This window comes from Phycisphaerae bacterium, assembly GCA_035384605.1.
Taxonomy (GTDB): Bacteria; Planctomycetota; Phycisphaerae; order UBA1845; family PWPN01; genus JAUCQB01.
Genome location: DAOOIV010000011.1, coordinates 1 through 57671, shown reverse-complemented (window position 1 = coordinate 57671; position 57671 = coordinate 1). Strand labels below are relative to the sequence as shown.

Below are 57671 nucleotides of genomic sequence, written 5' to 3'. Positions count from 1 at the left end.
CAGATCGCCGGTTCCCGCCAGTGTCACATCCGCCTGCACCCTCAGGGTGGCCATGCCGGCACCGCCGATGTAACCGCCCACCTCGAAGGTGCCGTTGTTCGTGAAGGTCGAGCCGGCGAGGTTCACAAACGAACCATCCTGTGCCAGCCAGTAGCCCGTATTGGTGATGTCCGTCAGCGTGGTGGTTACGTTCTGGCCTGTGATGAAGTGCTGGCCCGTACCCGAAGACGCAGTCGTGCCGCCGGATATGCTGGAACCATGGTAATACTGCACACGGGAGTTGTTCTCCACGACAACTTGACCGGAGGCAGACTGCGTAATGGCCGTCTTGACGGCCAGAATCCCGCCGCCGGTGGCCTTGATCATCGCCTCATTGCTTTTCGCGGCGCCTTCCAGGCTCAGGGTGCCGCCGTTGTAGTCCACAATGACTTGGCCCTGGTTGTCGAGGGCGGCCTTCAAGTTGCCGCGGCCGTGGATGGTGTGGGTGGCGGAGTTCGTCAGCATGCACCCGGTCACACCGTCCACGATACCAGGGTTCATAAACAGATCGCCGGTTCCCGCCAGTGTCACATCCGCCTGCACCCTCAGGGTGGCCATGCCGGCACCGCCGATGTAACCGCCCACCTCGAAGGTGCCGTTGTTCGTGAAGGTCGAGCCGGCGAGGTTCACAAACGAACCATCCTGTGCCAGCCAGTGGCCCGTATTGGTGATGTCCGTGAGCGTGGTGGTCACGTTCTGGCCGGTGATGAAGTGCTTGCCCGTACCCGAAGACTCGGTCGTGCCTCCGGTAACCGACGAACCGTTATAGTACTGTACGGTCGAGCTGTCTCCAGCGACCATCTGGCCCAGGCTGGTTTGATAGACGGAGGTGCGAACATCGAGACGACCACCGCCAGATGCCGAGAATACCCCTTCATTGGTCTTTGCGCCGGTTTCCAGGCTGAGCCAGGAGTTACTGACGTCGGCGCTCACCAGGCCTTGGTTGAGCAGTGTCGCGGTCAAATGCCCGCCCGAGCCGTGAATGAGGTTGCCGGACTCGAGCGTCAGCGCCCCGCTAAGGGTACCCGCTCCGGTGAACTCGATAGCTCCGCCGCCGGTGACGGTGCCATTGGTGACCGACAGCGTCCCGCCGCCGGCAAAGCCGACGTAGGCAATCTGAATGAGGCCCTGATTGAAAATGGATGGACCGTTGACCGTCAGGCTGCCGGCGTTACCGATCCAGAGGGTCGCCGGGGCACCAACACTGAGCTCCCAGATGGACGGGCCATTCTGGTAGTTGATCTCGGCGGTGTAGTCCCCACCCACGATCGCGTGGTCACTTGCGCCCGGTGTGGGCGGATCGATACCCATCTGACCCCAGTTGTTCACGTAGATGGGACGGTGCTCTGAGTCGTACTGGCCGGTGAAGTGACGCGAGTACCAGTTGTTGTTATCACCCTCTCCAGTCCAGTACATGTCAATTGCGACTGCAGGTCTCCCAACACAGAAGGCCATCGCAACCAGGACAGACAACATCGCCCACGAGTGATAAACACGTGACATGATTCTCTCCCTCGTCTTCTTGTTCGAGCGGCTTAGCGGCCGGGGCCAGTAACATAGCTAGCCGAAACCGGCGACTGATGAGACTGCTCTCGCCTCTCCTCTTGTCAACGTAATAAGTATTCTACCGCCTGCCTGCGGCAATACAAGTCTTTTTGACTGCGAACAAGTCGGATGCGGGGCGATCGTGCCTGAGAGTGCGACGCGCACGTCCCATTCTCGCATAGGCCAAAGACCTCCCCGCAGAACAGCCGAATCTGACGTCGCATTGCCGGGCAAGTTCATCAATCGCAACGATTGCCCTTGATAACTCTCGGCCAATGCGTAAATTACGTGACTCTGAATGACGATCGCCCGCGGGTTGACGACTGTGCCTTCGAAGAGTGTTGTTCTGTGGCAGTTCACGAGAGGTTAAGGAACTCCAGTACTTCTGTCCGGTTTCTGAAGCCCGTGGCATGCCCTGCCGTAACCCCCCAACGGCCGGCAGAAAAGGTGAGCGGCAGAGACTTGTGGGAACGAGAAGGCGGCGCGGAGCACGCCCCACCGGACTGAGGCATCCGTGTGACTGACGATGGGAATCGTCACGGCCATGCGGCCCCAGATTGGAATCTGGGGCCAGCGAAGGCCAGCCGCTGTAAGAAATGGCCGCCGGTGATTCGAGCAGTTCAGAAGGAGAACGACATGCTGAAAGGTTATACGTGGCCGCGGACGCCGAAAGGGACATCCAGCGTCGTCCCCCATCCGCCGTGGTATTTCGCAGGAGACTGTCTGGCGATCGAGTACGAGGCCGACGCCGAGGCCGTGCGGTCGTTTCTGCCGGCGGGCCTGGAGTTTCACTCTCCGCAATGCGCCGTCTACTTCATCGAATGGCAGTACGCGAGCGAAACCGGCGAGGAATATCTCGATCCGGCCCGCAGCCTGTATCACGAGACGATCTTCCTGCTCTCTGCGTCGCACGAGAACTCGCCCTGCTCCTACTGTCCATTTATCTGGGTCGATCAGGACGTTTCGCTCGTGCGCGGGATGATTCAAGGATGGCCCAAGCAGATCGGCTCGACCTGGATCACTCGGCCTTCCCCGCTGGTGTCCAAGGCGGCGCCAATGCTCGGTCCGGGCGGCCGGTTCGGAGCCACCCTCGCGACTAAAGACCGGCGGCTGGCTGAAGCGTTGGTCACGCTGCGCGAGCAGACCACACAACTGCCGTCGCCCGGCTTTGCCAGGGCGGTCAACGTGCGATGCTTTCCTGAGCTGGTCGCAGGCCGCCACGACCGGCCGGCCGTCCACGAACTGGTGCAACTGAAGTCCCGCGACGTTCAGGTATCGCTGGCGTGGAAAGGTGATGCGGTTCTCAAAGTGTTCGATCACCCGTATTGCGAGTTGCCGGCCCTGCGACCGCTCAAGACGCTGGCCGGGTATCGCTTCTCCTGCGCCCTGACGGTGGATGATCTCATCGTGCTTCGCGATCTGCGAAAATGAGGGAAGCTGCTGCGCAACATGTGCCTGCCCCTGCCCTCTGCCACGGCGAGACGCCCGGCAGTTGATGCAACTCCCTGTCGCGCATAGGCTGGTGCATCACCGGCGAAGGCGAATGCCCGCGACTGCCAACTTACGGGCAGAATATCCGTGCCCGAGCCGTAACTGAATGTGGGGACCATGGACCTGGACGCTGCGCTGAACGTCGTGGCCCAGCAGGGCCGGTGCCTGCGGGAGCGGCTTTGTCTGCCCTGGCAGGAGCAGGCTCAGCAGGCGGTCTGCGCCTTGCGATTCCGTCGTCAGGCCGCCGCCGCGGGACAGCCGGTCCAACTCGCGGCCATCGTGGGAGGGGCCTCCTCGGGCAAGAGCACCGTCTTCAACAACCTGCTCGGCGGCCACCGCGTCAGCCTGGTGACCATCCGCAGCCATGCGACGCGAGGCTTGATCGTCGCTGCTCATCAGAAGCAATACGACCGGCTCGACCGCTGGTTGAATCATGACCGGATTCTGCTACCGACGCTCGAATCTCAGCCCGGCCGTCTCGACGCCGACCTCCAGGGCCGGCCCGAAGCGGCGACAGTCGTCCAGCACGACGTCGCCGGTTTCGAGAACACGCTGCTGATTGACACGGCCGACTTCACCTCCAGCACCGCCGAACGCGAGGGCGACGTCACACTATCGCTGCTGCCATGGTTCGATCGGCTGGTGGTCATCGTCGACCACGAACGGTGGTTCGATCGCCAGGTTGTGGACCAGTTGGCCCTGCTGGCCGGGCGGTTCGCCCAGCCGCGGGCGGTGATCTTTAATCGGACCTCTGAGGAGGTCCTCGCCGAGCCCGACCGCTCGCGACTCGAAGAACAGGCACGCCATCTGGGCGCCGAGAAGGTATGCATCCTGAACTATCATCGAGGACGCGGTTTCCGCCGCTTCGATCCGCAGGATCTCACCGAAATATCGAGATTTCTGGCCGAACCGCCGCCGCGGCGAGAGCCGGCGCTGCACGCCGAGATCGCCAGAGAGGCTGCCGCCGCCCTGTCGGCCAACCGAACCCGCCTCGAACGACTCGATCAGCTCGAACGCACGTTGGCCGACGTGGCTGCCCGCTGCGCCCCGGCAACCCGCTGGGATTGCGTGACCGCCCTGATGACCCACGAAGAACGCGATCGGCTTGGTGTTGTCTCCCGGATTCTGGGGATTTCGCAAATGCGAGAGTGGCTCGGACGGCAAAAACGCTGGCTCGAAGAGGTGATGCCGCGGCTGCCTTGGACCGGCAAACGCGATACAGCCGTGGGGGCGGCCCCGCCCTTGTCGGAGAAGACCGATGCCACCCGCGAGGAACGAGGCCGCGACTGGCTCAACGCCCAGTGCGAACGCCAGATTCGCCGACTCAACGAGGAGGTAACAGCGAGCGACTTCTGGGAGGATCTGCGAACCGTCCACGGTCGGCCGCCCCTCCTGGTTAATCGCGGACTGATTGAGTCATTCCGGCCTCGCGCAGATGAGACCGTGGCAAGGTTGGCCGTCGCGATGGATGAATGGAACGCCAAGGTCCAACACGAATGCGAGGGCATTTCGCCCAAGCTCATCGGCTCGCTGGGAATGACCATCCTGGCAGGGGCGGCCATCCTGATCGCCGTACCCGGTCCGGTCGCGGCGCTGACGCCGGTCATCGCGGCCGGGGCCCTTAAGGCCGGCCTGCTCAAGCTGGGAGCGGCAGGAGCATTCGGGGCGATCTCGGCACGACCGCTCGCCCGCCTCACCGAGATCATTCGCGAGAAGCTCCTGGCCAGCACCGAGTTCCGCCGCGTACGCGAGGCCGCCGAGAGCATGCGGCGTCTCATCGAGGAGCATGGCCGGGCCGCCGCAGACTACCTCAGCCAGCAAGCCCGGGCGTTCACCTTGCCCCCGAATGACCCGCTCGGGCAGGCACTGCGGATTCTGAGCCGACAAGAGGATCGATCAGCATGAACGGAGCACCCGACATACCGAAAGACGGCGACCATCTGGCCGGCGCCGCCTTCGAGCTGGACCGGATCAACGCCGAGCTTGCGGCCCTCTTCGGGCGGGAACCGATCAAGCTGGCGGGCGGAGCAGATGAGTCACGCCGTGACCCCCTGGTCATCTGCGGACTGCTGGGCGGCAAGGACGTCGGCAAGTCAACGCTGGTCAACACGCTCGCTCAAAAAGAAATCTCCATCGACCGCGATGAGGTCGGAGCAGGCACTTCGCGCCCCATCGTGTACGTTCATCACGACATGGTGCCCCCCGCCCGCATGCGACTCGGCCGCGTCGACGGCGGACTCGATCTGCAGGTGTCCACCCATTCCGCCGACGGCATCCGTAACATCGTCCTCGTCGACCTGCCCGACTTCGACAGCGACTTCATGCGGCACGAGGCGATCGTCAAGGCGGTGGTTCCGCATCTCGACCGCGTCATCTGGGTCGCAACGCCTCGCAAGATCGCCGATCGGGCCTGGGTTGCATTCGCTCAGGACGTGGTCAAGGACGATACGAACGTGTACTTCGTGCTGAACAAGTGCGACGAACTGCTGGCCGATGAGGAAGACTGGACCCGCCCGTCCGACGCCGCCGGCATCGAGCGCCAGGCCGAAATGTTCTGTAATCGGCAAAGACAGTGGGCACTGCGAATGCTGGCCGAGGCCGGGCACGAAATGAACCCCGACCGCGTCTTTCTCCTCGCCGTCAAGTTCGCCGAGTCGTCGGCCTTTCTCGAACGCGTGGGAGTGATCTGGGACGACCCCGGCTGGCATCGTTACGGCGGCGACCGTCCCGTAGTGACCGCGATCGGCCGGTTCCTGGAAAACGAAGTGAAGCGGCTGCGCCGGAACGTGCTCGGACCGCTCGGCGCGGACGAGGCTGCCGAGGTCAAAGAACGTAACCTGCGCGAGCAGATCCGCCGTAACACGCAACGGATCCGGCAGGCCTATGAGATCGACCATTGGCTCGAACAACTGCAACGAGCGACCGCCGGCGAGCATCGGCAGGCCATGCTCAACGATGCATTCGGCGCCGACTACTGCCGAGGGGTCGCAACTGCCCTGTGGCGTACCCGCCGCTCGGACATCGAGCTGGCCGACGAGGTCATGGACGTCCGCGCGGGCCGCTGGCCGCTGCTGCGAGTCGCGTACTGGCTGAGTCGCTGGGTAATCCGCCGAGTGGGCAGAACGCTTGCTGGGCCGGGGACGGCGGCCCCGCAGACCGCCGTTCCCGCCGAGGAACTGTTCCGATTCCGAAGCCGCGGTCTGGCTGACCGCCTCGAGGCTCTCGGCGAGCGGCTGCGAACCGAGCATTCGCCGATTGTGCGGCAATTCCAGCTCCGCGAGCGATTCCCCGACACGGCCGAGCTTGCGGCGCGAGTCGAGCAGGAGCTGGCCGAGTTGCCCCTCAAAGATGATGAGAGCATCATCAATCGATTGACCATCGGCTACCGGCCGAGTTGGGCGAAACGGTTGTTCGTGTGGTGCGTGCTGTTCTGGTTCCCGTTCGTTCAGCCGGTGGCCGAGGGTCTGCTGGAGATGGCCGCCGCCGGGACACGAATCATGGGCTGGGCGCACGGCCTGTACCGGCTGGTCTGGGCACTCGGGGCGACACAACTGCTGAAAGGCTTCGTCGTGGTTGTGGGAATCTACGTCGCCTGCCTGGCGGCGATCTACGCCCGCAGCGTGCAGGATGTCTACAGGGCACGCGGCCTGTTGCGGGAAGGCGGACGGGGACGAGCCGAACACCTCGACGCCCGATCCGGCACCGAGATGCTGGCCGAAGCGATCGACCGGCATCTGCTCGAAGAAGTCGGCGGCGCGATGTTCCGACCGTTCGAAGCAGCAGCGATCCGGCTCGGGCAGGTGGCCGAGCGGCTCCACAGACTTGATACCCCAACCCCGGCGTTGCATGCGACTACGCCGGGGAATGAAGAACGGCGAATGCAGAATTGAGAATGGGACCCGTCCGGTCGCAATCGCCGGCCCCGGAATCATTTCTGGGGTCGCCGGCCCCAGAATCATCTTCGCTGGCCGCAGATTCATTTTCGCTGACCCCAGAATCATCTCTGGGTTCGCTGGCCCCAGAATCCTCTCCGGGTTCGCTGGCCCCAGAATCCTCTCCGGGTTCGCTGGCCCCAGAATCATCTCTGGGTTCGCTGGCCCCAGAATCCCTTCTGGGGCCTTCCGCGCGGAGGATTTCGCTGGCCCCAGAATCCCTTCTGGGGCCTTCCGCGCGGAGGATTCCTATCCTCATTCTCACCAGATGCGGAATGGATTCGGCCAGGCGAACCGGCCCGGAACGGATTCCGGGCCGAGCAGTAGGCGGATTCCGGGCCGAGCAGTCTTTCAGGAGAGGCGGTTCGGAAAAGATTCCGGGCCGAGCAGCTCCCAAACCTTGCAGGGGACGACCAGATCCTTAGCATGTCATCATCGTTGGTACGCATTGCCATCTGCATGCTCCAGAGGAGACCACCACATGTCAGTTGAACCGAGACATGCTCGCTTTGCTTGTCGAACGCTTCCCACTTGTTTGCTGATGACCGGGCTCCTGGCTTTCTGTGCAACAGCCCGGGATGCGCGGGGACAATCAACGGCCCCGGCTCGCCCGGCACAGGACCCGCTCAAATCCATCGGCCCCGACGACGGCTATCGCGGCATCTGGTACAGCAACCAGGCAACCAATGATGAATACGTCTACAAATACTCCGGCGGACTGGGCACCTACTGCGCCAAACACTCGCCGTTTGCGATCTACTCGGCCAAGGCCGACAAGACGTTCTTCTGCTATGGTGGAACGGTCAAGGATAAGAGGGAACTGCTCGAAATGGTCTCATACTACGACCACGCGACCGGCACCGTCCCGCGACCGACGATCCTGATGAACAAGGGCACCGATGACGCTCACGATAACCCGGTCATCTCCATGGACGACAAAGGCTACATCTTCGTGTTCTGCAGTTCACACGGGACATCGCGGCCGTCGTACATCTTCAAGAGCGACAAGCCCTACGCAACGGATTCATTCACCGTGATCTACAAGGGCAACTTCTCATATACGCAGCCCTGGTACTGGCCCGGCGAGGGCTTCCTGTTCATTCACACGCTGTACAAGGGCGGCCGTGCGTCGCACTGGAGTACCAGCCGCGATGGCATCACGTGGACTGAACCACAACTGTTGGCATTCTATGACCAGGGCCACTACCAGGTCAGCCGGCCGGGAAAAGGCGTGGTCGGCCTCGGCTTCAACTATCATCCGAAGGCTTTCCACGGCGATCCCAAGAAACGCGGACTGAACTGGCGAACGAACCTGTACTTCGCTGAGACCCGTGATTTCGGGCGCACCTGGACCAACGCCAAAGGCGACAGGCTCGATCTGCCGCTGAAGGCACCTCAGAACCCGGCGATGGTCCGCGAGTACGAAGCTGAGGATCTGCTGGTCTATGTGAAGGACATCGACTACGATGCCCAGCGCAGGCCGGTGATCCTGTTCGTCACCAGTCGTGGTTACGAACCCGGACCCCGCAACGACCCGCGGACCTGGAACATCGCCCGGTGGACCGGCAGCGAGTGGGTCTTCAGCCGCGTGACCAACTCCGACAACAACTATGATACGGGAAGCCTGTATATCGAGCCCGACGGGGTCTGGCGAATCATCGGCCCGACCGAGCCTGGGCCACAGCGATATAATCCCGGTGGCGAGGTCGCCATCTGGATCAGCAAAGATCAGGGGCAGTCGTGGACCAAGATCCGTGACGTCACTCGCAACAGCGAGCTGAACCACACCTACGTCCGACGGCCGGTTGACCCGCACCCGGATTTCTACGCCTTCTGGGCTGATGGCCACGGCCGCGAGCCATCCGAGTCACGGCTCTACTTCTGCAACCAGGCCGGCGATCGCGTGTTCCGACTGCCTTGGCAAATGACCGGCGACACGGCCAGACCCGAGCGGGTTGCGTACTCAAACCCGTGACACACGGCAACAAGAGCAAATGCCTGCGCTCACTGGCGGCGCCCATGGCGCAGACCGTTCCGCCTCTTGCACGAAACCTTCATGCCGGAGACATCGGTACCGCCCACACGCCGCCCTCCGGACCCGCAAGGCCCCTTGACGGTTCGCTGCATCCAAACCAATTTGCTTGTAGCACCAGAACCTTGCGGCCAAAGATCTGTGCGGCTTGCGCGCATTCTGTGGATCGCGGTTGCGCTCGGGTTGCGGTCCGCAAAAAGACGGTCCGCCTTAGGGCGGTATCTCATTGACAGCCGCGGGGTCGTTGCCGGGCTTGAGGAATGTCTCCGCCTTCACCCCGAACCGCTTGAGCCAGGTCTTGTAGTTCTCCAGATCGCCCCGCCGCTCATGCTGCGCGCCCTGCGCATGCCCGTCGAGAAACACGCCGTTGGTAAAGCGATTGAGGTGCAGTTTCCTCGCCACCCGACGGAACTTTTGGTTCGGCTCGTCGCCGTTCGCGTCGTTGTTCAAGATTCTGCCCTGCGGCAAATGACAACCCGCCCAGGCATCCATGGCGTCGATCCCGCCGCCATTGGCGGCCAACCAGCCAATCGCGCCGTCGACAACGCTCGGGTTCGGGCTCGTCAGGTTCTGCAACTGGCTCTGCCAATTCCGACGAACCACGTGCGGGTTGTTGCTCCAGTTTGCCGATTTCGACGGGTCCAGCATGTTCTCCGATTCCGCGCAGGCAATATAGATGACCTCTGACGGACGTCTGTAGCTGTCGATTCTGATTCCTGCACCCATCTCCATTTGTGGCCATCCGAGAATCTGGTCAGGGTTGAAGGCGTTGCCGATGTATCCGAGCCACGGGGCTGAACCTTTGGCCGTCCGGTCGGGATCGTGAAAGATCTCAAGCTGATCGACCCTCAATTGATTGCAGGTGGTTTTGTCAAGAATCCGCTTGATAAGACCCATTTCCCGCGCCACCATAAGCGTCCAATGATCGCTTCCATCGGGGTCGCCGCCGCGGGGAAGCTGTCCATTGTTCCGGCCCGCAAACATCTGGCCTGCCAGACCAAACTGCTTCACGTTGCTCAGGCAGGCAGCGTATCTCGCGTGAGCCCTGGCCCGCGCAAGCGATGGGAGCAGAATCGCAACCAGCAGGGCAATGATGGCCACAACGACCAGAACCTCGATTAGCGTAAAACCCGGGAACGGCAACCTGCGAAGCTTGATATTGGTCTCAGATCGCATCGGATGGGTCTCCTTAGAGCCTCTCTCGCCACAAGGCAAGCAATGAGAACACCTCCGGTCCCATACGTCGCTGCATGAGCTTACCCGGCCATGCGGTCCGGGGCTGCATATGATTCTACGGGAACGCCCCGCTAACGTCCATATGTTTTTCGGTAATTCCCTGACATCGGCTCAGGAGTATTGCCCCCTACCGTCTGCCAGAATTTCGACGCCCGCGCCCGAAAGGCCGCGCCGGCAGCCGAAGCGAATCACCCACCGTCCGGGCGACTGTCTCGAAGACACGGTTTCGTGCGTCGAAGACGGGCATGAGTCAGGTCAGTCAGCCGATGCCGCTTCTGGGCCGGGCGATCGAGGCGCAGCCAGACAACGGAGACTGTACCTGATCGCAAGTCCTGGACCTCACCGAGGATACCACAATCCCGGAGCCGGAGCTTCAGGTCAACCGGCAAGGACTTCGCTTGAGACCGCAATAAGGCCCACCCAACAGCGTGGCACAGAACAGGAACAACACTGTTCAAGGCGGATCAAATGCTCCCAACACAGTCAGGATTACCTTGGACGCCGGCGCCGGTCAGACAGCCCATGAACAACCCCACATCCGCCGAGTCCACATCGTTGTCCTTATCCAGGTCGCCCGCTTGGCAAGCCTCTTCGGGCTGCCGAATTCCGGACCCGCTGACGCAGGCCTGAAAATGGCCGAAGTCGGTCTGGTCCACGTCCTTGTCCCCGTCAAAATCGCCGGGAATCACGATGCCCTCGACCGTCAGGCTCACGGAAATGGTCTCGGTCTTGTTCGTCGAGTTGGGGTCGGAGATGGTAATCGTTGCCGAGTATGAACCGGGCAGAAGATCACCGACTGTGTAGCAGATCGTGATGGTGTCGGTTTCAGTGGTGCATGAGCCGGCAGCCGGGATCGCCTCCATCCAACTCCCATCGTCGGTGATGGTGTAGTTGAGGGTGAGGCCGCCGGAGTTCCAGACCGTGAAGCTGTCATTCGGCAGGTTTTGGCCCTCGGTCACCGTACGAACGATGGCGCTCGGCGCCCGCGCGATGGTCGGCAGCGGCTGGACGGCCTGCGTCCACTTCCACACGTAAAGGTAATTGACGTGCCGATTGCAGGGCAGGCCCATGCCCCAGACCTGATCGCTCGGGCCGTCGACCCAGGCGCCATAACCTCCGTGGGGACCCTCCGGCCAGAACGGGCACCATCCGCCGGACATGCCGAAGTTGGCCCAGTAGCCGTCAAACGCACCTTTGGTTAGCTGCCACGCAGTCCCATCCGGCGGACTCGGGATGGTGGGGCACGGCGCGGCAGACCCGGTGTTGCCCCAGCCGGCCCAGCATTTCTGGTTCTCGATAGGTTGGCCCGCGGCGTTGAGACACTTGTAGTAGATGTGGTGGTTTCCCCCTGATTGGGTCTCGTCCTGATAAACCCCGCTTACCAGCTTCCAGTACCATGTGCCAGGGGCAACATCAGCTTCGAACCAGCAAATGCCCAACGTGGTCAGTCTCGGGTCCCAGGTGTCGGGGGCTCCCGTGGCCGAGAGACAATAGATGCTGAGCGCCCACCCACAGACGAGAGCCGCCTTCATTTTCCCAGACATGGAACGTACCTCGCGCGATGTCGCCTGAACCCGGCGAGCCGCCCGGGAGATGCCTCCGCGATGATTCCATGTTATCCGATTCTTCAAGGCGGATCAAGTACATCTGATGCCGGGAATTGATTGCCCGATGACGTGAGGGACTTCAACCGGAAAGCGGCGGGCGTTGGCAACACGGGTCACATCGCACCTGCGGAGCAAGCCGGAAGAGGCGCAGCGAGCCCCTCGATCATCCGGATGACAAGCGGCCGTTCTTGACGCTGTTGCGGCAGGGGTCTATCTTGCCCGCTCTCCACCGAGGCTTTCCCGGAAACCTCGGATTGGACGAGCTCATGGCCGGTCTTACGCAGGTTCTGAGACGGCCTGTCAAACACCGGGCATCAATATGCGGGAGCAGTCATGAATCTGGTCACCGGTGCAACGGGACTGTTGGGGAGTCACATTGTCGAGCAGCTCCGGCTGCGCAAACGCCCGGTGCGGGTGCTGGTTCGCCGCGGTGGCAACGTGGAATGGCTTAAAACTCAGGGCGTCGAGGTTGCGGACGGCGATCTGACCGACAAGGCGGCCCTCGCCAAGGCCTGCCAGGGCGTGAAGGTCGTGTACCACGCGGCCGCACGCGTGGGCGATTGGGGCCCGTGGGAAGATTTCGTCAGGATCACCATCGACGGGACCCGCAATCTGGCCGACGCGGCCTCGGCCGCCGGATGCGAACGCTTCCTGCACATCAGCTCCATCAGTGCCTACGGCCACCCCGACGGCGAAGGCGTCGTCCTCGATGAAACCGCACCGCTCGGCACGAACCTGCATAAGTGGAGCTACTACTCACGGGCCAAGGTCGAGGCAGAGCATATCCTCTGGCATATGCACAAGGCCGGGAAAATCAGGCTCACCGTCATCCGACCGAGTTGGCTGTACGGGCCTCGCGACCGCGTCACCATTTTCCGCTTGGCCCGAATGCTCCGCGAGGGCAAGGCGAGAATTCTCGGTGACGGCAAGAACCGGCTGAACGTCGTCTACGCGGGCAACGTGGCCGAGTGTGCGATCCTGGCGTGCGACACCGAAGCCGCCGTCGGCCAGGCCTACAACGCGTGCAACGACGGCGAAATGCGACAGGAGCAGTGGATGAACATGCTGGCTGCCGCCCTCGGAGCCCCGCCGGTCACCAGGCACGTCCCGTATGGCGTCGCCTACAACGTGGCGTTTCTCCTCGAGTGCTTCGGGCATCTCTTCCGCACGAAGAAACCCCCGATGATCACGCGATACGCCGTGTGGCTCATGGGCCGCCGCGTCTATTTCAGCGCCGAGAAGGCCCGCAAGCAGCTCGGCTGGAAATCGACTGTCTCGTACGAGGAAGGCGTCAAGAAAACGATCGCGTGGCTGCGCGAGCAGGAGGAAAAACGATGAAACCTGAGATTCGCAAGCCGACTGAGGATGAGAGGAAGGAAGCTCACACGTGGCCGACGTGGAGCAAGGAGGCCGGCGAGTTCCCCTGGCAGTACGACGAAAAGGAAACGTGCCTGATCCTCGACGGCAACGTCACCGTCACCAATGAAACCGGCGAGAAGTTCAACTTTGGCGCGGGGGATTGGGTGGTCTTTCCGCAAGGCATGAAATGCACGTGGAAGGTCAACCGGCCGGTCAGAAAGCACTACAACTTCGGCGAGTGAGCGAGTCTTTTGTTTATCGGCATGTCGGTCTGTTCGAAGAGCGGCAGGTCTCCGTTGCCTTCGGCAACTCCGACCGTGCCCTGCCTTCATCCTTTCTTCAGTCGTTTGCCTTATCCAGCTCGAACTCCGCGTGGAGTACCTGAACGGCTTTTTCGCCCTCCTCGGCGTTGACGATGCAGCTTACCACAATCTCGCTGGTGGTGATGTTTTGTATGTTGATTTGAGCTTTCGCCAGAGCGCCGAACATCTTGGAGGCCACGCCCGTGTGAGTCTTCATGCCCACGCCGACGACGCTGACCTTGGCGAGGCCCGAGTCCATTTCGACCGACCGAATCCCCAGATCGCGGGCCAGTTCCTTGCAGACCAGCTCGGCGTCCTTGAGGTCGGTCCCCGCCACGGTAAAGCCGATATTGGCTTCGGAGGCGTGCTCGACGATGTTTTGAATGATGTCATCCACCACGATGCCCTGCTGGGCGACGCGAGCAAAAATCTTCGAGGCGATGCCCGGCTTGTTGGGCACGCCGACCAGAAGAACCCGGGCCAGGTCTTTCTTGAGCGTCACACCGCGAACAACGACGTCTTCCATTCCCTTGGTTTGAGCCACGATCATGGTCCCTTCTGTGTCAGTAAGCGAACTGCGAACGTGGATAGGCACGTTATACTTCTTGCCGAACTCGATCGACCGCGAATGCATCACCTTGGCGCCCAGCGATGCGAGCTCGAGCATTTCATCGTAGTTGATCTCGTTCATCTTGCGCGCCTGGGGCACGATCCGGGGGTCGGTGGTGTACACGCCGTCGACGTCGGTGTAGATCTCGCAGATCGAGTCCTTGAGAACGGCCGCCAGGGCCACGGCCGTGGTGTCCGAACCGCCTCGCCCGAGGGTGGTCAAGGCTCCGTCCTCGGTCACTCCCTGAAAACCCGCCACGATCACGATCTTGCCCGCGTTCAGTTCCTTGTAGATTCTGTCGGCGTCGATCGAGCGTATCCGGGCTTTGGTGTGAGCGGCGTCTGTCACGAGGCCGATCTGTCGGCCGGTGAAGCTGATCGCCTGGTGCCCGGCGGCCTCCAAGGCCATGGCCATCAGCGAAATCGACACCTGCTCGCCCGTGGTCAGCAACATGTCCATCTCGCGCTTCGGCGGGTTTGGGTTGACTTCCTTGGCCAAAGCGATGAGCTTATCGGTCGTCTTGCCCATGGCCGAAACGACCATCACCACCTGGTGCCCGCCGAGCTTCGCCTTGATCGCCCGCCGGGCGGCGCGGTGGATCTTTTCCGCGTCCGCGACACTGCTCCCGCCGAACTTTTGAACGATAATGCTCATGTTCCTCGCACCGAAAAACGGCCTTGTCTCCGCCGCGGCCCGGCCGCGGATCGATCATCCCCCCGAAACCCGCGGCGCGCAAGCCCGCGAAGCTTAACACAAGATGGCCCCAAGGCAAGCCCCCAGTGTTTGCGGATTGACTTATACATCGCATTATCGTGTCGAATAACACCCCCCCGCCCCGGACAACCGCCCGCAGCTTTCTGGTGCCTTATTCTCGTTCCATCAACGGCTTCCGGTTTTCTCTGCCGACGCTGTGGTTGCCCCAAGGCGTGACCCCTCGCTGACGCTTGGGGATCCTGAAAGATGCGCCCGGGCCGTAGCGGACCCGCCGCAAGCGCCGGTAGACCACAGACTTGCGGCCGGCCGGATTGCCCGGTCTAATGGTTCCCGTTCGAACCGGGAGGCCTTGGCTGGCGCTGGCGTTCCGTGTGTCGAGGGATGAGCGAACTGGCGAACCTGGCCGGAGAAGGAGTCTTCCATGAAGGGCGGCAAGAATACTCTGTTGGTGATGGCGGCGATCGCGGTGGTTTCGATCGCGGCGGCGACGATGAGCGGTGCTCAACAGCGGTCCGGCGCGAGCGGCGGCACCCGGGTCGCCGTCGTCGACCTCGTCAAGGTCTTCAACGAGTTCGATCAGACCAAGGCGGTCAACGAGGCCATGAGGGTCTATCGCGACAAGTTGGCCCAGGAGTCCGACCAGAAAATGTCCGAGATCAAGGCCGAACAGGACATCTTGGACAAGACCGACGTCACCAGCCCCGACCGGCAGGCCCGCATCACCAAGATCAAACGCATGCAACTGGAATACAACGTCTGGGAGTCGCTGGAAAAGGATTTTGTCAGCGACCAGTATGTGGCCTGGGTCAAGCGGACCTACGAGATGGTCACCGACGGCATCGCCGAGGTCGCGAAGAAGCAGGGTGTTCAACTGGTCGTGACGCAGGAACAGGTGGACACCACCGTGACCAAGCCTGAGCCCCTGTTGCAGCAGATCCTCAATCGCAAGGTGGTCTACGCGGACAACAGCGTGGATATCTCGGCTGACGTGCTGGCCACGCTCAACGCCAACTTCGCCAAGCTCGGCGGCCCGGCGTCGGTGCACTTCGGCAAGTAGGGCTCGGCTTGAACCGCAGGGACTGCCGAAGGCTGAGAGGCACCGCTTGGCCCGGAATCCACCGCTGGGCCCGGAATCCTTTCCGCGCCAGTCTTGCGGAACGCCGGCCGTGAGGCAGGGCCTTCTCACCTGTGCGGCATTCGCTCCGCGTCCGGTGAGGATGAGGGCCACAGAAACGATTCTCGAGCCGGCGTCGGGGGGCCGGAGCCCGCGAGGATTCTGGGCTCAGCAAGCCTCCGAGGAGCATGTGCATCCATGAGCAAGTCGTATCCTCTGGCGGAGATCGCCAAATGGGTCGGCGGAGTGGTCCGCGGCGACGCTGGCACTCGGATCACCGGCGTGGCCGGGCTTGAGGAGGCTTGTTCGTCCGACATTGCGTGGCTGGCCGAAGACAGATACGCCCCCCAGTTGAAGAACAGCCGGGCCGGCGCGGTGATCGTACCCATGCACTTCGGGGCGACCCCGATGCCCGCCATTCTGTGCGATAACCCTTCCCTGGCGATCTCAGCAGTGCTTGAGAAGTTTGCCCCGCCGATCCCAAGGCCGGCGCCGGGCGTTCATCCCACGGCGGTGGTCTCACCGTCGGCCAAGCTCGGCCGGGATGTGGCCGTCGGACCGTTGGTGGTCATCGGCGACAACACCGTCATCGGGGATCGGACCGTGCTTCATCCTCACGTTTTCGTCGGACCGGATGTCCGCATCGGCAGCGATTGCGAGTTCTGGCCCGGGGTCGTGATCCGGGAGCGGTGCGCGATCGGCAGTCGCGTAACCATCCACCCCAACTGCTCCATAGGCGCCGACGGCTTCGGCTACCAATATGTAGGGGGCCGCCACGTCAAGATCCCCCAGATTGGCAGCGTCGAGATCGAGGACGACGTCGAAATAGGGGCCAACAGCACGATTGACAGGGCTAAATTCGGGGTTACCCGCATTGGCCGGGGCACCAAGATTGATAACCTTGTCCAGGTTGCCCATAATGTCCGAATTGGGCCGAACTGCATGATCGTGGCTCAGTGCGGCATCGCCGGCAGCACCCGCCTGGGACAGGGCGTGGTGCTGGGCGGAAAAGTGGGCTTGCGGGACCACATCTCGCTCGGCGACGGCGCGCAAGTGGCCGCTTGCGCGTGCGTTTCCAAGGATGTGCCCCCAGGCAAGACGGTCATCGGCAGCCCGGCGGTCGACCACGAACAGTTCATCCGGGAGAGAGCCAAAGTGCGACGGCTCCCGGAGATGGCCGACCAGCTCCGGGCCTTGATCAAGCGGGTCGAGCAACTTGAAGCCTCAGCAGACCATTCGGAGCCCCGTTGAGCTGACCGGGCGAGGGCTGTTCACCGGCGAGCAGGCGGTCGTCCGCTTCTACCCGGCCGAGCCCGATACGGGCGTGGTATTCCTGAGGGCGGACCAGAACCCGCCCATCCGGGTTCCCGCTCTTGTCGAGAACGTCGCCAAACGCCTGCGCCGGACCTCTATCCGCAACGGGACCGTCCAGATTGAGACCATCGAGCATTGCATGTCGGCGCTCGCGGGCTTGGGCATCGACAACGTCCTTGTGGAACTGAACGCCAACGAGGTGCCTTCGTTTGATGGAAGCTGTGCTCCCTTCGTCGAGAAGCTCAAGGAGGTTGGCATCGTCGCACAGGACCGTCCTCGACAAGTGTTTCGCATTCCTGAGATCGTCCGCGTGGCCGAAGGAGGCCACTACGTCATGGCTGCTCCGGCCGCAGAAGATGAGGATACCCTCGAAATCATCTACGACCTCAACTACGGCAGCGGGCCGATCGGGCAGCAGATCTTCAAGATCCGTGTCACCCCCGAGGAATTCGAGCGGCATCTCGCTGCAGCCCGCACCTTCGTTCTGGAGCAGGAAGCCGAGCAGTTTCGGGCGTCGGGCCTGGGCTCGCACCTGACCTACGATGACATCCTCGTATTTGGCAAGGAAGGCCCGATTCAGAACACGCTTCGTTTTCCGGATGAGTGCGTCCGGCATAAGATCCTCGACCTGCTTGGCGACTTGTTCCTGTTCGGCCGGTTCGTGTCCGGGTACGTATTTGCCCGTGAATCGGGCCACGCCCTGAATCACGAACTGGTCCGCAAGCTGCGCGAGTTGGAGCAGGCGGCTGAGACCAAGCGGAAACTGAAGGCCGAACCCGTTTTCGACATCCGCAAGATCCAACGCTTACTGCCGCATCGCTACCCCTTCCTGATGGTCGACCGGGTGGTTGAGATGGAACCCGGCAAGCATGCGATCGGCATCAAGAACGTCACCGCCAATGAGGAGTTCTTCACCGGACACTACCCGGGTCAGCCGATCATGCCGGGCGTGCTGATCATCGAGGCTATGGCCCAGCTCGGCGGCCTGTTGCTGGCCCAGGAGCTTGAGCACACCGGCAAGGTGGCCGTCTTGCTGAGCCTGGAGGGAGTCAAGTTCCGCCGGCCGGTCGTTCCCGGCGATCAACTGCTGTTGGAGGCCTCGGCTCGCCGGGTCAAATCCCGGACGGGTCACGTGTTCTGTCGGGCAATGGTGGGAGACCAGTTGGCGGCCGAGGCCGATATCAAATTCATGATGGTCGATGCTGACCCGTTGTGAGCGAGAAGCTGTTTCGCTGTCGGCCGGGAAAACAAGAGGTTGGCAGCCAGGAACCGAGAGCTAAGGACTGACAGCCCCAAGCTGGCAGCTAAGAGCGGAACAAATGATTCACCCGTCGGCAACTGTTGATTCTAAGGCCATGCTCGGTCGGAACGTCACCATCGGGCCGAATTGCGTTGTGGGACCGGACGTGGTGTTGGGCGACGAGTGTACCTTGCGCAATAACGTGACGATCATCGGGCACACCGTGTGCGGTCGCCGGAATGAGTTCTTCCCGGGCTCGGTGATCGGTGCCCCACCGCAAGACCTCAAGTACAAGGGCGGCCCGACCCGCGTCGAAATCGGCGACGACAACGTCTTTCGTGAGCTGGTCACCGTACACGCCGGCACCGAGGTCGCGGGCGGCGTGACCTGGATCGGTTCGCATAACCGCTTTCTTGTGGGTGTGCACATCGCCCACGACGCAAAGATCGGCAACGACTGCATCTTGTCCAACTACGTGCAGCTCGCCGGGCACGTCTGCCTGGAAGACAAGGTCACGATGGGGGGGATCATCGGCGTCCACCACTTCACCACCATCGGCACGCTGGCTTACATCGGCGGCATGACCCGCGTCATTAACGACGTGCCGCCGTATATGATCGTTGAAGGAAACCCGGCACGTGTGCGAGGCTTCAACGAACAGGGTATGAAACGCTGGGGATGCACCGAGAATCAGATCCGGGCGGTGCGCGAGGCATACCGGGTGCTCTTCGGGCCCAAGGCCCAGAGCTTTGGGGCCTCAATGCTCGACCGGCTGAACGTGATTGAGGAACGGCAGGAGCTGAACGGCGAGGTCCGCTACCTGTGCGAGTCGATTCGCCGCAGCATCAAGGACGGCGTCTACGGACGCTGGCTGGAGCGCGATCGCCGGGACACGCACGTCGACCGGCAGGCTTTCTACGGGAGACCCAGGAGTACGGAGGGAATCAAGTGAGCCAACAGATTCCGGTTGCGGTCGTCGGCGCGGGACACATGGGCCGGCACCACGTTCGCATCTACCACGAGCTGCCCGACTGCGAACTCGTCGGAATCGTGGACGCAAACCCCGGCCGGGCTGCGGAGATGGCCTCGAAGCACAACACGAAAGCCTACCCTTCGATTGAGCCGCTGCTCGACAAGGTCAGGGCCGTGTCCGTCGCCGTGCCGACCACCGCCCACGTCGAGGTTGCACGGCCGTTTCTGGAAAACCGCGTGGCCGTGCTGATCGAAAAGCCCATCGCCCCCGACGCAGCCTCTGCCCGGGACTTGCAGCAGGTTGCCCGCAGGCACAACACGTTGCTGAGCGTGGGGCATACGGAACGTTTCAATCCGGTCGTTCGGGCGCTGGGTCGCATGCAGGTCAGGCCGCGCTTCATCGAGACTCACCGCATCAGTCCTTTCACTTTCAGGTCGGCCGATATCAGTGTCGTCATGGACATGATGATCCACGATATCGACATCGTGCTGCACTTGGTCAAAGCCCGGCCGGTCCGCGTCGACGCAGTCGGCGTTCGGGTGCTCTCCGAGCACGAAGACATCGCCAACGCCCGCCTCATCTTCCAAGGCGGCTGCGTGGCCAACTTGACCGCGTCGCGCTTGGCTCTTAAGACCGAACGAAAGATCCGCGTGTTCGCCGATGAAGCCTACCTCTCACTCGACTACCAGAAGAAGACAGGCATCGCCATCAAGAAGGACGCCAACCTCGATCTGCTCAAGATGGCCCGGGAGCACGGCGCCGAGGAGCTCTCGCAGCTCGTCGGACGTGATTTCGGGTCAATGGTCAAAGTCGAACCGTTGGAAATCGACGACCTCGAGCCGCTGCGGGTCGAACTGCAATCGTTTCTGAACTCGGTCCGATCGGGCGAGCCCCCGGCGGTCAGTGCCGAGGACGGCGTTGCCGCCGTGGAACTGGCCGAGCAGATCATCGCCGCCGCCAGATCACACCAGTGGGAAGGCGTCGACGCCGACTTCGCGGCAAGAGCATAGGAGTTGCTTGCTCCGTAATCGCCTGCCCGGTCGGAACACCGCGTATGTTCTGAACCAACGCGATGGACGACTGTTGTCACGGCTGTTCGATACGGCTCAGGCAGTCCCGAAAACAACGGGGCAAGTGCCGCAACGGTCTCTTTGCTGAACGAACCCAACCATGGCCAAATTGGCAAGATAGGTAAGGCGGTTCGGCGACGCGGAGCCCGGTTGCTGGCAATCAGGATAGTTTGGGAGTCCTGCGTGAAGGAAGTCCTCCGGTCGGGCGAGATGTTGTCTGGGTAGGTCCGCCGACTGCCTGATAAGGAGCACACAATGTCGGAGCGAGAGACTGCCGGCCGTCACGGCGCCCGGCCTGCAAGCCACTTCGGCCGTCGTAATCTTCTCAAAGGCATCGCCGGTGGTGTCATCGGATCAGTGGCAGGTACAGTTCAACAGCACGAGGCGGCGGCTTCAGCAGCGAGCGTGAGCAAGCCGGCAAATCCGCATGCTGCCCCGCGACTGATCTGGAAACTTGACCGGCCGGCGAAGCCTGCCCTTCCGTACTCCTACTTCTGGACCTGGGACCACAGCACCAACTGGATGCTCGATGATCCCGGCATGCTCAACTTCGGCTGCGACAACCGGTACCTCAAGCGACCGGAAACCTACCTTGAAGACTATCGCCGCCTGACCGACTTGGCCGTCGGCCTGGGCGTCCGGGGCATCCTGATTTGGGGCTTCCTGCGAGACGACCACGGCGGCGTTGAGTTCGGCAAACGCGTGGCCGACTACGCCGCCGGCAAGGGCATCATTATCAAGCCCGGCGTCGGCACGAACTGGTACGGCGGCGTCTACTATCAAGGTGAACACCCCTACAACATCGAAACTTTCGTCAGAAGACATCCCGATGCCCGTCTGATCGACGAACAGGGCAAGCCCCAGGAGCACGGCGTCTGTCCCACGCACCCTCGTTTCGTCGAGTGGCTCCAGGAAGGCGTCCGATGGCTTTTTCGTGAGTTCAACGTCGGCGGCGCCAACCTGGAAAACGGCGACTACGTGGTCTGCTATTGCCCGCGCTGCCGCGAGCATCTGGCACAGTGGCCCAAGGATGAACCGCCGTTCTGGCGGGATCAGTACCTCGGCTACAACGCCGCATTGCACGCCATCGAAGGTCAGCTCAAGGACAAATTCGTCACCTGGGCCACGTACCAGGGCTTCGTTCCCGGAAAACCCGCCGATGACCGGCATCGTGCCGCGTACCTCCAGTGTGATCGGCCGGCCTTGGTGGACAAGCTTCCGCCCGACGCCGTGTGCCAATGGACGCTGACGAGCATGGTCCGCAGGCAACCTTTGCCGCTGACCGCCTACCTGGACAATGGCACGCCGGCCGAAGCCTTCTCAGCCGACCTGTGGCCCGCCGGCGTGAAACCGCCCACCGTCCGCAGCGTCGGGTTTCTGCACCAGGGCAGTCAGTGGCACGGTCGTACGCGATACGACCAGGTCGTCAGCACCATCAAGGAAGGTTGTCTCCGCGCGTACCGAGCCGGCCTGGAGGGCGTCAGCATTCACGGCGAGGTTTCGACCATGCACATCCCTTGGGCTCTGAACTACCTCGCCTTTTCGCATTTCATTCACTGGCCCGAGGACTCGCTCCGTGCCTGGGGTCGCAAGACGATGGGCCAGGTTCTCGCCTCCGAAGCGGAAGGCGAGGCCTACGCCGAGCTCTTCGCCCATTGGCAGGCCGGTTCTCTTACCGACGGCCTCAAAAAAGACCTGCGACAACGAACCCGCGCCTTGGCCGACGACGTTGCGGCCAGAGGCGAGCATCTGCATCGCTTCCGATTCTGGAATTGGTTGCATCAGGTGGCTGAAGGAACTCAAGACTGTCATGCAGCCAGTTTTTTGTAAACACCGGGCGCATCCGGTGAGAGGGCCGGACGCCGTTGACGTGTGCCTCCGCCGGCCAACGTCCGACTCGGGCTTCGCCCGGCCTCTACGCCAGTGCCGCCGTGACCTCGTGTAACAGCTCGCTGATCGGCAGGTGCGACGGGCAAACCTCTTCGCACACGCCACAGTTGGTGCAGACGGCCGCCGGGTCGTAGCCCAGTCTTCGATACAGGCTTTCCGCCAGTTCGCGATCCTTGTAGTCGTTCAAATAAGCGTAATAGCGGATCATGTTGGTCACCGCGATGCGCTCGGGGCAGTTGAGATCGCAGGCTCCGCACAAATGGCAGGCGGTGGCCATCTGGAGCTTCACGATCGCCCGCAGCTCGCGCTCCGCCTCGGCGGAAAGCTTGACCTGAGCCAGAGGCAGCATCGCTTCCATGTCCTCCATACTGCCCATCCGTGCGATAACCGCGTCGATCAGATCGTCCGTCAGGTGCAGCATCCACAGCTTGGCCCGCTGATCGTCGTTGTACTCCTTGCCGCCCATGAGAGCCTTGAATTTCTCCTCGCGGGCGTCGGCCGGGCGGGCCTTGATGCCCTTGGTCTTCATCGCAATGATGCCCACGTCCTGTTTCTTAAGGGCTTCCAGCTCGGGCCTGAGGTTATCGAAGCTGCCCGGATCAATGGCCGGCATGATCAGGTCGATCCTCCAGGGGCCTCGTTTGTTGGCCTCGACGCTCGCGGCCAGGACGTCTTTCTGGTGCCGGTGAACACTGTATCCGAAGTGCTTGACCTTCCCGGCTTTGTGGACCCGTTCGTAAGCCTCCCACAACTCCAAACAGTCAAAAATCCACGGAATCTCGATCCCGTGCATCATGTAACAGTCGACACTCTCCACCTTCATCTTTGCCAGGGACTTGTCCAGTTCGTCCAGGTACATCTTGGCGATGCGCTCGCCGACCGGACGAAGGTCGGGCTTCCTGCCCGTCTTCTTCTCTTTCTCGATAGCCTTCTTGTGAACGTCAAGCAGTTCTTTCCCGGGGCCGATGCCTTTCTCGTCGTCGAGGAATTCCGAAATCGCCTTCGCGTACAGCTTCCGCACGTCTTCGTCGATCTTGGCATAACCGGCGATGTCGGAGGCCTTGCTGGTAATCCACAACTTGTCGCGGTACTTCACGAAGGTGCCGCTCAGCTCGATTTCATGGTTGCCTCCCCCGTAGTTGGATGCCGTGTCGAAGTAATTCATGCCCGCGGCCATCATGCGACGCCAGAGGGTCTCGTTTCCGGCGTTGCCCGCAACCACGCGGCTGACCATGTAGTTGGTTCGGCCGAGCCGCCGGTAGTCCATGCTCGGCGCCTTGCTCCGCCAGATCAGCTCCTTGGGATCGACCTTAAGCGCCGGGGCCGAGGCCCCGATCTTTTCCTCTTCGGTCGCCTTGAGCGAGGATGCCGCGATTGCCGCAGAGCCGATGCCTGCCGCCGTACCTTTCAGAAACTCCCGACGATCGATGCGCGTGAGGTCATGCATGGGTCCACTCCTTATCAAGCTGCAAATTCGCCCCTGACGGACACTGTCAACGAGACTTGCCCTGGTCATCAAACCGCAATCTTGAGAGCGCCAACAGCATAGCGATTGTTTCCGGCAAAGGACAATAATCCGCCGTCGGCCGATGCTGTTGCCCGATCCGCGAGACAGTCGGCGGGGTGAACTGCGGGCCTCGCGGCCGGCTGATCCCATCGTGCAGGTCCAGCCGACACGCCGACGGACAAGCCGCCGATCGTACCCCAGCCTCGACTCTCAAAGAGCCGTTGATGCCGGGAGCATTGCCGACGACCTACTTGACATTAGGGCGCGGGGCGGCCGACACCACGGCGATGAAGAACTCCTGCTGCTGCTGCGGGTCGATCCCGGCCTTATCGAGCAGTTGCCCCATGTACCGCGAGCTCATGCGGCTGTATTCCTGCTCTCGGATTTGATCGATGATCCTGGCCTGGGCCTCTTCGAAAGTCAACCGCTCTTGAGGCGTCTTACGGCCGCACTTGACGATGAAACTCGATTCCTCCGTTTCAATGATCTCGCTGAATCGGCCTTCCTCGAGGGTGAAGAGAATCTCGGCCGCCTTGGCCCACGAACCCGTCAGGCTGCCAGGCGTGATTTCGCCCCACGATCCGCCCTTGGCTCGCTGAGCACCCTTGGAATAGCGCCGCGCAACCGCGGCAAAGTCCACTCCGCTTTCGAGCTCCTCCGCGGCGCGACGCAGTTCCCGGCGGGCCGCCTCGCGGGCTTCGGCGATCTCGCTCTCGCTGGCCTGCGAAACGGGTTTGCGCAGAAGTTCCCGAAGCGGGATTTCGATCATCAGCAATTCAGCCTTGGCCGGCGTCGTGAAGGCATCAAGATGAGCCTGGTAATACTTGAGCAGATCGCGTCGGGGGGGAACGGCGACCATGGGCGAGAACCGCTCTTCCAGGAAACTCGAAACAAGAAGCTGGCGTTTGATGCGTTCTTTCACGTCCTTCATTTCGAGACCGAGGGCTTTCAGTTGGGCCTCGTATCGGGCACGGACGCCGCCATAGTTCGTGTTGATGGTTCGCTGGATGGCCTTCTCGGCCTCCTTGTCGAGCAGTTGTTCAACGGTCTCGTTGAGCTTCTTCTTGGCCTGCTCATAAACCACGATCGTGCTCGATTGATATCTGATCTGGTCGGCAATCAGCCGCGAAATGCCGCGATAGTACTCGCGCTCCGACGTGGCGGCGCCGGCCATTTTCAGGATCTCGGGCATGAGCGGTTCGAGAACGTCCGAGACGGTGATGGGCTGGGAATTGACAAATAGGACCGGCGTACCCGTGTAACCGGTTGGAAGCTCGGACGGCACGATCACCTCGGCAGCCTGCTGCGTCGCCGTTCCGGTCGCGGCCGCCTCTCTGGTGATGTCCGGGTGGTATCGGGGGGTGTGGGCGGCCTTGTGGTCCTCTCGCTTCGGTCCGGTTTCCTTGTCGCCGCAGCTCGTGACACACACGATGGTCAAGAACAAGCCTGACGCCGTAGCAATTCGATTGATCCGTCTGGCGTTTCTCATCGATGCGGCATTGTAGATACGGCGGTTTGAGGCTGCAACAGACGCCTCAGGACGGCCAGAAGCGTCGCGGTCTCGAAGTAGGCGGGCGCCAACCGCAGGTGAACGGTGTGGGCATCGGCCATCCGGGCCGAACCGGGACCGTCCGCGAAGATCGGCTCGACCAGGGCCAGCTCTTCGACGGTGAAAATCAGGTCCGGCGGCTGCCGGTTGATCGCCTTGATCCTGAACGGTTGAGCCAGAATCCGAATTTCGGCCAGGGCCAGCAGATCGGCCACCGCTTGCGGGTAGGGTCCGAAGGCGTCTCTGATGTCCTTGTCAAGCTGCCCCAGATCCGCAAGTGAGCGACAGCGCACGACGCGCCGGTAGATCTCCATCCGTTGTCGGTCGGACTCGATGTAGTTGCGGGGAATGAAGGCCGGAACGTCCAATTCCAAATGCACCGGCCTGAAAACGTCCGCCGGTTCGTTCCTGAGTCGCCGCACCGCCATATCGAGCAACTGGCAATAGAGCTCATAGCCGACCGCTGCGATGTGACCGCTCTGTTCGGGCCCCAGGATATTGCCCGCGCCGCGGATCTCCAGATCGCGCATCGCGATTCGGAAACCGGCACCCAGATCGGAGTATTCCTCGATGGCTTTCAATCGGCGGGCCGCGTTCGGCGTGATGGTCCGGTCGGGTGAAAGCAGCAGATAACAGTAAGCGCGGTGCTTGTATCGACCGACCCGCCCTCGAAGCTGGTGAAGCTCTGACAACCCGAATCGGTCGGCCCGATCGATCAGGATGGTGTTGCAGTTGGGAATGTCCAGTCCGGACTCGATGATCGTGGTGCAGACCAGCACGTCGGCCTGATGACGGACGAATTGGAGCATCACCCGTTCGAGCTCGCGTTCGGGCATCTGGCCGTGACCGACAATGACGCGGGCCTCGGGAACGATGCGACTGACCCTCTCGGCGAAAGACCGGATGTCGTGCACAAAGTTGTGCACGAAGAAGACCTGGCCTTCGCGGTTCAGCTCCCGCAGGACGGCGTCGCGGATCAGTTGGTCAGACCAGTTGACCACCTGGGTGACAATGCTGCGGCGATCCATCGGGGGTGTCGCTAGCGAGCTGATGTCGCGGATACCCAACAGCGACATGTGCAGCGTCCGCGGGATGGGCGTCGCCGTCATGGTCAGCACATCCATGGTCTCGCGGAAGCGTTTGAGCCTTTCCTTGTGCTCGACGCCGAATCGCTGCTCCTCGTCAATGATCAATAGACCGAGGTCCTTGAACCCCACGTCCTTGCTCAGCAATCGATGGGTACCGATGAGGATGTCGATCTGACCCTTGCGCGTACGGTCGATGATTTCGCTCTGAGCTTTCCGCGTCTTGAAGCGGGAGAGAGATTCGATGACGAAGGGATAATCCGCCAGTCGTTCTCGGAAGGTGCGTTCGTGTTGTTCGGCAAGCACGGTGGTCGGCACCAGGACGGCCACCTGCTTGCCGTATTCGACGGCCTTGAATGCCGCCCGGACGGCCAGCTCGGTCTTCCCGTAGCCGACGTCGCCGCACAGCAGGCGGTCCATCGGCTGAGGACGGCACATGTCCTTCTTGATGTCGGCAAGGCTGGAGAGCTGGTCCTCCGTTTCCGTGTAGATGAAGCTGCCCTCGAACTCCCGCTGCCAGACCGTGTCGCCGGGATAGGCGATGCCCGGGCGGCTGGCCCGCGCAGCCTGAATGCGCAGGAGGTCGGCCGCAAGATCGCCGACAGATTCCTCGACTCGCTCCTTGGTTTTGGCCCAACGGGTGCCGCCGAGCTTGCTGAGCGGCGGTGGGGTGGTTCCGATGCCGACGTATTTCTGGACGAGGTCGATCTGACTTGCCGGGACATGCAGGCGCGCACTGTCGGCGAACTCGAGGGTCAGGTATTCCTCCTGTTTTTCCGAGTCCCCCTTGCGCATCGTTCGCATGCCCTGGAATCGGGCAATGCCGTGTACGACGTGTACGACGTAGTCGCCCGCGTTCAGGTCGAGCCATGATTCCACCGGACGGGCGGCATGCCACCGGTGGATTCGCCGACGCTGCGTGTAGCGGTGAAAGACCTCATGATGCCCGACCACGGTCAGGCCGCCGTCGGGCCAGTCGAATCCGTGGTGCATGAGCCCGACAGGTAGCGACAACCGCGGGGGCAGATCGCCGATTGTGCTCCGCCACAACTCAGTGAACCGTTCCCGCTCGGAGTTGTTGTCGCAATAGAGCAGGACGTCGCGCTCAGCGGCAATCCTGGCCAGTTCTCCCAGGGCCTCCGTCGGCTTGGTCTCGAATCGGGCCAGGCTCTGAACGTGAAAGCTGAAGCGGTTCTCGGCGTCGCTACACGCCAGGCGATGGAGGTGTAGTTGGAGAAATCCGCCGGCTCTCTGGAACACTCTGTGGACCGGCATCATTCCCGCCGGGCCGTTAAGGCGATTCCAGAACGTCTTGCCGATCTCTTGGATCTCCAGAGGCTCGTCGAACGCGACAATCGTGTTCGGCGGCAGATAGGACAGGAAGCTGGTAGCGCTTCCCTCCGAGAAGAAGGGCTCGGGATGGCTCCTCTGAGAAACCACGCCTCTGGCCTCGACGGTCTGGTGCTTGTGTGGAGAATGGTCCTGCCTTCCTCTTACCGAGGCGGCCGCGATCTGGATGGTCTCGAATTCGGTATCGGATCGCTGCGTGCTCACGTCAAAGCCGCGGATCGATTCGATCTGGTTGCCGTAGAAATCAATGCGGTACGGATCGGTCTGGGCGGGAGGAAAGATGTCCAGGATGTCGCCCCGCAATGCGAAATCGCCCGGAGACTCAACCTGGTCCAGCCGTTCATAGCCGTGGTCCATGAGCCAGCGTGCGATTCGCTGCAGGTCATGTTCCTGGCCCACGCAGAGAGTAAGCAACTGGCCGGCCAAGGCCCGTTCCGAGGGAACGCATTGCATGAGTGCCTGGATCGGGGCGACGATGAACGAGGGAGGCTCTTGGTCGCCTTGGGAAGCGCGCTGCAATTGGGCGCACAGCCGAATGCGCTCAGCGTAAATCTCGTCACTGGCCGCCCCCTGGCCCGGGGCGGCTTCGAAGGCGCTCAGCAGCTCGGGCGTGCGACCACAACACAATTCCAGGTCGTCGCGGATCTCGTCGGCCGGGTCCAGATGGGCGGTAACGTATAAAAGGGGACACTTCAGCTCCAGAGCCGCCGCGCCGGCCAAAACAGGCGCAAACGATCCCCACAGCCCGTCCACGGATACCACCCCCCCCTGCGCACCGCTCGGCGAATGTGTTTCATCGCCTGATCCGGCGGCCAAGGGGCTCAATTCGCGGATCCGGGCCACCAAGGCACGAAAGGTGCCGTCGCCGGAAATCCGATCGACGACATTGACCACAATTCTATTGTATCGGTCATCTCCGCCCTCGGCTAGACTCGCTTGCCTTAAGGTCCGAATGTTTGTTCTTTGGACCGGTTACGGTTAACTTTCCCGCCAATCGACGATGGTCTGTTCGAAGGTCGTTTATGCCAGCCGATGATCGCAATCGTTGCCAGGGCCGGCCCGACGACGGCCCCGGATGCCGCCGGAGCATGGCCGAAAGAAAAGGCTCCTCTGCCGCCGGTGCCCCGACGGGGATCGTCCGCGAGGTGCCGCCGCTCCAAGAAAACGCCACACCCGAAGAGAAAGAACTGCACTGGTACCGGCACGTCTACCAGGGCGAGCGCGTCCGGCAATTGACGCTCCGCGCCGTTCTCACGGGAGGAATCCTCGGAATGTTCATGTGCGTCTCGAACCTCTACACGACGCTGAAACTCGGCTGGTCCTTCGGCGTGGCGATTACGGCGTGTGTCCTGTCCTACGTGATCTGGAACGCGGTCCGCGCGGTTTCAGGCAATCGATTGAGCGAGATGACCATCCTCGAAAACAACTGCATGCAGTCCACCGCCTCCGCCGCCGGCATGTCTACCGGCGGGACTTTGGCCACGGCCGTCGGCTCCCTGTTGCTGATGAGCGGCACACATCTGCCCTGGACCACTCTGGTGGCGTTTACGTTTCTGACCGCAGCCCTGGGCGTGTTCATGGCCATTCCACTCAAGCGGCAAATGATCAATATCGAGCAGCTTCCGTTCCCCAGCGGGATGGCCGCTGCCGAAACACTTCGCAGCCTGCACAGTCGCGGGGCCGAGGCCGTCAGGAAGGCCTACTCCCTGATCATTGCGTTGGGCTGTGGCGCCGTCACAGGTTTTTTCCGCGGCCCTGAGGGCGTCATCACCACGCTGGACAAGATCTATCGATACGTGCACATTCCGGAACTGCTTCCTTTCGGCGGAATCTTCAATCCGATGAGCTGGCTCAGACAGGGTGCCGCGAAGGCCGGCCTGGCGGGTTTGGGCTTCGAGCCGGGGACTCTGATGATCGCCGCCGGCGCATTCGTCGGAACACGGGTATCGTTCTCGATGCTCGCCGGTTCAATTCTGCTCTACTACGTCACGATGCCGTTGCTCGTCAGCCATGGAGCTCAAGTGGCAGTCGCAGGCTCTTCGGGTTACGTGCCGGCTGGGGACTTGCCGCCGGGAGCGATCCTTCTCCCAACACGATGGGCCTTGTGGGGCGGAACGTCGATCATGGTTTTCTCAAGCCTGGTGTCCGTGGGCCTCCAGTGGCGCACCCTCGCGCGGTCGTTTCGCGTGTTCCGTCGCACAACTCACGCGGATTCCGGGCAAACGGTCCGAGACTCACGCGGGTCGTCCGTCGACTTGCAGAAGGCCATAGACGCGATAGAGGTTCCCAGCTCGTGGTTGATCGGCGGACTGATTCCCATCGGCGTCGCCATTGTTCTCCTCAACTACTTCGCGTTTCACATGTCGATCCTGCTCGGCGTCATTGCGGTGGCCATGTCGTTCGTCCTGTCGTTGGTCGCCTGCCGGGCAACCGGTGAGACCGACACCACCCCGACCGGGGCCATGGGAAAGGTGACTCAGCTGGTCTACGCGATCCTGGCGAAGGGCAATTACGTCGTCAATCTGATGTCGGCCGGTACCACCGCCGCCGCGGCCGGCAGTGCCGCAGATCTGCTCACCGACCTGAAGTCGGGTTACCTGCTGGGTGCCAATCCGCGAAAGCAGTTCCTGGCCCAGTTCTCCGGCATCTTCTTCGGCGTCGCCGCCATCATCCCCGCGTGGTATCTGATGGTGCCCACCGCCGAGAGACTGCACGCGTTCAATCCGCCGGCAGTGTACATGTGGAAAGCAATGGCTGATGCGCTCACCCAGGGCCTGCATACCATCCCGATCACCGCCCAATGGGCGATTCTCATCGGTGCGGTGCTCGGCATCATCTTGCCGGTACTTTCGGCAAAACTGCCCAAAGCAGCCCCGTACCTGCCCTCTGCGATGGGGTTGGGTCTGGCGTGGGTGGTGCAGTTCCAGAACAGCCTCTCGTTCGCGATCGGCGCGGTGATCGCATGGGCTTGGGCCAGGACGCACAAGAAAAGCGCGGAGACCTACACGTTTCCCGTTGCGGCCGGGATGATCGCCGGAGAGTCGATCATGCTGGCCATGATCGCGATCGCGGCGACGGCAACGCAATTGTTCGGCCACCAGTAGTCCGCGCCGCAATTCCCTGTCTCTCGCCCCAGGATGTGCGGCAGGTTACACTGGTTCCGGGTCCGTGAGAGATCCGACGTGGAACGGCTGCGGTCTCTTCGCAGGGTTCTGAACGAGCGGCGACCGTTTCAGAACCGCGACCGTGAGGGAGCGGCGGCGCTCCTTCTGGCCCTTTAGCCTCTTCCATCGGGACTGGTGTGCGTTTTGCGCGCATGTTTCTTGTTCGCGGAGCGCTTGGGTTGCGGCCCGCAAAAAGGCGGTCCGCCTTAGCCTCTTCCATCGGGACTGGTGCGCATTTTGCGCGCATGCCTTTGCAAGAGTGCAGAACTCGTTCAGTACCAAAGACCTGCAAACGTAATCCGCCTGCCCGGTTTTGGTTGCGGCTAAAGACCGCCTTGGAGCCTTACGACCCGACATCGGTGCGCCGGTAACGTGCTATCCCGTTTGCTCCGCCTTGGAGCGACTCTGCCGTTGTTGTCGCCGAGGTTCGACGCCCGTGGCTTGTCAGCCTTTCAGCCCCGTCGTCGCGATGCCCTTGATGAAGGTCTTCTGGGTAAAGAAGAAGAGCACGATGATCGGCAGGCAGATGAGCGTACTGGCGGCCATCAGGCTGGTCCAGTCGGTGCCGCCGTGCTGGGACTGGAAAGCCTGGAGGCCCAGCGAGAGCGTGAAGGTTTCCCGGCGAGTCAGGAACAGCAGCGGCCCCATGAAGTCGTTCCACGCGTACAGGAAATGAAACAAAGCGACGACCGCCAGGGCCGGCTTGCTCAGCGGCAGAATGACCCGCCAGAAGATGCCGAACTCGCTGCATCCGTCGATCCGGGCCGCCTCGGAAAGGTCCTTTGGGATGGTCAGAAAGAACTGCCGCAGCAGGAAGATATTGAACCCGCTGCCAAAGAAAGCCGGCACCCACAGCGGCAACAACGTGCCGATCCAGCCGAATCTGGCGAACAGCGTGTACAACGGCACCATCAGCACGGCGAAAGGCACCATCATCGTTGCCAGCGTAAGACCGAACAGGACGCCACGGCCGCGCCAGGGAATCTTGGCCAGGCTGTAAGCCGCCAGCGACGAACTGCACACCGTACCGGTCACGCCCAGAAGGCACACAATCAGGGTATTGCGCAAATACAGCCAGAAGATGGAAACCTCCCGCTCGCCCAGCAACGGCATCCAGACCCGCGCCGTACCCATCTTATTGATCGCGGCCGGAAAGTTGCCCCAAAATAGCTTCGCGCGGCTCTCGACGGCTTCCGGCGGCACGATGTCCCACACGGCCGGGGCGTTCATGTCCACCAGCGTCTTGCGCTCCTTGATGTAACACCACCCCGGCTCGGCTCTGCGCAGAACCGTCACTGGTATCCGTTGTTCGATTCCGGCGACTTTGAGCGGGATCGTGCCGTCCTGATAGTCGCTTTCCGGTACAAGCAGCTTTTGCCCTCCCCGCGGGTCCGTCTCGTCCTCGATGTCCAGTCGAACTACGAGCATCCGCGCGGCAAGCGTCTCGCCGCGAACCACTTCGCACTCGCGGCCGTCGATGGTTGCCCGGTACTGGCGGGGAATCCACTGCGGCGGCATGGCCGTCGATTGCTCAAGCGGTTTGAGCGACGTGCTCAACAGCCAGATGAACGGGAAGATGAACAGGAAGCTCCCAAGCACCAGGAGCGCGTACGCCAGCACCTTGCCGAACAGAGTCCGAGGTTCCATCAGCACTCACCCAACATACGTCACCCGCTTGCCGGCCGTCCGGTGGGCGATGAGCGTCAACACCAGGATGATGACAAACAGAATCCATGCCATCGCGCAACCATAGCCCATCCGAAGCCACTCGAACGCCTGGGCCCACATGTACAGGGCGTAGAACAAGGTCGACTGCGCCGGCTGGCCCTGGGTTCCACCCTGCGGGCCGCCGCCCATGATGTACGCCGGCGTGAAAACCTGCAGGACGGCGATGATTCCGATGATCAGCGTGAAATAGATCACCGGCGACAGGCAAGGCAATGTGACGTGAAACAGTCTCCGCCACCAGCCGGCCCCGTCGATCTCCGCCGCTTCGTACAGTTCGGCGGGCACGTCCTGCAAACCCGCCAGATAGATCACCATCGTCCCACCGCAGCCCCAGATGCTCATAATCGCCAATGCCGGTTTGGCCCACAGCGGATCGGCCAGCCAAGTGGGCGGCCGCAGACCAAGCGGCCCAAGCAGAGCTCCCAGGGCATAATTGAGAATGCCGAAATCCCCGTTGAGCACCCACAACCACAACATGGCTGAAGCCACGGCCGGCACGAGGCACGGCAAGTAAAAGATCGTCCTGAAGATCGGCAACCCGCGCACGCCCGAATTCAGCAGCAGGGCCAGCATCAGAGCCGCCGTCAGGCTCCCGGGCAACGCAATGGCCCCGAAAACCAGCGTGTTCCGCAATGACTTGAACATCACCGCATCCTGACCGAGATCCTGATAGTTCTGCAACCCCACCCAGACGGCCGGTCGCAGCGTCGAGTAATCGCAAAAACTGTAGTACAGCGACGAAAGGATCGGATACGCAAGGAAAACACTCAGGCCGATCAGCCACGGTGAGGCGAAAAGAATCCCGTTGACAAGATGTCGCCGGTCTGCGCGGGTCATGACAACCTCCCCGAGATCGGCGGACGCAACGAGAGCGACCTTTTGTATCGGGCGTATGCCCGGGTCATCCGTTCCTGGACGATATCGAGCGCCTCCCTGGCTGTGTAGGGCTTGCCGGTCGCCGGATTGCTCTGCAGCAACCGCACCCGCTCGAACGCGGCGAAAAGCTCCGTCTGATACTGGCTCCAGATGCCCACGTGCAGAGGCGAAACCACCCCCTTGCTCTTGGACAGGCTGATGAACAAATCGAGATAACGGTGCGGGTGCTTCTTGAGAAAGTCGTCGCTCACCTTGGTCAGCGGGGTCGCCTTTCGATGTCCCAGGTTCAGCTTCTCCATCGCCGGCTGCGAGATAACGTACTTGACGAACTGCCAGGCGGCTTCGCGCCGCTCGGCCGGCACGCCGCGCGGAATGACCATAATGTCACAACCCACGGTGCTGAAGCGTTCAGGTCCATGTGGCGTCTTGGGCCAGGGCACCACGCCGTAACGCATGCCGGGAGCGTACTGCTGGATATAGTTGTGCATCCACGCACCGTCCAGGACCATCGCCACCTTACCTGAGAAAAAGGGATTCTGCGGCGACGCCAGGTTGCCGAACCCGCTGGAGAAGCGCTTGATCCGATCAACGCCGTATTTGCGGGAGTAGCTCTGGATCCACTCATAGGCCGCCACGTTGAGCGGGTCATCGGCGGTGATTGTGTCGTCCTCGCCGATCAGCTTGCCGCCAAACCAGAAACCCCAGGCCCAGATGAATCGTCCCGGCTCCTGTGGCAGAAAACCCAATTGCACAAGATTGCCCGAGGCATCGTACTTGGTCAGGGCCTCGGCGTAGGCGTCGAGCTCCGCCAGCGTCGCCGGCCCGCGACCGGGATCGAGCCCTCTGGCCCGAAGCTGATCAGCGGACGCCTCGAATAAGGCCGCGTTGTAGTGCAGCCCGCTGGCAAAGGGCGTCGTCGGCACCGCCCACATGATGCCCTTATGCGTGCAGATCTTCACGTACGCCGCGATCCAGTGGTCGCGGCCGATCCCGTCGCGGCTCATGAGCTCATCGAGCGGCGTCAACGCCCCCTGTTCGGCAAAGGGCGTGACATTGTGCTCCCACAACCCCGCCACGTCCGGAGGGTCGCCACCCGAGGTGGCCGCCAGCAGCTTACGGTCGATCACCCCGACGGGCGTATAGTGAACCGTAATGCCGCCCTGCGAGTCGTTGAAGTCCTTGACCACCGCCCGCATGGCGTCGCCTTCGAAACCGTCCCACTTGTCCCAGTAGCGAAGATGGATTCGCCCGTCCGGCGGTTCGCTCCGAAAACACCCCCCGGCCGACAACAGCGAGCCCCCCAGCGAGACCGAAGCCGCGCCGCGAATCGTCTTCCCGAGAAAATCCCGCCGAGTCCTCCGCATGACACTACTGTCGCGGGGAAGGGCTCGTTTGGCAAGGGATGGCATTTCGCCAGGGCGATTGCCTCCTCATCCCCGTTGCGAGGCTCTAATGGACAGAACCGGCGAATGGATCGATGATCTCAATACCCTCTACCCTGCGCCCGGGGACATCTTTTGAGTAGAGCGTCCTCGCGCCTGCATCCAGGGCCGCACCAACAAGCATAGCGCCCCAGAATGACCAGCCTTGTTCAATGTGGAGTCTCTGAGCAAGATCGAGCGTCTGCGCCGATGGCAGAACCAGCCTCAGGAAACCGAGGTACTCGCGCAAATACTGCCATGCCTCAGCCTGGCTGAAACCGTATACGATCAGCTTCCGGGAAGCTGCGATGAATTCGCAGGCCGCCTGCCAGAGCAGAATGCCATCGGTCCGGTTTCTCGGAGCAGGCGGGCCGCGATCGGCTGGCGCACCTTATCCGCCTTGTTACAGGAGTATATCAAGACGTTCGTGTCAAACGCGGTCATGCAGCTCGTCGCGGGTGGGCATGGGGCCCGTATAAGAGAACTCTGAACGGGACACGTGGTCGAAGAACCGATCCAGGGCTGCGGTGTGATTGGTGTCTGCCTGCTCTTCTATTGGCTGGATAATCACTTGCACCCGCTGCTGATCAGGCAAATCGAGCTTCTCCTCAGGCTTGAAGACCCCGTCTGCGTAGATAGCTTTGGTCATGTGAACCATACAACTATTACAGTCTCTCCTGGCATGCCAGAGCAAGACTGCAGGTCCTCAATGCGACCGGTGGACGACCGCTTGTTCCGCATCCCGCGAACCATTCCTTTCTTGCCGCGAAAGAGGGGATTCTTGTTGCATAGAAACGCTCTGGCCCCGCGGCCTTGCCAGGGTTATCCTCACACGATCCGGACCGGCCCTCGCATGGGCGAAGCATCACCGACGAGGTTGTCGGTTTGAGGCTCACTGCGTGCCGGAGAATGTCAATTCGGCGAGTATGACAAATGGCATCATTCGCTCTGCTGGTCATCGTCTTTCTCGTCCTCAGTCGCGCACCTTGAGGTGCGTCTCATCACTGATTGCTCTGACCTCCGGAGCGTACATGGCCGAGCCGGCGGTCGGCAGGGCGTGGAAAGCATTTCCTGGGAGTACGCGTGGAGAGCGCCTGCATGCGGTGAACACTGCTATCGCGATGTGATCATCAGTGGTGGAAATCGCTTGTGGCGGTTGCAGGCTCGTAGCACGACCTCGGTCATCATGTCAAGGAACATCGGATCGTCATTGACGGTCTCGGCCCGAGCCATGGGCAGGCCGATCTCGCGGCACAGGTCGCCGACCTTCACGTCCAGGTCGCACAATACCTCGATGTGATCACAGATGAACCCGATCGGCGAGACCACCACTGCTTCAAGTCCCTTTTCGTGCTCGGCCTTCAGGTAATCGTTGATATCCGGTCCGAGCCACGGGTCCTGCGGAGGACCGCTGCGGCTCTGGTAGACCAACGCCCAGTCTCTGCGGCCAAGATCTTCGGCAACCATCCGGGCCGTTGTCTGCAACTGCTCGCGGTAACGGCAACTCTCGGCCATCGCAACGGGAATACTGTGAGCCGTGAAAACGATCCTTGCCTTGGGCCGCAGCGGCGCCTCAAGCCTGTCAATCGCAGCCCGAACCTGCCGAGCCAGCGTGCCGATGAAGCCAGGATGATCGTACCAACTCTCCACATACGTGACTTCGACGTCGGGAAGACCCAGCTCCGCAAGACGTCGTCGGGCCTCGCGCACGTTCTCCTTGTACTGCCCGCAACTGGCATACGAATGATGGGCGGCGGTGATGAAGCCGATCGCCCGGCGAACCCCCGCCCGGCTCATCTCGGCCATGACATCCGCCAGATAGGGATGCCAGTTCCGCATGCCCACGTACACGGGCAGCTCAACACCCGCGTCTGCCAGACGTTGACGCACCCCGGCCGCCTGACGCCGGGTGATTTCGGTGATCGGCGATACCCCGTTGTATCGCATGTAGTTGGCGATAATGGCCTCGACGCGGCCAGGCGGGGTGGGCCGGCCACGAAGTATGTTGTCCAAAAAAGGACCAACGTCTTGAGGACCTTGTGGTCCGCCAAACGACACAAGCAGGACTGCGTCGAATGGACCGCGACTCGATTCGCTTCGAATCATGGATCCTGACCCGGTAGCTGCCTTGCCATCTGCAGGCGACAATCCTACCAGTTATCGGACAACCGGTCACGGACGCATTTCCCGAACCGAAAATGCCGCTATAATGGGCGGAAGCGCGCCCTCAAGCATCCCCTTGTTCAGGGCAGCCACAGCTACGGACTTGTCTCAAACGAAGGACGCTCGATTATGAGGAAGTCTCTTTGCGTATCAGCGATCATTTCAGCCCTCGCGGTTTGGGTTTTGACCTGCGCCCTGGCGATTGGGGCTCAAGAACCACCCGGCATCGTCCCGCCCGCAACGACCGGCGGCGGCACACCAAGAATCGAGATCGCCGAGCCGAAACACGACTTCGGCAAAGTCTGGGTGGGTGACAAGTTGGAGCACGCCTTCAACATCCGCAACGTCGGTGACGCCGAACTGAAAATCCTGGCCGTCAAGCCCAAGTGCGGCTGCACGACCCCGGCGGGGTACCCGAAAACCATTGCCCCCGGCTCCTCGGCCGATTTCCTCTTCCGCCTGAACGCCGACCGGTACAGAGGAGACTACTCCACCACGATCGACGTCGAGACGAACGACCCGCTAAACAAGATCGTCCACCTCACCCTCTCCGTCCATATGCAGCACCACCTTGAGGCCAATCCCTCCTTTGTGCTTTTCGACAAGTTGCGGCCTGACGCCAGCGCACAGACAACCGTCATGTTGACGAACAAGACCGACAAGGAGCTCAAACTGGCGACCCGGGGGCTGCTCCCCGCCATGCAGGTCTTCACGTGGGAGCTCAAGGAGATCTCGCCCGGCAAGACCTATCAGCTTCTGGTGTCCGCCAACCCCCCTTACCCCGGCAAGCGCAACCAACAGACCATTGAGATCGACCTCGGCATCGAGGGCATTCCTCCCGTAAGGATACCATGCACCGCGGTTGTGCCCGAACGACTCGACATCGAGCCGCGGATGCTGTTAGTCCCTGTCGATAGCCGGCCGAGGACTCGCGTCATCGCTTTCACAAACAACAGCAACAACGACGTCAGACTGCTGGAAGCCGTCTCGGCAGACTCGAACATTGCAGTGAATGTCAGCACCCTCAAGCCCGGCAGAGACTATCGCGTCAATCTGACGTTCCCGGCGAACTACGTGGCGCCCGCCGAAGGCACGTTCATCACGCTGAAGACCGACGACACGGAACAAGCGGAAATTAAGATCCCCGTTCGCAGCCCTGCGACGGCCACGCGGCCGACGGGCGCCCCCCCCGACGTTTTCGCCGACGCCCAGCGGGCTACTCTCAGTCCACAGGCTGCGGAGACACCGTCAGATTCACAGCCGGCCATGCAGTTGATCGGAATACCGGCGCCGGTCATCAATGCCGCCACCTTTGACGGCCGGCCCCTTCAGATCGGCGGCCCGGCAGGCAGGGTCAGGCTGCTGACTTTCTACACCTCGTGGTGCGGCTATTGCAGGCAAGCCCTTCCCGGTGTTGAAGATCTCCACAAAAGATACAAGGATAAGGGCGTTGAGGTGCTGGCCATCAACCTGGACGTGCGCACGGGCAGGCAGCCACGTACCGAAGAACAGGTCTTGGCCCACTACAAAGAACTGAACTTGTCCATGCCCATGATTATGGATCCATACCAGTTGATCGGGCCGAGGTTCCGGGTCAGGAGCCACCCGACATTCGTTCTCATCGGCAAGTCCGGAGTCGTCGAGGCAGTCCACTTCGGACACACCGTGCCCTTCGGTTCCACGCTCCCGACGCAGATCGACCTGCTCCTGCAAGGCAAGACTCGCTCCGACTTCCCGCCGGCCGTCGCCGAGGCCCTGCCGCCGGCCGCAACTCAGCCGACCGCCACCCAGCCGGCGGCACGCCGCGACCCGGTCATGGAACTCGTCGGCAACCCCGCTCCTTCGGCGACCGTGAAAACCATCGACGGCAAGGAAACCAAGATCGGAGCCGGAAGCGAACGCATCCAACTGTTGGCCTTCTATGCGTCCTGGTGCGGGTTCTGCAAGAAAGCCATGCCCACGGTCGAGCAGATCCACAAGGATTACGGCAACAAAGGTATTGAGGTGATTGCTATCAACCAGGACAGCCGCGAAGGAGCCCGAGGCAGAACGGAGGACCAAACGCTGACCACATACAAGGAGTGGAATCTGTCCATGCCGATGACCATGGATCCGAGGCAGGCGATCGGCCGGCAGTTCAAGGTCAGAGGTTACCCCACCTTCGTCCTTGTTGGCCGAAGCGGTATTGTTGAGGCCGCTCATGTGGGAGCCGCCCCGACTTTCGACTCGACCGTGCGAACCGAGCTGGATCTGCTGCTGAAAGGCAAGAACCGCGAGGCCTTCCCGCAACAGCCTGCTGCTCCGGTCGCCACCCAACCAGAACAGCGAGACCCGGCGATGCAGCTCACAGGCAAGCCGGCACCGTCAGTGTCGGCCCAGACACCTGACGGCAAGGAAATCAAGATCGGCAGCGCCAACGGCAAGGTCCAACTCCTGGCCTTTTACGCCTCCTGGTGCGGGTTCTGCAAAGCCGCCATGCCCGCTGTCGAGCAGTTGCACAAAGAGTTTAAGGACAAGGGCGTCGAAGTCATCGCCATCAACCAGGATGCCCGAAGCGGCCGCGGAGCCAGAACCCAAGAGCAGTCGCTGGCAACCTACAAGGAATGGAACCTCTCCATGCCCGTGACGATGGATCCCGACCACAAGATCGGCGAGCAGTTCTTGGTCCGAGGCTACCCCACCTTCTTTGTCGTCGGCAGTAACGGAAAGGTCGAAGCGGTCTACGTCGGCGGCGGAGCGGTGTCGGGTGGCACGGCTCGTTCCCTGCTCGACTCTCTTCTCAAAAACAAGCCCTTAACAGGAACACCCGGGGCCGGCAGCGGAGCACCGGCTGCATCCCAACCAGCCACCTAGAAAAACCGCCGACAATCGCCCACGCCCCTCTCCCATCCCAGCTCGCCCGCTCGCCACGGGCGATCAGAACCGGCTCGTTTCCCAAGTCAAGTGACTTTAGCAAAAACCCGAGAATGCGGACCTCTGGCAGCCCCGGTCTTCTGAAGTCATAACCCATTACCCAACAATGAGATATGACGACCAGAGTCCCCTTCCTCAAAAAAAGATTCCGGACCGCAAAATTATATCTTACGGTTGGGGCGACGTTTCGACCGGCCGGCCGACAGTCGGCAAGTCGATCGTCGGGACAAGTGCACGCGAAAACCGGCTCGGGTCACGGGCGGAACGTCCGCTCGCCTCCGGCCGGGAAGGGTGAGACAGCGACGGCGGGGACGGCGACGCGCGCTCAAGCGGTCCGCCCCGGCCAGGGCTACCCTTTGCGCGCCATTAAATGGGGAAACGAAGCAATGTCCATGACCATTGGTTCCAACGCGGGGCTCTATCAACTCCTCCACACCATGAACCGCCTGGAGTCCGAGCGAGCCGTGACCATGGCCCGGCTTTCGACAGGCCGGCGCATCAATCGTGGCGCCGATGACCCGGCCGGGCTCATCGCCCTGAACTCGTTACGTTCCGAACTTGCGTCCGTCGACGCCGCCATCAGCGTTAACACGAGGAATCAGTCATTCTTGAATGTCGCAGACAGCACTCTGATGGAAATCGGCAAACTGACGGCCGAAATTGAGGGACTCGTGGTGGCCGCACAGGGCTCGACGGTGACCACCGAGGAAAAGGCCGCGTACCAGGCCCAGATTGATGCAAACATCGAGGCCATCGATCGACTGGTCAACAACGCCGAGTTCAACGGGCAGAAGATCTTTAATGGTGAAAACCGCATCAATGCCACAACCGATGACGCCGACGCGATCAAGGATATCAAGGTCCACAGCCGCAACCCGAGCGTGACGGGAAACATATCCCTGAGCGTCACGATCAGCACCGCGGCCGCTTTTGCCTTTTCGAATTCGTCAACCGGATATAATCTGGCAAGCGCTTTGTCAGGTGACGCCGTCATCCAGGTGACCGGCAAGCTCGGAACAGCCGTCATCACGCTGACCAGCGGATCGGACAGCGCCGCCATCCTGGCGGCCATCAACGCCGAGAAAGAAACGACGGGCGTCAGCGCCTTCGCCGGCGACAGCGGCAGGCTTACCTATGCATCCACCGAAAAGGGCTCGGAAGCCTTCGTCACCGTCTCGGTCATCTCCGGGCCCCAAGCCATGGTCACCAACGGCGGCACGACGAAGGTCACCGGCTCGGATGCGGTGGTCAGCATCAACGGTCAGAGCGCGATGGCCTCCGGCACCGAGGTTTACTACAACGGAAATGGACTTAGCCTCAGCTTCACGCTCAACGACGACACGCCCGACACCCATACCGTCACGGTGATCGGCGGAGGCGCCGTCTTCAGGCTGGGAACGGATCTCAACTCGCGGACTGCCCTTGGCCTCCAGGGAATGAACACCTATGAACTGGGCCGGGCCGATCTGGGATACCTCAGCTCGCTCAAGAGCGGAGGTGCAAACTCCCTGATCGCCTCAGGCAGTAAGGCGCTCGCTATCGCCAAGGAAGCCGGTCAACAGGTTGCGGTCATGGCCGGCCGCATCGGCGGGTTCAACAAATACCAGATCGGATCAACGCTAAACGCTTTGAACGTAGCCAAGGAAGAGCTGTCCGACGCCGCCGGCCGGATCGGGGATACCGACTACGCCCTCGAACTGGCGACACTCGAACGCCAGAATATTGTCATGGAGGCGGCTGTCTCGCTCCTGAGCATCGCGAATTCTCAGGCCAGAAGCGTGTTGAACTTGCTGAAATAGGCGCGTTCCGGTAGCCGGCAGGCGTTCAAGCCAAGCCGAGACCGGCGGAAATGGGGACCAGACAGGCTTGCTTTCCGGAGGGGTGCTGCCGTCTTGCCGGCCCAAGAGGGGAGAGCGGTCGGCACGGCGGATAGCCGGGGTGCGGGGGAAATGCCCCGGCCAGAGTCAACTCGAAGGAGAGAAGTACCGAAAGGCCGGTGGCAACACAAGCCACACGGCCTTTCGCGTTTTCCCGACCACAGAAAAGTTGCATCCAGCCTGCCGGTTTCTACACTACTTGCCATGGTCAACTACATCCGGCTACTGCGGCCCGCCGATTGGATCAAGAACGTCTTCGTTTTCGCCGCATTGCTGTTCGGCAAGCAGTTGGAAAACCGCCAGGCGGTGATGCTCTCGCTCTTGGCCTTCGTAACGTTCTGTCTGGCTTCCTCGGCCGGCTATGTGTTAAACGACATCCTCGATCGCAAGCGCGACCGTCTCCACCCCACCAAGAAAGATCGCCCGTTGGCCTGTGGGACCGTATCCGTGGCCTCGGCATCCGCCATGGTTGCGGTGTTGGTTGCCCTGTGCGTCATCTTGTGTTGGTTGACCCTTCCACCAGCATTCTGGTTGACCGTGGGCATCTACTTGGCCTTGAGCTGGACGTATTCCGTGGCTCTCAAGCACCGGATGTTGCTGGACGTCATCGTCATCGCCATGCTGTTCGTTCTCCGGGCCATCGGCGGTGCGGAAGCCATCAGCGTCGAGGTATCGCCCTGGCTGCTCACATGCACGTTCATGCTCTGCCTGTTCCTTGGATTCGGCAAGAGACGCTGCGAGGTAGCGATGATCGACAACAGCCACGCCATGCGCGGCCACCGGCCCCTCCTCGTCCGGTACACGCCGGATTTGCTCACCCACCTGTTGAGCACCTCCGCGGGCGTAACTATCATCACCTTTCTCCTGTACACGCTCGACACCACGAGAAAGTCGCCTTTCGAGGCCACCAAGCAGAACCTCATCTACACGCTGCCGCTGGTGGTCTACGGCGTCTACCGCTATGCGATGCTGATCGAGCTGGGCAAGGGAACGGGACCAACCGACCTGATCCTTAAGGACGCCCCCTTTCTGGCGGCCGTTCTGCTCTGGGTGCTCTCGGCCTGGGCCATTCTCTATGGCTTCCCTCAACTCGGCATCACTCTCCCGAGCCTCACGACCGCCCCGGCCGGCTAGTTGACCACACGCATCGCCACTTTTCCGACGGCTTGGCCGAGGGAAACCTGAGGGTACTTTCAGAACCGGGACCCTCGTTCGGCAACACGCCCGTGCCTGCCCGGCGCGGCCCGCTGACCAAGCTGCAAGGGAGCGGTTCCCGTGCGGTGTTGACCGCTTGGCGGCTTGGCCGCTCATTCAAGCTCGGACATTCTGAAAGAGTCGTCCGCGCTGTCACCGACCCCCGCCCCCCAGACACGGCGGTTGGCCCATTTGACTGCCCCGATTCAAAGAATAGAATCAAGATGGAAGGTCGCTGATGCCGACCTGTAGCGGACCGGGCAGTGACCGCCTTTCTTCGTCCCTTCGGGCGCGAGCTACTTCGGTCTTGGCGGAGTCATGAAGTTGGTTCTCGGGTTCCGCGTCCGCCGCGAGAAGCCCACGGCGGGTTGCGGGGTCAGGCCGGCGACCGAAGGCCTTGGCGCCTTCAGGAAAAAGTCGAGGATCGCACATAGTGCGAAGCTGATTGTGGTCAGGAGTTGATCGTGGCGACGTTTCTGGTCCTTCAGGGACCCGACAAAGGACGCACCTTCCGAGTAATGAGCGAGTCCGCGGTTATCGGCCGCAAGGGCGACCAGATCCCGCTGTCGGACCGGACCGTGTCGCGCCGCCACGCGGAAGTCCGCCCGGAAGACGGCAGTTGGGTCCTGGTCGACCTGCAAAGCGCCAACGGAACATACGTCAACGGCGTGCGCGTTCGCGACCCGGTTCGTCTCAAGCACGGCGATCAGATCAAGCTCGGCTCGACGCTCATCATCTACAGCGGCGATCAGTCGATGGAAAAGCTCAGCGGATCCAGTATTCCGTCCGACATGATCGACCTGAATACCAGCGACCTCAACATGGACTCGGCCATCCTTGCCAGCGTGGGAGCCGACGATTCCATTATCATCGCCGGCCCTGAACTGGCTGACGCCGCCCGTGCCTGGCGCGTGATGTCGGAGCTGACCAGCGCCATCGGCGTCATCATCGACCCTGATCAACTGCTGGAACGCGTGATGGACGTGATCGGTGAGGAGCTTCCGATCGACCGCGGCTTCATTCTCCTTTACGACAAGAAGGGAGAGGAGCTGGTGCCGCACGTGGTGCGGTATCGCCGCGGCGTGCGGGCCCGCAAACAGAAGATCACCACGTCGCACCGGATCATTAAGCACGTCCTCGAACACCGCGCTGCCGTCCTGTGCACGAATGCCATGACCGACTCGCGGTTCGCCACCGATGCCGGCCAGGACAGCATCCACGATTTCGGGCTGCACTCGGTGATCTGCGCCCCCATCATGGTGCGGGACCTTCTGCTTGGGGTCATCCACATCGACAGCACGGCCACCACCCACACCTACACCGAAGAGCAGCTTCGGCTCATGAGCGCCATCGGCCAGATGACCGGCCTGGCCATCCAGAACGTCCGGCTGGTACAGCAGCAGATGCAAACCGCCCGCCTCGCCGCCACTGGCGAAACCGTCGCCTATCTGTCGCACTATATCAAGAACATCCTGCAAGGCATCCAAAGCGGGGCTGACTTGGTTGATATCGGCCTCGCCAGGCCCGACCTGGAAACGGTGAGCAAGGGCTGGGAGATCGTCAACCGCAACCTCGACCGGATCCTCGGCCTGACCACCAACATGCTTGCCTTCAGCAAGCAGCGCGAACCCAACCTTCGCCAGACGAACTTCAACAAGATCGTTCAGGACGCCTTGTCGCTGGTGCAGAAAAAGGCCCAGGAACATAAGGTCGTCCTCAAGGTCCAGCTCGAAGAGTCACTGCCCCCGATTCCGGTGGACGCCGACGGAATGCATCAGGTGGCCCTCAATATCATCAACAACGCCATTGAGGCCGTCACACCAGGAGAAGGCGTGGTCACCGTCAGCACGCGGTTCAATACCGAGACCGGCATCGCGGATCTGATCATTTCGGACAACGGGCCCGGCATCGAACATGACCAGATCGAGGAGATTTTTGAGCCGTTCAAATCGACCAAGGGGCATGGCGGCACCGGCCTCGGGCTGGCGGTGGCTCGCAAGATCGTCCGCGAGCACCACGGGCGGATCGTCGTCGACAGCCGCGTCGGCGAAGGAACCGCGTTCATCATCCGCTTGCCGGTTCAGGAACTCACCCGCGAAAGCGAAGAGACCTACTCCACGATGGAGTAGAGATGCTGTCCAACCTCACGCAAACCAGGCGGCTGCGCGGATACCGGTGCGCCACGGCATTCAAACAGGGCAAGACAACCGGCAAAGAGCTACGGCGTGTTCAACGGCAGGAGTGTGTCAGTGGTCATGTCGTATTCGATCCGCGTCTTGAGTCGCAGAGACATGCCGGCCATCGTTGTAGCCAGGGCGTGATAGAACGCAGCGTCGATCGAGGCCCGGGGCTGCTTCCGCGAACGGACGCATTCGAAGAAATCCACCATGTGATCGCCGTCCGGCTCGGCCTTCAACATGACTCCCCCCTGCCTCCGCTCCGGAAGTCGCCGGTTGGCGACAACCGTCAACTCCGGCACACCATGCGTCCCGGGCTTCATCACCACTTCGCCAAGGCCACCCTCGCCATAAGCGACTCCGGCATGCAAATCCAAGGTTCCGTTGGTGCCGTAAAAGGTCAGGGTGCGCCCGTTCGCCGAATTGCCCAGCCGCATGTGGTAGCTGAAAATGCAGCCGCCAAGGTACTCCACCAAGCAGTGGGCGGTGTCAGGATTGGACCGGCCGTCCTTCCACACAAGAACCCCCCCGGTCGCGATCGCGGCCTTCGGCACGTCATCCAGCACTAAGTTGACCAAGTCCACCGCGTGACTCATGAACTGACAGAAGATCCCCGTCGAATAGGGCCAAAAGAGCCGAAACTCCCGGTACTTGCGAGCATCAAAAGGAACCTCAGGCGTATACGAGAGAAACTCTTTCCAGTCCGTGTCCTTTTCGCTGAGCGAGGTCTCCGAGCCGGGAATCCGCCACCTCTGTTCAAAGAGCGAATTCGTCACCTCCACAAATGAAACCTTTCCTAGCTTACCGCTCCGGATGAAGTCCCTGGCAGCCCAGGGTAGACCCTCCGCCCGACCCTGGGTACCCGCCTGGACAATCCGCCCCCGGGCCTTCGCTGCATCGCGCGCGAGCTTTATCTGCTCAAAATCACAGCCGAACGGCTTCTCTACGTACACGTCCTTGCCCGCTTCAACGGCTTGACGGGTATGTGGGGCATGCTGGAAGTCGGCAGTCGCAACGACCAAGGCATCCACGTCTGCCAAGTCGCAAATCTCAGCCAGATACCTGCACTTGCGCGGCCGGCGCCCCGTAAGTTCCTCAATATAGTCCGCCCCGGCGTCACGAGCGCGGTTCCAGATGTCGCAGACGGCGGTCAGTTCAACGTTCTGCTCGGTCGCGAGCTGGCTGATCCACCTGGCTAAGGCCAGACCCCGATTGCCGGCTCCGACGATGCCAACGGAAATGCGATCATTCGAACCGAGCAATCTTTCGGCCGACTGGGCATCAAGTGTCGTTAATCCGACAGTTGCCAGCCCCGCCGATTTCCCAAGCAGCGCACGTCGGGTCAAGCCTGCTCTTGCCATAGGGCCTATCCCCCTGTTGCGGTCAGCGCCACGCCGTGAATTCAGTCGTCCAACGAACCCAGCAGGTCATTCTACAACTCGCGACCCGGTTTTGGAAAAAAACGCAGTCCGTTCCGAACCGCTATCCCCCGCCCGAGGTCCTGACAGCCGGGAAGCGGACAAAGCGACGCCGATGCGAATGGAATGTCGTGGATGTCCGTCCTTTCAACGCTCACCGCGATCGGCAACCTTCAGAACAGACGTACTTTGTGCGGCAACCGTTTGACACTCCGATGAACCGGGGATATGCTTATTCCGGTCGATGGACTGCGGAGCGGCCGATCAAGCACCACCGTCCAGGCGGCTCGGCACAACAGCCCAGAAGGGCGGTGCCGCGATCCGGCGCTCCCTGCCCACGGCTGTCTCGAAACCGGACCGAAGCGTCGAGGCGCACCTTAATATGGCGCGAAGGTTCGGGGACTCTCAAGACCGGCGGGGATAGAGGTGATAGGTTCTGCCGACGCCGGGGCCATTTGGGTGTGCTGTCAGGCGCGGTAGCAGCATGGACAGTGAGGACCATGGCGCGTGCGCTGCGGCGTCTTCCTCGAGAATGAGACTCGTCTCTCAATCGAGGGACAGGATGTCGGCCCGCACTTGCCCGTGTCCCTTCTGTTTGGGGCGTTTGAAGCTCCGTGCGTGAGGTTGGTCCAAAACTACGATCCTGTCGCTCCGATGGGAGTATCTGAGCCATGAGAGTCCTGATGCTTGGTTGGGAGTTTCCTCCATTCATCTCTGGAGGATTGGGTACCGCCTGCTACGGGCTGACCAAAGGTATGAGCGAGATCGGAACGGAAGTCCTGTTTGTGCTGCCTCGACCCGTGGAGGCCAGCTTCGCGACGCACGTTACCCTCTTGACCCCCCTGGGCGCCGGCTCATCCATGTATCGCATCGAGGGATTTAAGAACATCCTCTTCCGGACGGTCGATGCCGGGTTCGGTGTGTCCGCTTATCAGGTGGCCGCGGCATTGGCCGCCTCCCGACAGGGACAGCCTTCAGGATTCCTGAAGGTACCCAAGGGAGAAACCGTCGGGCGGCTTGGCGAAGAAGCTGCAAAGCTGGCCGGTACGGCCACGACGCAGCCTGCTTTCAGCGGCGGGCAGTACGAAGGCGACATGTTCGCGGAGGTCGAGCGATACACGCGCTTGGCAACACAAGTGGCCATGCAGGAAACGTTCGACGTGGTCCATGCCCACGACTGGATGACCTACCGCGCGGGTATTGCGGTCGCAGCCCTAACGGGTAAGCCTCTGGTGGTGCACGTTCACTCGACGGAATTCGACCGCAGCGGCGAGCACGTCAACCAGCGAATCTACGACATCGAACGCCAAGGCATGCACATGGCGACCAAGGTCATCGCCGTCAGCTATCTCACCCGGAACATCATCATTTCCCGCTACGGCGTGCCCCCCGAGCGCGTTGAGGTCGTGTACAATGCTATCGACCTCAACGGCAATTCGCTGGGAATCACCCCCACCGCCATTGACCGCAACGAGAAGCTCGTTCTTTTCCTGGGCCGGATCACCATGCAGAAAGGCCCTGAGTATTTCCTCCGAGCCGCCAAGAAGGTTCTGGAGGTGATGGATAACGTCCGCTTTATCATGGCCGGCTCGGGAGACATGGTTCGCGGCATCATCGAGATGGCCGCCGGCTTGGGAATCGGCCACAAAGTCCTGTTTACCGGCTTTCTCCGCGGTCCCGACGTCGAGCGCGTCTTTCGCATGGCCGATCTTTACGTCATGCCCAGCGTCTCCGAACCGTTCGGCATCGCCCCGCTCGAAGCCATGTCCAACGATGTGCCGGTGATCATCAGCAAGCAATCGGGAGTCTCTGAAGTCCTGACCCACGCGCTGAAAGTCGACTTCTGGGACATCAACGAGATGGCCAATAAGATCATCGCGGTCCTCCGGCACCCGTCACTGCAGAACACGCTGCGGCAACATGGACGAATCGAAGTCCAGAAGCTGTCTTGGGCGGACTCAGCCAAGAGATGCGTCGAAATCTACCAGGACGCCTTGGGCTGGTCGGCCAACTGACGTCGTACCCAATCCGCCGTCCAGCGTCCCTTTACCACGCGACCGAGTCAGACCCGCCCATCGGCCTACAACGACAAAGATCTTATTCTGCCCATTTTAACATGACCGTACCTTCGGGATGGTCGCCGAAGCACCCTGTGTTCCGAGAGGGCTGTTCGAACCACCACCGAGTTGGCCAAGGGTGCGTGACAGCCTGGACGGGTATGCCGACCGGTCCAGGTTGGGCGATCGACCCCGTTCAGCGGGGTTCCCGCCAAAGCCCGGCCCTCATACGGCCGGTTGGTGGTCGCCTGCGGTTCTTCTTCCTTCCTTATGGTCTCAGCCCGTTTCAACGGGCTTACCGGACAAGGACAGGCCCCTTAAAACGGGCTGGATGGGAGGAAACGGAGAGAAGAGGAATGATTGCCTGGCCGCAAGCCGGCCATAAACAGGCCGGCCTATCTGCCCTTAAGACCGCTGAAATGGTCTGCTTTCGGCTTGCGTTCACGACAACCGGGTCAGCCGCGAGGAGTGCCACCGCTTCTGTCACGCACCCGTCGGCCAAGCCCCCGTCGCACCGATCTTGGCAATCAGACCCACAACGGCTATACTGGTTGTTTTCCGGGTTCGGAAACCGCTATCGACCGGCCAAACGGCGGTCGCGAACCGAAACCGAACGTGCAATTGGGAGTCGGCAATGACGTCGCAAGTAACGCCCGGTCAATGGATTAACGTGAGAGTCACCGCCCTGCCGAAATCGGTGGCAGGCCGTAAGACGATGGTTCGACTTTTCGAAAAGGACCGCAAGGTCAAGGCGGAGCGCGCCCGGCTCGCTCGTTCCCGTAAACCCTCATCCCATCGGCGAGGCGGTCGTCAGTGGTGGGACCGTCCCCCCCGGCTTCAAATCGTTTCCACGAAGCCTGGCGCCACTTACAGGATCTTCGGTTCGGTCGATGTCCTGCGAGAGCTGGAAAGTCTCAAGGAGTACGTTGAGATCAGCCCGGCCTGACGGTCCGGTCGCGAAACAGAAATCATAACCTCGGACTCTGCCTGTGTGAGCCCCCGTCAATCAGCAAGCACTGGCAGAGTCCGGGTTTTTCTCCCGGTTGGCCTTCGGTCCGGACAAGGCGACCGGGTATCCTGGTCGGTCTATTCAAACCCCGTTTCCGCGATTTCGACGGCCCGGAGCAGGGCTTTCGCCTTGTTGATGGTTTCCTTGTATTCGAGCTCGGGTTGTGAGTCGGCCACGATTCCTGCGCCGGCTTGCACATAGACGGTGTTTTTCCCGAACACGTCACCGGGCGTGATCACCATGGTCCGCAACGCGATACAGGTATCCATGTTACCCGAGAAATCAACGTAACCGACCGCCCCGGCATAGGGTCCGCGGAGCGTCGGCTCAAACTCGTCGATGATCTGCATAGCCCGGACCTTGGGGGCTCCGCTGACCGTGCCCACGGGCAACGTCGCCCGCATGGCGTCAAAAGCAGTCAAGCCCCGCCTCAGTCGGCCGGTAACCGTGCTGCTGATGTGCATGACGTGGCTGTACCGCTCGATCGACATGACGTCGCGGAGTTCCACGCTACCCAATTCGGCAACCCGCCCCACGTCGTTTCGACCGAGGTCGACCAGCATGATGTGCTCCGCCCGTTCCTTGGGGTCTGCCTTGAGTTCGGCTTCCAGGACCTTGTCTTCCTCTTCGGTTCGACCGCGACGCCGGGTCCCCGCCAACGGACGATTCGTGATGACACCATCCTCAACCCGGCACATGATCTCCGGCGATGAACCAACCAGCATGACCCGGGGGCTCTTCAGAAAGAACATAAAGGGAGAGGGATTGACTACCCGCAGGGCCCGGTAGATGTCGAACGGGTCAGCCTTGGTCTTCACGCGAAGTCGCTGCGACAGAACTACCTGGAAAATGTCCCCTGCCCGGATGTATTCCTTGCACGCCTCGACGGCCTCCTGAAAGCCGTGCGCCTCGAAGTTGCTCGTAAACGGAATTGTCGGGTCGCCCAGACGGTCAATGTGGCCGGTTCGGGTCTGCCGGGGCCGGGTCAGCCGTTTGACTGTCGCGGCGACGCGCTCGCAGGCCTTCTCGTAACCGGCTCGAACCCCGTCGATCTCGACGTGGGCGTGGCTGATCACCAGGATGGTCTTTACCACATGATCGAAAACCACCATGCTGTCATACAAGCCAAAAAGCATGTCCGGCAGGCCCCGGTCGTCTTTGGGCGGGTTCGGCAGCGGCTCGTAGTAGCGCACGATGTCGTATCCCGCATAACCCACGGCCCCGCCGGCGAAACGAGGCAACTCCGGCAAATGGACCGCCTTGTAGCCTTCCAGGGTACGGGCCAGCCGTGCCAACGGATCAAGGGATTCCTCGACAGACTGGCCGCCGGGACCGTCCAGCGTGATTCGGCTGTTCTTGGCCTCGAAGGTCGCCTGCGGATCAGCCGCCAGGAACGAGTAGCGGGCGATGTTCTCTCCGCCGACCACGCTTTCCAGCAGAAACGCATGTGGGCTCTCCTCAGCGATAGCGGAGAAAGCCGTGACAGGGGTCAGATTGTCCGCCAGCAACTGACAATACACCGGGATGGTGTTGCCGCCGGCGGCCAAACGCTCGAAGTCCGTGAAAGTCGGCAGGATTTTCAGCATCGCGTCATAGTATCCCTTGAGGTAGTCAGCGGTCAACGGTGTGGACGACGTCATTCAGACGGCTCAGGTTGCCGGTTGCCGTAGAATATGACCGGGCCGGACGCAGGCCAAGGCACGATGCCCGCATGCTTGTGCCCGGCAGCCGCCGGACCACCCGCAAGGCCGCCACCCGCCGGCGATCCGTGTCGCAAGTCCTTGACAGGACGGGGAGAAGGGCCTGAAGGGTCCGCTTTGCCTTGACGATATATATGAAGACGCCTAACATTGAAGCGTCCTCCCGGGTATTGCAAGACAGGTACTGGGTATGTTGTGCCAGCGGTGCAAGAAACAGACGGCAACCGTTCACCTGACGGATCTGGTCCAGGGCGAGAAGCGAGAACGGCACCTCTGTGAAGACTGTGCCAACGCTGAAGGCGTCGTGGTGAAGCAGAACGTCTCGATCAACGACGTTCTCAATTCGTTTCTGATGTCCCAAGCCAGCATCCAGGAGATGGCCCGTCTCAGATGCCCCGAATGCGGAATCACTTTCGTCGAGTTTCGCAACCAGGGTCTGTTGGGTTGCCCAAACGACTATGACGTCTTCGGCAAAGCTTTGACCAGCATCATCGAGCGGGCACAGGACGGTCAGACGCGACACACGGGTAAGACACCAGGCCAAGTGGTCCGGATCGACCCGGTTCAACAGGAGAGATTCCGGCTTCAGCGCGAGCTGCGCGAGGCGGTGGAACGTGAGGACTACGAACAGGCCGCCAAGATCCGCGACCGGCTGGGGGAACTGCAGTCACAATGACCATTGAAGACCTTCTCCACTCGCCAGGCGAATGGCTGAAGACCGGGGGAAACCTCGGTGACGTCGTCGTTTCGTCGCGCATTCGATTGGCCCGCAATCTGAGCGGCTTCCGCTTTCTGACCAAGGCCAGTGCCGCCGAACGTCGGGACATCGTCCGGACACTCTGCGAGGCCATCGACTCGGCTGATTTCGGCGTCGAGACCTTCTATATCGACGTCGAGAAAGCCGATCCGATCGATCGACAATTCCTGGTCGAGCGGCAGCTCATCAGCCGGCAGCACGGTGAAGGCGAGGGAAGCCGTGGGGTGGCGGTCGGAGCAAGCGAACAGATCTCGCTGATGATCAATGAAGAAGACCATCTGCGGATGCAGGTGCTCCGGCACGGGTTGGATCTTGACGCCGCCTGGAATCAGATTGCCGGCATCGATGTCGCTCTGGAGGGGCTCGTCAAGTTCGCCTTCCACGAGGACTATGGCTACCTGACGGCCTGCCCGACCAACGTCGGTACCGGTCTGCGGGTCTCGGTTATGCTGCATCTCCCGGCCCTCAAAATCACCAACGAAATCGAAAAGGTTCTGCGCGCCGCCAAGGACATGCGTCTGGCGGTCCGCGGTTTGTACGGTGAGGGAACCGAGGCCCTGGGCGACTTCTTCCAGGTTTCCAACCAGGTAACCCTCGGCCGAAGTGAGGAAGAAATCCTCACCGATTTCAAGAACAACGTGATCCCGTCCATCGTCCGCTACGAGCAGGAAACCCGAAAGGCTCTCAAGAAGGATCGGCTGACCGCCCTCGATGATAAGATCTGGCGGGCGTTCGGCATACTCTCCAATGCACGGGCCATCAGCAGCGAGGAGGCGTTGTTCCTGCTGTCACACCTGCGACTCGGCGCGGTCATGGAGCGCATCAAGCACATCGATCTCAGCGTGATCAACGATCTCTTCCTCTTCACCCAGTCAGCCCACCTGCAGAAGCGATGCGGGAAGCGGCTCGACGGTGAGCAGCGCAGCATTCTGCGCGCCGATTACATCCGCGAACGCCTGGCCAAGGCCCAACCAAGTACGAATTGAAAAAAGCATCCGGATAGCCAAAACCGCCGGGCAAGCAGGCGCCGCTTTGATTGCCATGCGGCTTGCGTGCGAGGATCGCCTCCTCCCGAGCAATTCGACTGCGGTTGCCTTTGCCGAGAGATGGCGGCTCGCCCCGACGGAGCTCGGTACGTTCCGCTCAGCAGCGTATCCCGAACATGGGCCCCGTCTTCGCAGTCGATCGGTGGCGGTTGTGTTTCTGCGCCTTCGACGGGGCGGTTTGTTGACGAGATCTGCGGTTGGATGGTATTCATTGGGGCGCCGCGTTCAGTGGTTCTCTCGGTACTTCAGGTGGCATCGAGGTTCAAGCCATGCGCATAAGCATTTCTCCGTCGCCGATCACGATTGTTCCGTGGTTCATGCTGTTCTCGACGCCGACCGTATGCGGCGAGGAGATTCGAGGGCGCTTGTACGATCCCACAGGCGGGTGGAAGGAGTTGTTCGTTTGGACCGGCCGGGTTGGAGAAAACCGCCTCACCGGCAATTTCACCGACATGGGCGGCTACTTCAGCATCGGCGTTTCGGAACCGGGCACCTACACGGTCGGTTTCTCGCGTCGCTTCGGCCTTGGTCCGGTGATCTCACCCGGAGTAGCGGTCGAGCACGGCAAGACGGCTTATGTCCTTCTGCTGCAATCGTGGCCTTTGGATGTTCGCGGCGGCAAACAACGACTTGAAGGTCACAAAACCTACGCTCAAAGCTTTGTCTCACGAGGCGAGTGTGTCCGCAGAGCGCGGCTGGACGTGGACGAACCCGCAGGTACCGAACTGATCTACGCCGTGCGCGAAAGCCGTCCCGACGGCCGCCAGATAGGGCCTGATAGTGCCGACGGGCAATGGCCGCCGGGACAAGTCCGTCTTGCCCGCGACAAGACCTGCTTCCTCACCGTTCGCCGCAAGGATGGCCAGGCACTGGCCGTCCTCACGACAAAGGCCGACAAAACCCACATGGCATTCGCCGACGGCCAGGAGATTACTGACGCGATCATTTGCGGACGCGTTGTGACCGACCGGACGGGTATCATCGTTGACAATTTCAAGGCCGAGGGCGAGTTTTTCGGTCCGTGCAAGTCGGGTTTCTGTCAAACCTTTGTGGCTCGCGGAACCGGCCTGGCTATGATCGATTTCATCCCGGCGGTTGGCGGCGGCCGCCGACAGACGACTCGATACACCGTCCGGATCCTGGAAGACGGCCCCGGAGGTAGGCAGGTGGGCCCCACGAAACTTTCATCGGGAAGCGACATGATTCCAAGCGCAGCCCTCGGATTTGAGCTTCGTGCCGTGCTGTACGACCGCGCAGAGCTGCCGCTGGTCCCGGGCCGCAAGTACTGCATCGACATTGTTGGAGAGCCAAAGAGCTTCCGCATCACGACGCATCCCGGCAACCTCATGGACGGCGAGTTCCTGATGGATGGCCGGACGGTATCGGACCGTTGCCTGGATGCCACAATCATCGAGTATGAGCCGGATGACTGTCCGCCCCCTTCGGCGCGTAATCTCCGCGCGGACTTGGCGGGAACAGCGGTGCAACTCTCTTTCGATGTCCCTGCCGACATGGACGTCAACAGCGCGGCCATTACCCGTTCCGCAGGCACCAGGACAAAGCAACTGGCAAAGCTCTACTCGTGCCCCGGCCGCATGGCCCTCTATGTGGATCGCTCAGCCGAGCCGAATCAGACATACGTGTACCAGGTGGAACTCGTCGATGCCGCAGGCAACAAGTCCGAAGCCGTCAGCACCCGGGTGGAAGTGAAGCCGCTGACGCCTGAAAGCAATCTGCTGATCAACGGCGACTTTGTCGCCAGCACGTCCGCGTCTGGCGGTCTTTGCCCGGGATGGGATACGGCCGGCTTGGCTCAAAACGCCCGCTGGTCGATCCAATCGCCCGGAAAGAAAGGGGATTCGTACGCCATCAGCGCCTGGCAACAATGGTCAACCTATGACGTCGTGACATACCAGAGAGTCCCGGTGGTCAAGGGCACAACATACCTCTTGAGCGCAATGACCAACCGTAAAGAGCCGTTCAACGACGGTAATGTCAACGAGACGACCCTCGTGGGAATCGATCCGCTTGGCGGTTCCGATGCCTCAACGGATTCCGTCGTCTGGTCGTCGGCCGAGTATGCACCTGACAAATGGACGCTCCAGAAGGTCCGCGCAAGAGCCGAGGCCGACACGATCACGGTGTACTTGCGGGCTCGCTCGCTGCAACCAGGCTTCGGAATGGAAGGCTTGTTCTCGAAGGCCAGTCTCAAGGTCGCGACTGATTCTCCCGGAGATGCGAAATGAACCCACACGTTCTCGTCGCGTGCGCGGCAGTGCTGAGTGCTGTCCCGGTAACGCCAGGGGTCGGCGGTGACGTACTGATGAACTGGACCAGCCGGTATGGTGACTGGTCGAAGGCAACGGAGACGGGCGAGGTCCCGTCCAACTGGTACAAGACGCCGGCCAACGGTCGGGTCTTTCTGAGAAATGTACCGGCCGGAAACCACACCTTCGGCGTCTCTCGAGCGTTTGGCTTCGGACCGCTGGTCGTGCCGAACGTGGTTGTCGCGGATGGCAGAACCACTCTGCTCGATATGCGCTTTCATACCGATTACCATGCGATACCGGGGGACAAAACACTGAAAGGCTCGGTGTTCACTCAGTCCTTCGTGGCCAGAGGTGATTCGATCATAAAGGCGGCGGCGCTGTTCGCGACCGCGCCGCAGGCCCGCAGCGTGAAATACACGATACACGACGCCGGCCCCGACGGCCCGCCGGTGGGGCCGACCGCTCTTCGGCCTCCCAATCTGAACGCTCTCGTGGCTTCGTGGTGTCACGGACAAGTCCCGGTGACACCCGGGCGGCTCTACTGTCTCCGCGTCGAAGGTACAAAAGGAACGCAACTTGACCTCCGGCTCAGCGACTCCGCCGACCCGATGCTGCCGTTGGTGGTCGACGGCAAAATGGTTCCCGGCGCGTCTCTGGCAGGCTGGGTTGAGTCAGATCCGCCCGGCCTTGTCTCGACCATGGTCTGTGTTGAAGGCAGGATCAACCCAAAACCCGACAAGGAACGCTGCAACGCCGAGTTCGGCCAGACATTCATAGCCCGGGGCAAAGGACTCGCGATGATCGACTTCCGCCCCCAGGTTCCCGACGCCGACGGCGAAGTCACGATCGAAATCGTCGTCCGACAAGGAGGCCCCAAGGGAAGAGGATTCGCCCACCGGAACGTCCGCGGCCCCAACGGTTCCGTGCTTCAAGCCGTCTGGCCGCCGGGCGAAGTCAGGACCGTTTCCGGCGAACAGTATTGCATCGAATTACGCAACCCTGCCGGGGGCGGCTTCAAGATGTCCACGGTGGCGGGCGTCCTCTATCCCAGCGGCTGCCTGGCGATTGACGAAGTTGAGGTCTCACATCTCGACGCAGACATGAATATTGTCGAATACGGAGACGATATCCATCCCCCTGCTACTCCGCGTTCTCGAATCCTGTCCGGCGACGGCCTGGCCAGGATTGAGTACGTCGCCCCAGGTGACCCGGACGTTCGCAAGCTGCAGATTCGCGGCCGCATCGGTCCCCATAACGAGAACTGGCCGGTAAGCGTCTCCGAGAACACCTTGCTTGCCGAACTGGATGTATTACCCGGCGGAACCGGTGTGTTTCATCTCTTCGGCCTGGAGAACTTCAACACCTATTCCTACGCAGTCTACGCCGTGGATGTAAACGGGAATTACTCGAAAGCCCGCGTGGATTCCTCGTTCCCGGGCAAGGGGCCTGTGATTCCGCCACAAGCCACCGTGCTGAACGCCGATTTCGCGAACGTCGCGGCAATGGGAACGCGAGCCGAGAACTGGGACGTTCGCATCGGCGGCGGCGATCCGCTGTTCCAGGGCTTTCGAGACCGCGACGGCATTACATCGTTCGGCTGGAGATGCAACGAAGATACCAAAGCCTGTCTCCTGCAAACGGTCACACTGCATCCGCGCCGCACGTACGAACTTGCCGCTAAGGCAACGGCCACCGGTACGGCTTCCGCCACGATTCGCCCTGACGACTTCCTGGACGTGACGCCCGTTCCCTTATCCTCTGAGTGGAAGCTGCTCACGACCAGGTTCACCGCCAAACGGGCCGATACCGACATCATCCTCTGGGGTGAAACGGCGGCCGGCGCAGAGATCCGGTTTACCGAGGTGCGGATTCGAGATTTCACAACGGATTAGCCCAAGTTGAACACTTGTGAGCCAAAAATGGCCTTAGCGATAGCGCCAGG

37 protein-coding genes (1 of these 37 running past the window's edge) are annotated in these 57671 nt (G+C 61.6%); 23 read left to right on the top strand and 14 right to left on the bottom strand.

All coding sequences use genetic code 11. From position 1 onward, the window contains the following. Positions 1-1542: the 5' portion of a hypothetical protein gene (locus tag PLL20_04880; GenBank protein ID HPD29305.1), read on the bottom strand. It extends 1521 nt beyond the left edge of the window; the window shows 1542 of its 3063 coding nt (coding positions 1-1542); it begins with the start codon at positions 1540-1542; its stop codon lies off the left edge, out of view. 678 nt (positions 1543-2220) lie between these two features. On the opposite strand from PLL20_04880, the gene PLL20_04875 reads away from it, so the two are divergent. From PLL20_04875 to PLL20_04860, 4 genes are all read left to right on the top strand, one after another. Continuing rightward, the gene (locus tag PLL20_04875) at positions 2221-3015 is read left to right on the top strand and encodes an acetoacetate decarboxylase family protein (protein ID HPD29304.1); all 795 of its coding nucleotides are present in this window, start codon (positions 2221-2223) and stop codon (positions 3013-3015) included. 177 nt (positions 3016-3192) lie between these two features. Beyond that, complete coding sequence (locus tag PLL20_04870) at positions 3193-4980, top strand: hypothetical protein (GenBank protein ID HPD29303.1); 1788 nt, start codon at positions 3193-3195, stop codon at positions 4978-4980. Beyond that, positions 4977-6965 (top strand): GTPase domain-containing protein, encoded by a 1989-nt coding sequence (locus tag PLL20_04865; protein ID HPD29302.1) that lies wholly within the window; start codon positions 4977-4979, stop codon positions 6963-6965. The genes PLL20_04870 and PLL20_04865 overlap by 4 nt, the downstream gene beginning before the upstream one ends. A 523-nt stretch (positions 6966-7488) precedes the next feature. Next, positions 7489-8982, top strand: coding sequence for a BNR-4 repeat-containing protein (locus tag PLL20_04860; protein ID HPD29301.1), 1494 nt, complete (start codon positions 7489-7491; stop codon positions 8980-8982). A gap of 267 nt (positions 8983-9249) precedes the next feature. On the opposite strand, the gene PLL20_04855 is transcribed toward PLL20_04860, so the two are convergent. Next, positions 9250-10215: a type II secretion system protein gene (locus PLL20_04855; GenBank protein HPD29300.1), complete on the bottom strand. Its 966-nt coding sequence runs from the start codon at positions 10213-10215 to the stop codon at positions 9250-9252. Between the two features lie 524 nt (positions 10216-10739). After that, the gene (locus PLL20_04850) at positions 10740-11819 is read right to left on the bottom strand and encodes a hypothetical protein (GenBank protein ID HPD29299.1); all 1080 of its coding nucleotides are present in this window, start codon (positions 11817-11819) and stop codon (positions 10740-10742) included. Between the two features lie 396 nt (positions 11820-12215). Between PLL20_04850 and PLL20_04845 the strand changes: the two genes are divergently transcribed. Then, positions 12216-13220, top strand: a complete 1005-nt coding sequence (locus PLL20_04845) for an NAD-dependent epimerase/dehydratase family protein (protein ID HPD29298.1) — start codon at positions 12216-12218, stop codon at positions 13218-13220. Then, the gene (locus PLL20_04840) at positions 13217-13483 is read left to right on the top strand and encodes a cupin domain-containing protein (protein ID HPD29297.1); all 267 of its coding nucleotides are present in this window, start codon (positions 13217-13219) and stop codon (positions 13481-13483) included. The genes PLL20_04845 and PLL20_04840 overlap by 4 nt, the downstream gene beginning before the upstream one ends. 97 nt (positions 13484-13580) lie before the next feature. Here the strand turns inward: PLL20_04840 and PLL20_04835 are convergent, their stop codons facing one another. Continuing rightward, positions 13581-14807 carry an aspartate kinase gene (locus tag PLL20_04835; protein ID HPD29296.1) on the bottom strand — a complete coding sequence of 409 codons (1227 nt, stop codon included), beginning with the start codon at positions 14805-14807 and terminating at the stop codon, positions 13581-13583. A gap of 481 nt (positions 14808-15288) precedes the next feature. On the opposite strand from PLL20_04835, the gene PLL20_04830 reads away from it, so the two are divergent. From PLL20_04830 to PLL20_04805, 6 genes are all read left to right on the top strand, one after another. After that, complete coding sequence (locus tag PLL20_04830; protein HPD29295.1) at positions 15289-15924, top strand: OmpH family outer membrane protein; 636 nt, start codon at positions 15289-15291, stop codon at positions 15922-15924. A gap of 255 nt (positions 15925-16179) precedes the next feature. Continuing rightward, complete coding sequence (gene lpxD, locus PLL20_04825; GenBank protein HPD29294.1) at positions 16180-17232, top strand: UDP-3-O-(3-hydroxymyristoyl)glucosamine N-acyltransferase; 1053 nt, start codon at positions 16180-16182, stop codon at positions 17230-17232. Next, positions 17198-18511: a UDP-3-O-acyl-N-acetylglucosamine deacetylase gene (gene lpxC, locus PLL20_04820; protein HPD29293.1), complete on the top strand. Its 1314-nt coding sequence runs from the start codon at positions 17198-17200 to the stop codon at positions 18509-18511. Before lpxD ends, lpxC begins: the two co-directional genes overlap by 35 nt. A gap of 103 nt (positions 18512-18614) precedes the next feature. Continuing rightward, positions 18615-19487 carry an acyl-ACP--UDP-N-acetylglucosamine O-acyltransferase gene (gene lpxA, locus PLL20_04815; GenBank protein HPD29292.1) on the top strand — a complete coding sequence of 291 codons (873 nt, stop codon included), beginning with the start codon at positions 18615-18617 and terminating at the stop codon, positions 19485-19487. Next, positions 19484-20518 carry a Gfo/Idh/MocA family oxidoreductase gene (locus PLL20_04810; GenBank protein ID HPD29291.1) on the top strand — a complete coding sequence of 345 codons (1035 nt, stop codon included), beginning with the start codon at positions 19484-19486 and terminating at the stop codon, positions 20516-20518. The genes lpxA and PLL20_04810 overlap by 4 nt, the downstream gene beginning before the upstream one ends. A 315-nt stretch (positions 20519-20833) precedes the next feature. Then, a complete protein-coding gene (locus tag PLL20_04805; protein HPD29290.1) occupies positions 20834-22408 on the top strand; it encodes a hypothetical protein in 1575 nt (524 codons plus the stop codon). Positions 22409-22493: 85 nt separating this feature from the next. On the opposite strand, the gene PLL20_04800 is transcribed toward PLL20_04805, so the two are convergent. The 3 genes from PLL20_04800 to mfd all read right to left on the bottom strand — a co-directional run bounded on the left by PLL20_04800 (position 22494) and on the right by mfd (position 28853). After that, positions 22494-23915: an aldo/keto reductase gene (locus tag PLL20_04800; protein ID HPD29289.1), complete on the bottom strand. Its 1422-nt coding sequence runs from the start codon at positions 23913-23915 to the stop codon at positions 22494-22496. Between the two features lie 307 nt (positions 23916-24222). Further along, positions 24223-25464 carry a peptidyl-prolyl cis-trans isomerase gene (locus PLL20_04795; GenBank protein ID HPD29288.1) on the bottom strand — a complete coding sequence of 414 codons (1242 nt, stop codon included), beginning with the start codon at positions 25462-25464 and terminating at the stop codon, positions 24223-24225. After that, positions 25461-28853, bottom strand: a complete 3393-nt coding sequence (gene mfd / locus PLL20_04790) for a transcription-repair coupling factor (GenBank protein HPD29287.1) — start codon at positions 28851-28853, stop codon at positions 25461-25463. The genes PLL20_04795 and mfd overlap by 4 nt, the downstream gene beginning before the upstream one ends. A 194-nt stretch (positions 28854-29047) precedes the next feature. On the opposite strand from mfd, the gene PLL20_04785 reads away from it, so the two are divergent. Further along, the gene (locus PLL20_04785; GenBank protein HPD29286.1) at positions 29048-31063 is read left to right on the top strand and encodes an OPT family oligopeptide transporter; all 2016 of its coding nucleotides are present in this window, start codon (positions 29048-29050) and stop codon (positions 31061-31063) included. A gap of 504 nt (positions 31064-31567) precedes the next feature. Here the strand turns inward: PLL20_04785 and PLL20_04780 are convergent. The 5 genes from PLL20_04780 to hemH all read right to left on the bottom strand — a co-directional run bounded on the left by PLL20_04780 (position 31568) and on the right by hemH (position 37254). Further along, the gene (locus PLL20_04780; protein ID HPD29285.1) at positions 31568-32770 is read right to left on the bottom strand and encodes a carbohydrate ABC transporter permease; all 1203 of its coding nucleotides are present in this window, start codon (positions 32768-32770) and stop codon (positions 31568-31570) included. A gap of 6 nt (positions 32771-32776) precedes the next feature. Further along, on the bottom strand, positions 32777-33688 hold the full coding sequence (locus PLL20_04775; protein HPD29284.1) for a sugar ABC transporter permease: 912 nt from the start codon (positions 33686-33688) through the stop codon (positions 32777-32779). After that, on the bottom strand, positions 33685-35091 hold the full coding sequence (locus PLL20_04770) for an ABC transporter substrate-binding protein (GenBank protein ID HPD29283.1): 1407 nt from the start codon (positions 35089-35091) through the stop codon (positions 33685-33687). The genes PLL20_04775 and PLL20_04770 overlap by 4 nt, the downstream gene beginning before the upstream one ends. A 487-nt stretch (positions 35092-35578) precedes the next feature. Then, the gene (locus tag PLL20_04765) at positions 35579-35797 is read right to left on the bottom strand and encodes an antitoxin family protein (GenBank protein HPD29282.1); all 219 of its coding nucleotides are present in this window, start codon (positions 35795-35797) and stop codon (positions 35579-35581) included. A gap of 464 nt (positions 35798-36261) precedes the next feature. Continuing rightward, entirely contained in the window at positions 36262-37254 is a 993-nt protein-coding gene (gene hemH, locus PLL20_04760; GenBank protein HPD29281.1) for a ferrochelatase, read from the bottom strand. Between the two features lie 186 nt (positions 37255-37440). On the opposite strand from hemH, the gene PLL20_04755 reads away from it, so the two are divergent. The 4 genes from PLL20_04755 (at position 37441) to PLL20_04740 (ending at position 45424) form a co-directional block, all read left to right on the top strand. Then, positions 37441-40164, top strand: a complete 2724-nt coding sequence (locus PLL20_04755; GenBank protein HPD29280.1) for a redoxin domain-containing protein — start codon at positions 37441-37443, stop codon at positions 40162-40164. A 446-nt stretch (positions 40165-40610) separates the two neighbouring features. Further along, positions 40611-42023, top strand: coding sequence for a flagellin (locus tag PLL20_04750; GenBank protein HPD29279.1), 1413 nt, complete (start codon positions 40611-40613; stop codon positions 42021-42023). A 282-nt stretch (positions 42024-42305) separates the two neighbouring features. Next, positions 42306-43235: a decaprenyl-phosphate phosphoribosyltransferase gene (locus tag PLL20_04745; GenBank protein HPD29278.1), complete on the top strand. Its 930-nt coding sequence runs from the start codon at positions 42306-42308 to the stop codon at positions 43233-43235. Positions 43236-43759: 524 nt separating this feature from the next. Next, positions 43760-45424: an ATP-binding protein gene (locus PLL20_04740; protein ID HPD29277.1), complete on the top strand. Its 1665-nt coding sequence runs from the start codon at positions 43760-43762 to the stop codon at positions 45422-45424. Positions 45425-45513: 89 nt separating this feature from the next. Here the strand turns inward: PLL20_04740 and PLL20_04735 are convergent, their stop codons facing one another. After that, complete coding sequence (locus tag PLL20_04735; protein HPD29276.1) at positions 45514-46833, bottom strand: Gfo/Idh/MocA family oxidoreductase; 1320 nt, start codon at positions 46831-46833, stop codon at positions 45514-45516. A 728-nt stretch (positions 46834-47561) separates the two neighbouring features. Here PLL20_04735 and PLL20_04730 point away from each other — a divergent pair. Together PLL20_04730 and PLL20_04725 are read left to right on the top strand one after the other, a co-directional pair. Further along, a complete protein-coding gene (locus PLL20_04730; GenBank protein HPD29275.1) occupies positions 47562-48905 on the top strand; it encodes a glycosyltransferase in 1344 nt (447 codons plus the stop codon). Between the two features lie 676 nt (positions 48906-49581). Further along, positions 49582-49893 (top strand): hypothetical protein, encoded by a 312-nt coding sequence (locus PLL20_04725; protein HPD29274.1) that lies wholly within the window; start codon positions 49582-49584, stop codon positions 49891-49893. Positions 49894-50033: 140 nt separating this feature from the next. Here PLL20_04725 and trpE read toward each other — a convergent pair whose 3' ends face one another. Next, complete coding sequence (gene trpE, locus PLL20_04720; protein ID HPD29273.1) at positions 50034-51542, bottom strand: anthranilate synthase component I; 1509 nt, start codon at positions 51540-51542, stop codon at positions 50034-50036. A 304-nt stretch (positions 51543-51846) separates the two neighbouring features. Here trpE and PLL20_04715 point away from each other — a divergent pair, with 304 nt between their 5' ends. The 4 genes from PLL20_04715 to PLL20_04700 all read left to right on the top strand — a co-directional run bounded on the left by PLL20_04715 (position 51847) and on the right by PLL20_04700 (position 57621). Continuing rightward, entirely contained in the window at positions 51847-52332 is a 486-nt protein-coding gene (locus tag PLL20_04715) for a UvrB/UvrC motif-containing protein (GenBank protein HPD29272.1), read from the top strand. Further along, complete coding sequence (locus PLL20_04710; protein HPD29271.1) at positions 52329-53399, top strand: protein arginine kinase; 1071 nt, start codon at positions 52329-52331, stop codon at positions 53397-53399. The genes PLL20_04715 and PLL20_04710 overlap by 4 nt, the downstream gene beginning before the upstream one ends. Before the next feature lie 329 nt (positions 53400-53728). Next, a complete protein-coding gene (locus PLL20_04705; protein ID HPD29270.1) occupies positions 53729-55705 on the top strand; it encodes a hypothetical protein in 1977 nt (658 codons plus the stop codon). After that, entirely contained in the window at positions 55702-57621 is a 1920-nt protein-coding gene (locus PLL20_04700; GenBank protein HPD29269.1) for a carboxypeptidase-like regulatory domain-containing protein, read from the top strand. The genes PLL20_04705 and PLL20_04700 overlap by 4 nt, the downstream gene beginning before the upstream one ends. The last annotated feature ends 50 nt before the right edge of the window (positions 57622-57671 follow it).

Bases quoted from the DNA above. Each gene is read 5' to 3' on its own strand.
- PLL20_04875 (HPD29304.1), top strand. From the start codon at position 2,221: ATGCTGAAAGGTTATACGTGGCCGCGGACGCCGAAAGGGACATCCAGC.
- PLL20_04870 (HPD29303.1), top strand. From the start codon at position 3,193: ATGGACCTGGACGCTGCGCTGAACGTCGTGGCCCAGCAGGGCCGGTGC.
- PLL20_04865 (HPD29302.1), top strand. From the start codon at position 4,977: ATGAACGGAGCACCCGACATACCGAAAGACGGCGACCATCTGGCCGGC.
- PLL20_04860 (HPD29301.1), top strand. From the start codon at position 7,489: ATGTCAGTTGAACCGAGACATGCTCGCTTTGCTTGTCGAACGCTTCCC.
- PLL20_04855 (HPD29300.1), bottom strand. From the start codon at position 10,215: ATGCGATCTGAGACCAATATCAAGCTTCGCAGGTTGCCGTTCCCGGGT.
- PLL20_04850 (HPD29299.1), bottom strand. From the start codon at position 11,819: ATGTCTGGGAAAATGAAGGCGGCTCTCGTCTGTGGGTGGGCGCTCAGC.
- PLL20_04845 (HPD29298.1), top strand. From the start codon at position 12,216: ATGAATCTGGTCACCGGTGCAACGGGACTGTTGGGGAGTCACATTGTC.
- PLL20_04840 (HPD29297.1), top strand. From the start codon at position 13,217: ATGAAACCTGAGATTCGCAAGCCGACTGAGGATGAGAGGAAGGAAGCT.
- PLL20_04835 (HPD29296.1), bottom strand. From the start codon at position 14,807: ATGAGCATTATCGTTCAAAAGTTCGGCGGGAGCAGTGTCGCGGACGCG.
- PLL20_04830 (HPD29295.1), top strand. From the start codon at position 15,289: ATGAAGGGCGGCAAGAATACTCTGTTGGTGATGGCGGCGATCGCGGTG.
- lpxD (HPD29294.1), top strand. From the start codon at position 16,180: ATGAGCAAGTCGTATCCTCTGGCGGAGATCGCCAAATGGGTCGGCGGA.
- lpxA (HPD29292.1), top strand. From the start codon at position 18,615: ATGATTCACCCGTCGGCAACTGTTGATTCTAAGGCCATGCTCGGTCGG.
- PLL20_04805 (HPD29290.1), top strand. From the start codon at position 20,834: ATGTCGGAGCGAGAGACTGCCGGCCGTCACGGCGCCCGGCCTGCAAGC.
- PLL20_04800 (HPD29289.1), bottom strand. From the start codon at position 23,915: ATGCATGACCTCACGCGCATCGATCGTCGGGAGTTTCTGAAAGGTACG.
- PLL20_04795 (HPD29288.1), bottom strand. From the start codon at position 25,464: ATGAGAAACGCCAGACGGATCAATCGAATTGCTACGGCGTCAGGCTTG.
- PLL20_04785 (HPD29286.1), top strand. From the start codon at position 29,048: ATGGCCGAAAGAAAAGGCTCCTCTGCCGCCGGTGCCCCGACGGGGATC.
- PLL20_04780 (HPD29285.1), bottom strand. From the start codon at position 32,770: ATGGAACCTCGGACTCTGTTCGGCAAGGTGCTGGCGTACGCGCTCCTG.
- PLL20_04775 (HPD29284.1), bottom strand. From the start codon at position 33,688: ATGACCCGCGCAGACCGGCGACATCTTGTCAACGGGATTCTTTTCGCC.
- PLL20_04770 (HPD29283.1), bottom strand. From the start codon at position 35,091: ATGCGGAGGACTCGGCGGGATTTTCTCGGGAAGACGATTCGCGGCGCG.
- PLL20_04765 (HPD29282.1), bottom strand. From the start codon at position 35,797: ATGACCAAAGCTATCTACGCAGACGGGGTCTTCAAGCCTGAGGAGAAG.
- hemH (HPD29281.1), bottom strand. From the start codon at position 37,254: ATGATTCGAAGCGAATCGAGTCGCGGTCCATTCGACGCAGTCCTGCTT.
- PLL20_04755 (HPD29280.1), top strand. From the start codon at position 37,441: ATGAGGAAGTCTCTTTGCGTATCAGCGATCATTTCAGCCCTCGCGGTT.
- PLL20_04750 (HPD29279.1), top strand. From the start codon at position 40,611: ATGTCCATGACCATTGGTTCCAACGCGGGGCTCTATCAACTCCTCCAC.
- PLL20_04745 (HPD29278.1), top strand. From the start codon at position 42,306: ATGGTCAACTACATCCGGCTACTGCGGCCCGCCGATTGGATCAAGAAC.
- PLL20_04735 (HPD29276.1), bottom strand. From the start codon at position 46,833: ATGGCAAGAGCAGGCTTGACCCGACGTGCGCTGCTTGGGAAATCGGCG.
- PLL20_04730 (HPD29275.1), top strand. From the start codon at position 47,562: ATGAGAGTCCTGATGCTTGGTTGGGAGTTTCCTCCATTCATCTCTGGA.
- PLL20_04725 (HPD29274.1), top strand. From the start codon at position 49,582: ATGACGTCGCAAGTAACGCCCGGTCAATGGATTAACGTGAGAGTCACC.
- trpE (HPD29273.1), bottom strand. From the start codon at position 51,542: ATGCTGAAAATCCTGCCGACTTTCACGGACTTCGAGCGTTTGGCCGCC.
- PLL20_04715 (HPD29272.1), top strand. From the start codon at position 51,847: ATGTTGTGCCAGCGGTGCAAGAAACAGACGGCAACCGTTCACCTGACG.
- PLL20_04710 (HPD29271.1), top strand. From the start codon at position 52,329: ATGACCATTGAAGACCTTCTCCACTCGCCAGGCGAATGGCTGAAGACC.
- PLL20_04705 (HPD29270.1), top strand. From the start codon at position 53,729: ATGCGCATAAGCATTTCTCCGTCGCCGATCACGATTGTTCCGTGGTTC.
- PLL20_04700 (HPD29269.1), top strand. From the start codon at position 55,702: ATGAACCCACACGTTCTCGTCGCGTGCGCGGCAGTGCTGAGTGCTGTC.